54 protein-coding genes (2 of these 54 cut by a window edge) are annotated in these 57,671 nt (G+C 43.3%); 20 read left to right on the top strand and 34 right to left on the bottom strand.

The annotated features are described in order from the left end of the window. Window positions 1–1,550 carry the 3' portion of a type I secretion system permease/ATPase gene (locus tag NB504_RS07225; RefSeq protein WP_013868207.1) on the top strand. Its footprint begins 565 nt before the window's first position, so 1,550 of the gene's 2,115 nt are visible here — the last part of the coding sequence; the start codon falls outside the window, past its left edge; the stop codon is at window positions 1,548–1,550. 81 nt (window positions 1,551–1,631) lie between these two features. Here NB504_RS07225 and NB504_RS07220 read toward each other — a convergent pair whose 3' ends face one another. The 14 genes from NB504_RS07220 to NB504_RS07155 form a co-directional block, all read right to left on the bottom strand. Continuing rightward, window positions 1,632–3,308: a DUF342 domain-containing protein gene (locus NB504_RS07220; protein ID WP_258428569.1), complete on the bottom strand. Its 1,677-nt coding sequence runs from the start codon at window positions 3,306–3,308 to the stop codon at window positions 1,632–1,634. A gap of 182 nt (window positions 3,309–3,490) precedes the next feature. Next, window positions 3,491–5,191 carry a fused response regulator/phosphatase gene (locus NB504_RS07215; protein WP_170898976.1) on the bottom strand — a complete coding sequence of 567 codons (1,701 nt, stop codon included), beginning with the start codon at window positions 5,189–5,191 and terminating at the stop codon, window positions 3,491–3,493. Window positions 5,192–5,209: 18 nt separating this feature from the next. Next, a complete protein-coding gene (locus NB504_RS07210) occupies window positions 5,210–5,509 on the bottom strand; it encodes an STAS domain-containing protein (protein ID WP_013868210.1) in 300 nt (99 codons plus the stop codon). An 11-nt stretch (window positions 5,510–5,520) separates the two neighbouring features. Further along, window positions 5,521–6,699 carry a methyl-accepting chemotaxis protein gene (locus NB504_RS07205; protein ID WP_258428568.1) on the bottom strand — a complete coding sequence of 393 codons (1,179 nt, stop codon included), beginning with the start codon at window positions 6,697–6,699 and terminating at the stop codon, window positions 5,521–5,523. A 44-nt stretch (window positions 6,700–6,743) separates the two neighbouring features. After that, a complete protein-coding gene (locus tag NB504_RS07200) occupies window positions 6,744–7,787 on the bottom strand; it encodes a chemotaxis response regulator protein-glutamate methylesterase (protein ID WP_017042334.1) in 1,044 nt (347 codons plus the stop codon). Then, window positions 7,784–8,425, bottom strand: coding sequence for a chemotaxis protein CheD (locus NB504_RS07195; RefSeq protein WP_258428567.1), 642 nt, complete (start codon window positions 8,423–8,425; stop codon window positions 7,784–7,786). Before NB504_RS07195 ends, NB504_RS07200 begins: the two co-directional genes overlap by 4 nt. A 10-nt stretch (window positions 8,426–8,435) precedes the next feature. Next, on the bottom strand, window positions 8,436–9,296 hold the full coding sequence (locus NB504_RS07190) for a protein-glutamate O-methyltransferase CheR (protein WP_258428566.1): 861 nt from the start codon (window positions 9,294–9,296) through the stop codon (window positions 8,436–8,438). Then, window positions 9,281–11,299, bottom strand: a complete 2,019-nt coding sequence (locus tag NB504_RS07185; RefSeq protein ID WP_258428565.1) for a methyl-accepting chemotaxis protein — start codon at window positions 11,297–11,299, stop codon at window positions 9,281–9,283. Before NB504_RS07185 ends, NB504_RS07190 begins: the two co-directional genes overlap by 16 nt. A 10-nt stretch (window positions 11,300–11,309) precedes the next feature. After that, window positions 11,310–11,774, bottom strand: coding sequence for a chemotaxis protein CheW (locus tag NB504_RS07180; protein ID WP_013868216.1), 465 nt, complete (start codon window positions 11,772–11,774; stop codon window positions 11,310–11,312). Then, window positions 11,774–12,304: a chemotaxis protein CheW gene (locus NB504_RS07175; RefSeq protein ID WP_017044938.1), complete on the bottom strand. Its 531-nt coding sequence runs from the start codon at window positions 12,302–12,304 to the stop codon at window positions 11,774–11,776. The genes NB504_RS07180 and NB504_RS07175 overlap by 1 nt, the downstream gene beginning before the upstream one ends. 21 nt (window positions 12,305–12,325) lie before the next feature. Then, the gene (locus tag NB504_RS07170) at window positions 12,326–14,482 is read right to left on the bottom strand and encodes a chemotaxis protein CheA (RefSeq protein ID WP_258428564.1); all 2,157 of its coding nucleotides are present in this window, start codon (window positions 14,480–14,482) and stop codon (window positions 12,326–12,328) included. 59 nt (window positions 14,483–14,541) lie between these two features. Beyond that, complete coding sequence (locus NB504_RS07165) at window positions 14,542–14,901, bottom strand: response regulator (protein WP_026027193.1); 360 nt, start codon at window positions 14,899–14,901, stop codon at window positions 14,542–14,544. A gap of 23 nt (window positions 14,902–14,924) precedes the next feature. Further along, a complete protein-coding gene (locus NB504_RS07160; RefSeq protein ID WP_017044940.1) occupies window positions 14,925–15,188 on the bottom strand; it encodes a lipid asymmetry maintenance protein MlaB in 264 nt (87 codons plus the stop codon). A 308-nt stretch (window positions 15,189–15,496) separates the two neighbouring features. After that, window positions 15,497–17,560, bottom strand: a complete 2,064-nt coding sequence (locus NB504_RS07155; RefSeq protein WP_258428563.1) for a tRNA(Met) cytidine acetyltransferase TmcA — start codon at window positions 17,558–17,560, stop codon at window positions 15,497–15,499. Between the two features lie 173 nt (window positions 17,561–17,733). Between NB504_RS07155 and NB504_RS07150 the strand changes: the two genes are divergently transcribed. After that, on the top strand, window positions 17,734–18,768 hold the full coding sequence (locus NB504_RS07150; protein ID WP_258428562.1) for a PotD/PotF family extracellular solute-binding protein: 1,035 nt from the start codon (window positions 17,734–17,736) through the stop codon (window positions 18,766–18,768). Window positions 18,769–18,839: 71 nt separating this feature from the next. Here NB504_RS07150 and NB504_RS07145 read toward each other — a convergent pair whose 3' ends face one another. Next, complete coding sequence (locus NB504_RS07145; RefSeq protein WP_017049342.1) at window positions 18,840–19,811, bottom strand: ParB/RepB/Spo0J family partition protein; 972 nt, start codon at window positions 19,809–19,811, stop codon at window positions 18,840–18,842. A gap of 7 nt (window positions 19,812–19,818) precedes the next feature. After that, window positions 19,819–21,036, bottom strand: a complete 1,218-nt coding sequence (locus NB504_RS07140; protein WP_026027506.1) for a ParA family protein — start codon at window positions 21,034–21,036, stop codon at window positions 19,819–19,821. A 1,229-nt stretch (window positions 21,037–22,265) separates the two neighbouring features. Between NB504_RS07140 and NB504_RS07135 the strand changes: the two genes are divergently transcribed. Continuing rightward, on the top strand, window positions 22,266–24,242 hold the full coding sequence (locus tag NB504_RS07135; RefSeq protein WP_258428561.1) for a replication initiator protein RctB domain-containing protein: 1,977 nt from the start codon (window positions 22,266–22,268) through the stop codon (window positions 24,240–24,242). Window positions 24,243–24,431: 189 nt separating this feature from the next. Here NB504_RS07135 and NB504_RS07130 read toward each other — a convergent pair whose 3' ends face one another. After that, window positions 24,432–24,887, bottom strand: a complete 456-nt coding sequence (locus tag NB504_RS07130) for a hypothetical protein (protein ID WP_019283032.1) — start codon at window positions 24,885–24,887, stop codon at window positions 24,432–24,434. A 354-nt stretch (window positions 24,888–25,241) separates the two neighbouring features. On the opposite strand from NB504_RS07130, the gene NB504_RS07125 reads away from it, so the two are divergent. The 5 genes from NB504_RS07125 (at window position 25,242) to NB504_RS07105 (ending at window position 29,343) form a co-directional block, all read left to right on the top strand. Continuing rightward, a complete protein-coding gene (locus NB504_RS07125; RefSeq protein WP_017043498.1) occupies window positions 25,242–25,439 on the top strand; it encodes a PA3496 family putative envelope integrity protein in 198 nt (65 codons plus the stop codon). A gap of 159 nt (window positions 25,440–25,598) precedes the next feature. Then, a complete protein-coding gene (locus NB504_RS07120) occupies window positions 25,599–25,808 on the top strand; it encodes a DUF3283 family protein (RefSeq protein ID WP_017046863.1) in 210 nt (69 codons plus the stop codon). Window positions 25,809–25,897: 89 nt separating this feature from the next. After that, complete coding sequence (locus NB504_RS07115; RefSeq protein ID WP_017044945.1) at window positions 25,898–26,614, top strand: YebC/PmpR family DNA-binding transcriptional regulator; 717 nt, start codon at window positions 25,898–25,900, stop codon at window positions 26,612–26,614. Between the two features lie 167 nt (window positions 26,615–26,781). Next, window positions 26,782–27,645 carry an NAD(P)-dependent oxidoreductase gene (locus NB504_RS07110; RefSeq protein WP_094164929.1) on the top strand — a complete coding sequence of 288 codons (864 nt, stop codon included), beginning with the start codon at window positions 26,782–26,784 and terminating at the stop codon, window positions 27,643–27,645. 462 nt (window positions 27,646–28,107) lie between these two features. Continuing rightward, window positions 28,108–29,343, top strand: coding sequence for an aromatic amino acid transport family protein (locus NB504_RS07105; RefSeq protein ID WP_094149993.1), 1,236 nt, complete (start codon window positions 28,108–28,110; stop codon window positions 29,341–29,343). A gap of 35 nt (window positions 29,344–29,378) precedes the next feature. On the opposite strand, the gene NB504_RS07100 is transcribed toward NB504_RS07105, so the two are convergent. From NB504_RS07100 to NB504_RS07075, 6 genes are all read right to left on the bottom strand, one after another. Next, window positions 29,379–30,440 (bottom strand): enterotoxin, encoded by a 1,062-nt coding sequence (locus NB504_RS07100; protein WP_019283034.1) that lies wholly within the window; start codon window positions 30,438–30,440, stop codon window positions 29,379–29,381. A 50-nt stretch (window positions 30,441–30,490) separates the two neighbouring features. Beyond that, window positions 30,491–31,600 carry a cytotoxin MakA gene (gene makA / locus NB504_RS07095; protein ID WP_000082912.1) on the bottom strand — a complete coding sequence of 370 codons (1,110 nt, stop codon included), beginning with the start codon at window positions 31,598–31,600 and terminating at the stop codon, window positions 30,491–30,493. Window positions 31,601–31,612: 12 nt separating this feature from the next. Next, on the bottom strand, window positions 31,613–32,503 hold the full coding sequence (locus NB504_RS07090) for a hypothetical protein (protein ID WP_029388404.1): 891 nt from the start codon (window positions 32,501–32,503) through the stop codon (window positions 31,613–31,615). 185 nt (window positions 32,504–32,688) lie between these two features. Then, complete coding sequence (locus NB504_RS07085) at window positions 32,689–33,084, bottom strand: hypothetical protein (RefSeq protein WP_013868236.1); 396 nt, start codon at window positions 33,082–33,084, stop codon at window positions 32,689–32,691. A gap of 41 nt (window positions 33,085–33,125) precedes the next feature. After that, window positions 33,126–33,506 carry a hypothetical protein gene (locus NB504_RS07080; protein WP_013868237.1) on the bottom strand — a complete coding sequence of 127 codons (381 nt, stop codon included), beginning with the start codon at window positions 33,504–33,506 and terminating at the stop codon, window positions 33,126–33,128. Between the two features lie 531 nt (window positions 33,507–34,037). Further along, the gene (locus NB504_RS07075; protein WP_170894940.1) at window positions 34,038–34,925 is read right to left on the bottom strand and encodes a LysR family transcriptional regulator; all 888 of its coding nucleotides are present in this window, start codon (window positions 34,923–34,925) and stop codon (window positions 34,038–34,040) included. Between the two features lie 125 nt (window positions 34,926–35,050). Here NB504_RS07075 and NB504_RS07070 point away from each other — a divergent pair, with 125 nt between their 5' ends. From NB504_RS07070 to NB504_RS07060, 3 genes are all read left to right on the top strand, one after another. Next, on the top strand, window positions 35,051–35,689 hold the full coding sequence (locus tag NB504_RS07070; RefSeq protein ID WP_017049335.1) for an NAD(P)-dependent oxidoreductase: 639 nt from the start codon (window positions 35,051–35,053) through the stop codon (window positions 35,687–35,689). Window positions 35,690–35,804: 115 nt separating this feature from the next. Beyond that, complete coding sequence (locus tag NB504_RS07065; RefSeq protein WP_013868241.1) at window positions 35,805–36,527, top strand: sulfite exporter TauE/SafE family protein; 723 nt, start codon at window positions 35,805–35,807, stop codon at window positions 36,525–36,527. A 73-nt stretch (window positions 36,528–36,600) separates the two neighbouring features. After that, window positions 36,601–37,032 (top strand): YccF domain-containing protein, encoded by a 432-nt coding sequence (locus tag NB504_RS07060; RefSeq protein WP_026027764.1) that lies wholly within the window; start codon window positions 36,601–36,603, stop codon window positions 37,030–37,032. A 79-nt stretch (window positions 37,033–37,111) separates the two neighbouring features. Here the strand turns inward: NB504_RS07060 and NB504_RS07055 are convergent, their stop codons facing one another. Beyond that, window positions 37,112–37,978: a glycerol kinase gene (locus NB504_RS07055; RefSeq protein WP_258428560.1), complete on the bottom strand. Its 867-nt coding sequence runs from the start codon at window positions 37,976–37,978 to the stop codon at window positions 37,112–37,114. Between the two features lie 241 nt (window positions 37,979–38,219). On the opposite strand from NB504_RS07055, the gene NB504_RS07050 reads away from it, so the two are divergent. Continuing rightward, window positions 38,220–39,077: a Vmh family MBL fold metallo-hydrolase gene (locus tag NB504_RS07050; protein ID WP_258428559.1), complete on the top strand. Its 858-nt coding sequence runs from the start codon at window positions 38,220–38,222 to the stop codon at window positions 39,075–39,077. Between the two features lie 15 nt (window positions 39,078–39,092). On the opposite strand, the gene NB504_RS07045 is transcribed toward NB504_RS07050, so the two are convergent. The 4 genes from NB504_RS07045 to NB504_RS07030 all read right to left on the bottom strand — a co-directional run bounded on the left by NB504_RS07045 (window position 39,093) and on the right by NB504_RS07030 (window position 42,410). After that, window positions 39,093–39,500: a hypothetical protein gene (locus tag NB504_RS07045; RefSeq protein WP_013868244.1), complete on the bottom strand. Its 408-nt coding sequence runs from the start codon at window positions 39,498–39,500 to the stop codon at window positions 39,093–39,095. Continuing rightward, window positions 39,497–39,988: a methylated-DNA--[protein]-cysteine S-methyltransferase gene (locus NB504_RS07040; RefSeq protein ID WP_094134237.1), complete on the bottom strand. Its 492-nt coding sequence runs from the start codon at window positions 39,986–39,988 to the stop codon at window positions 39,497–39,499. The genes NB504_RS07045 and NB504_RS07040 overlap by 4 nt, the downstream gene beginning before the upstream one ends. A gap of 1 nt (window position 39,989) precedes the next feature. Then, window positions 39,990–41,342, bottom strand: a complete 1,353-nt coding sequence (locus tag NB504_RS07035) for a DNA-3-methyladenine glycosylase 2 family protein (protein ID WP_258428558.1) — start codon at window positions 41,340–41,342, stop codon at window positions 39,990–39,992. Window positions 41,343–41,519: 177 nt separating this feature from the next. After that, the gene (locus NB504_RS07030; RefSeq protein WP_013868248.1) at window positions 41,520–42,410 is read right to left on the bottom strand and encodes a LysR family transcriptional regulator; all 891 of its coding nucleotides are present in this window, start codon (window positions 42,408–42,410) and stop codon (window positions 41,520–41,522) included. Between the two features lie 148 nt (window positions 42,411–42,558). Between NB504_RS07030 and NB504_RS07025 the strand changes: the two genes are divergently transcribed. Further along, entirely contained in the window at window positions 42,559–42,918 is a 360-nt protein-coding gene (locus tag NB504_RS07025) for a DUF413 domain-containing protein (protein WP_105976921.1), read from the top strand. Window positions 42,919–43,184: 266 nt separating this feature from the next. Here NB504_RS07025 and NB504_RS07020 read toward each other — a convergent pair whose 3' ends face one another. After that, window positions 43,185–43,436: a DUF3081 domain-containing protein gene (locus tag NB504_RS07020; RefSeq protein ID WP_017044957.1), complete on the bottom strand. Its 252-nt coding sequence runs from the start codon at window positions 43,434–43,436 to the stop codon at window positions 43,185–43,187. Window positions 43,437–43,747: 311 nt separating this feature from the next. Here NB504_RS07020 and nagB point away from each other — a divergent pair, with 311 nt between their 5' ends. Then, on the top strand, window positions 43,748–44,548 hold the full coding sequence (gene nagB / locus NB504_RS07015) for a glucosamine-6-phosphate deaminase (RefSeq protein ID WP_064626540.1): 801 nt from the start codon (window positions 43,748–43,750) through the stop codon (window positions 44,546–44,548). 127 nt (window positions 44,549–44,675) lie between these two features. On the opposite strand, the gene NB504_RS07010 is transcribed toward nagB, so the two are convergent. Together NB504_RS07010 and NB504_RS07005 are read right to left on the bottom strand one after the other, a co-directional pair. Then, window positions 44,676–44,972 carry a polymer-forming cytoskeletal protein gene (locus NB504_RS07010; RefSeq protein WP_305951630.1) on the bottom strand — a complete coding sequence of 99 codons (297 nt, stop codon included), beginning with the start codon at window positions 44,970–44,972 and terminating at the stop codon, window positions 44,676–44,678. A gap of 8 nt (window positions 44,973–44,980) precedes the next feature. Further along, window positions 44,981–45,928: a M23 family metallopeptidase gene (locus NB504_RS07005; RefSeq protein WP_094128595.1), complete on the bottom strand. Its 948-nt coding sequence runs from the start codon at window positions 45,926–45,928 to the stop codon at window positions 44,981–44,983. A gap of 639 nt (window positions 45,929–46,567) precedes the next feature. On the opposite strand from NB504_RS07005, the gene NB504_RS07000 reads away from it, so the two are divergent. The 4 genes from NB504_RS07000 (at window position 46,568) to NB504_RS06985 (ending at window position 51,409) form a co-directional block, all read left to right on the top strand. Beyond that, window positions 46,568–48,517, top strand: coding sequence for a PTS mannitol transporter subunit IICBA (locus NB504_RS07000; RefSeq protein WP_094133869.1), 1,950 nt, complete (start codon window positions 46,568–46,570; stop codon window positions 48,515–48,517). Window positions 48,518–48,633: 116 nt separating this feature from the next. Continuing rightward, window positions 48,634–49,782 carry a mannitol-1-phosphate 5-dehydrogenase gene (locus NB504_RS06995; protein WP_026028875.1) on the top strand — a complete coding sequence of 383 codons (1,149 nt, stop codon included), beginning with the start codon at window positions 48,634–48,636 and terminating at the stop codon, window positions 49,780–49,782. A gap of 61 nt (window positions 49,783–49,843) precedes the next feature. Next, window positions 49,844–50,374 (top strand): MltR family transcriptional regulator, encoded by a 531-nt coding sequence (locus tag NB504_RS06990; RefSeq protein WP_010319258.1) that lies wholly within the window; start codon window positions 49,844–49,846, stop codon window positions 50,372–50,374. A 105-nt stretch (window positions 50,375–50,479) separates the two neighbouring features. Next, window positions 50,480–51,409: a Gfo/Idh/MocA family protein gene (locus tag NB504_RS06985; protein WP_258428578.1), complete on the top strand. Its 930-nt coding sequence runs from the start codon at window positions 50,480–50,482 to the stop codon at window positions 51,407–51,409. On the opposite strand, the gene nhaD is transcribed toward NB504_RS06985, so the two are convergent. The 3 genes from nhaD to NB504_RS06970 form a co-directional block, all read right to left on the bottom strand. Then, window positions 51,406–52,854 (bottom strand): sodium:proton antiporter NhaD, encoded by a 1,449-nt coding sequence (nhaD, locus tag NB504_RS06980; RefSeq protein ID WP_258428557.1) that lies wholly within the window; start codon window positions 52,852–52,854, stop codon window positions 51,406–51,408. The two genes, NB504_RS06985 and nhaD, sit on opposite strands and share 4 nt — an antisense overlap. A gap of 169 nt (window positions 52,855–53,023) precedes the next feature. Further along, on the bottom strand, window positions 53,024–54,328 hold the full coding sequence (locus NB504_RS06975; RefSeq protein WP_258428556.1) for a dicarboxylate/amino acid:cation symporter: 1,305 nt from the start codon (window positions 54,326–54,328) through the stop codon (window positions 53,024–53,026). Between the two features lie 482 nt (window positions 54,329–54,810). Further along, window positions 54,811–55,254 carry a DoxX family protein gene (locus NB504_RS06970; protein ID WP_013868258.1) on the bottom strand — a complete coding sequence of 148 codons (444 nt, stop codon included), beginning with the start codon at window positions 55,252–55,254 and terminating at the stop codon, window positions 54,811–54,813. A 1,176-nt stretch (window positions 55,255–56,430) separates the two neighbouring features. On the opposite strand from NB504_RS06970, the gene NB504_RS06965 reads away from it, so the two are divergent. Then, window positions 56,431–57,087 (top strand): hypothetical protein, encoded by a 657-nt coding sequence (locus NB504_RS06965; protein ID WP_017044966.1) that lies wholly within the window; start codon window positions 56,431–56,433, stop codon window positions 57,085–57,087. A gap of 55 nt (window positions 57,088–57,142) precedes the next feature. Next, on the top strand, window positions 57,143–57,671 hold the 5' end (the start) of the coding sequence (locus NB504_RS06960; RefSeq protein ID WP_094128589.1) for a zinc-dependent metalloprotease family protein. 707 nt of this gene lie beyond the right edge of the window; the window shows 529 of its 1,236 coding nt (coding positions 1–529); its start codon is at window positions 57,143–57,145; its stop codon lies off the right edge, out of view.

Here is a 57,671-nt window from a genome sequence, read left to right as displayed (position 1 = left end):
AAACCTTGTGGGTATTAGCGAGCGGGATTTTTGTGATCTTCTTATTCGATCTGCTCCTCAAACTACTTCGCAGTTATTTTATTGATGTGGCGGGCAAAAAATCTGACATTCTGATCTCTTCCAAGCTCTTTAGTAAAGTGATGGGGATCAGAATGGAGTCTCGTCCTCCTTCTGTCGGTGCGTTTGCGCGACATTTACAAGAGTTCGAATCCATACGCGAATTCTTTACCTCAGCAACCATCTCATCATTGATTGACCTGCCATTTGCACTGCTCTTTTTAGTGCTGATCTGGCTAATGGCGGGCAGCTTAGTGCTGGTACCTATCGCCGGTGTACTGATCATTGCTATCTATTCTCTGCTCATCCAAGCACCTCTACGACGGGCGATTGAAGAGGGCTCTCGACTGGCATCACAAAAATACGCCAACCTGATTGAAAGTTTAGCTGGACTTGAAACGGTGAAACTCTTTGGCGCTCAAAGTCAGTTTCAATATCGCTGGGAAGAAGCGGTTGCGCACATGGCGAACTGGAACATTAAAAGCCGTCGAATTACTGATGGTATTCAAAATACTGCCGGCTTTGTTCAGCAAGCCGCGAACGTTGGCATGATCATCTTAGGCGTCTATCTGATATCCAACGGCGATTTAACCATGGGTGGGCTCATCGCCGCAACCATGCTCAGCGGCCGTGCGATTGGCCCAATGGTACAACTATCATTACTTTCAACACGCTACAACCAAGCCAAATCGTCCTTAAAAATCATTGAGCAAGTGATGCAAATGCCCGATGAGCAAGAAGAAGGTAAACGCTATATTCATCGTCCGATTGTGCAAGGTAAAATTGAGCTAGACAAAATCACTTTTCACTACCCTAATGCGCCTGTTGCATCAATACGTGACTTAAGTATAACGATTCATCCGGGTGAAAAAGTAGCGATCATAGGCCGCATCGGCTCAGGGAAGACCACCTTAGAGCGCCTTATTATGGGGTTATATCAACCGACCGAGGGGAATGTTCGTATTGATGACACCGATATCGCGCAACTGCATCACATTGATGTGAGACGTAATATTGGTTGCGTACCTCAAGACAGCAACCTATTTTACGGTTCAATTCGCGATAACATCACGCTCGGGCGTCCCTTAGTTGATGATAGAGATGTGATGGATGCCGCCAACCGAGCGGGAGTTACCGCGTTCACACAGCAAGACCCCGCGGGGTTAGAACGACAAGTGGGTGAAGGCGGCTTGTTGTTGTCTGGTGGTCAGAGGCAAGCGGTAGCCATTGCTCGTGCACTGCTCGGACGCCCACCCGTTTTGCTACTTGATGAGCCCACCAGCGCCATGGACAATCGCTCTGAAATGCACATCAAACATCAACTGTCTCAATTGACACCAAGTGAGACGTTAATATTAATTACTCATAAAACGTCAATGCTCGATGTGGTTGATCGCGTCATTGTGATGGAGAAAGGCTGTGTCATTGCCGATGGTCCTAAATCGATGGTGTTAAACGATCTCAAACAGGGCAAAGTGAGATCAGTGCAATAGCTACCTTACTAGAAATAGCATAATCAGCAAAAAACGAGGCAAAATACCTCGTTTTTTGCTTAGCACTCTGAGATAAGAATGTTAGATCCCTCCGACATCTTCATCTTCAAGCATCGAAGCACATTTAATCTCATACTGGTTAAATGAGAAGATACTAGCGCCATGAGCCCGCTTGGTGATGATCCGCTCATCATCAAATTGCACCGAAACATGGGTATAAACTTTATTTTTGACTTCGATCGTATTCATTTCGAGTAATTGCTCAAACTCCTCTCCCAGCATATCCAACGCCAATTTTGCTTTTTCTAAACGATCATTAGTCTGTTTCTTAAATTCATCAATTTTTAGCAGTTCCTCTTCCGAGCGCTCCGCTTTAGGCTTTTTCTTAAATTCAATCTCACGGCGGATCACTTCCATCGTCGCTTCTTGCGCTTGTTTATAATGCTCTTTGTGTTTCGCGACCCGTTCTTTATACACAGCATAACGAGCAAAAGCCTGCACAGTCGTGGCGGTATCGCCTTCAACGCCTAGATTGAAGCAAACGATCTTACCACCAACTTTCGCGTGACCACCGCTGAGTGTGCCTTGCTTCTCTTTACTATCTAATACTTTTAGATCATTGCCACAGCGTAATTCATTGCTCATGCTGTGAACCGCTAAATTGATGTCATCCGCCGCTTGCAGTTCGCTAAATTGAGCATAGTTAGCCGTGATAGAGCCTCCTGATTTGATAATGCATGTTCTTGCTTCATCATCAAACACCGTATGGCCAATAATGCCTTTACCAACATCAATATTACCTTGGGCTTGAACATCAGCAGACTCAACAAACCCACCGATGGTGATTGAGCCCGTCGCTCTCACGATCATCCCAGGCTCGACATCGCCCGTGATGACAACACATCCTTTAAATTTCACGTGGCCAGTGGCTACACTGACGTTGTTTAAACATAAAGCGTTATCGACATCAACCGTTTTACTTTTCAGGATAGGCATGCCCGCTTGACTGGCCAGTAGCACATTCGGGTCATTGGGTGAGATGTAAGACCCCTTTCCTGCAACTAAGGCCGAGTCTTTACCTGGTTTAGGATCCAGCACTTTTCCTTGCACGGTATAGCCTGGCGTTCCTTTTGTTGCAGGAATTCGACGCATCACTTCATCATCTTGACCAACAGTGATGGTTTCACCTAAGTTGCGCATATCAATTTTGTTCTGTCCTTGCTTTTTGGTCGGTGCTAACACGCGCTTACTGACATCCTCAACCAAAGGAACAAATTGTGCGTCTTTACCTTGAATGGGTTCGCGCCCCTGCGCAACAGGTTGAGTGTATACTTCCCCTGGCTTCAAGGTATTACTTACCATTAACACTTTCTTTAAAGCCAGTTTGTTGATGCCTTTTGTTACGTGGGAATGAGCCAATGCATACACCAACTCACTACCGCGCAATGCTCTGCCACCATATGCACCCGTCACGACCATGCTGGCTAACATATCTCGATCACTAAATTCAATCTCAACCGAAGCGTTCTTTTTCTCTGCAATGGTGATTCCAGAGAATGCTTCACCCTTACCCTCTTTTGCACAGTTGATAAAGCGGGTAACTTCAGTTTCATTTAAGAAAAATGTCGATGCAGATAACTCAAACAATGCTTCTTTCAAGCCTGCTTGGTCAAAATTTTTGTCGATGGACTCCGTCCCAGGCAGCTGGGCAATGACTTGTTTTTTGTCCTCTGAAAGCGAAATTAAGCGTTTCCACATACTACTTAACCCATATGGTTAGATTCCGTTCGTATGGCAGTGTATACAATTTACAGTATGGACTAAATCTTTAGGCAACCAAATTAAGGGCTACATCACTTAGTCACGACGAAACGAACCACATAACCTAAAAATAAACGAAAGAATGAGTTACGCGAAATTTTACAGTGTAAATAATCTGTTCAGTATTCAGACAATATCGGAAAATCATGTTTACTGTTAAAGGCGTAAGTCACCTTAACAGTGCAACCATCTTTTGAATATTCCAATGACTCACACAATTTAGAGACCAACATAATCCCTCGACCGTGTGTACAGTTGCCGTCTGCAACCGTATGTTGGTAGTCAAAGCCTTCGCCATTATGCTCAAGTGAAAAGCTCAATTGTCCCACCGTTGGGTCATAATCAATGTCTAGTTTAATCCATAACGATTCATCTAACTCATCCATACACTCTTCACGTCGTTGGTAAAAAGTGAGAAATCCATCTGGGTCATCTTTTAGTGAAGAATTAAGTTTTAATAACCCATGCTCAATGGCATTGGCAAACAGTTCTGACAATACAGAGCAAACGAGGTCAAGATGCTCGCCACCACTGATAAAACCGCGAACAATGTTACGCATCTCGACCATAATTGAAATCTTTTTAAGAATTGAAGCAGGAAAAAAGAGATGGCTTTGCATTGGTATATGGCTAAGAAACTGTTTTTTTTGCGACGCTAATATTTCATTATTATTGGTAATTGGAAATGTCATTGAAAGAATTGAGAGGTCATCACCATGGCCACGATTGGAAAACTGGCATACTTCATCGTACAAATCTGAAATCTGAGTCTTACCGTTCCGTTGCAAAACTTGTTCGAGTCGCAACTGGCCAAATTGTTCCCCGTTTTCATTCATCGCTTCGGTAATACCGTCGGTATAACAGAGGATAGTTTGGTTAGGTTTTAATTTGAGATGAACTAAATTTACTTCAAATTCATCAGCATCCAGAACTCCCAGCGGCATATGTGTAGAAACGAGACGACGAACGATGTTGCTCTCTTCATCCAGTAAATAACCATCAGGCAAACCACCTCCCCACCACGAAACCTCGAAGCCGTTGGCTCGTATCTCAAATACACTGGCGGCAAGCATCATGCCAACAGGCAAAAACTTTACTAACGCACTATTAAGTTCTGCGACCATTTCGCCAAGCGACATCCCTTTTTCTGCCATTGAAAAAAAAGTACGCGTAGCAGGGATCGTTGAAATCGCGGCAGGTAATCCATGCCCAGTGGCATCGGCGATCATGATGTAGACACCACCATAGGGCCGGTTCGCCACAATGATGAGATCACCATTAAAAATGGTCGAAGGTGTGGAGATATAACTGATGCCATAGATATTGCTGACTTTTGCACTCATCTCCTCCATTAAGTTGGTGAAAATGGATTCGGCGATGGCATAGTCATATTGTACTTGTTCGTTGAAATAATTGAGTTTATCTCGCTGTTGAGTGACTTCATTATGCATTTTCACAATACGGTAATGAGCCTGCACTTTAGCGAGCAGTACGCTTCGCTCTACTGGTTTAAGAATAAAATCATCGCCCAGCGATAAACAGCGTTCAAACGAATCATGATCATCAAGCACGGTCAAAAATATAATAGGGATATGGTGATTAGGAAAAGAGTCGCGGATCTCTTTTGCGGTGGTGAAGCCATCTTTAACTGGCATCATCACATCCAACAAAATAACGTCGGGTAAGACGTCCATGACGAGCATCGCCTCAACAGCATCAGCGCCATTTTCGAAGGTATCGATATGCTCGGCAATAGGCAATAAGATAAACCGACACAGCTCCCTATTCGATTTATGGTCATCAACGATCGTTACGCGCATCGGCTCACTCCTTAAGCATTATTCGATACTAAATTTTTTATCAAACCGAGAAATCAGTAAGATTTTCCTTATTTGGGGTAAGGTATTGGTAATTCGGATCATGCCATCACTTTGCTCAAGATATTTCTGCATATTGAGCAGCATGCCAAGACCAGCACTGTCAATATAATCCACCTTGCGTAAATCAATGGTGAATCTAAAACCTCGATAGGGTGAATAACTATTACGAAATTCTTTAACTAGGTTAAAGCCAAAAGCACCATCAATCGCGATAGTAATGTGTTTCGCATTGCTATCTATTTCAGTTTCTATACTCATCGTACTCCCTCCTAGAAAAGCTCGACTTCGCCTTCGTCCATATTAGTTTGGATTGCGGCGGGACCACTTCGATTGTGCAGGCGCTCTGTCAATTGGTGAAGTTGTTCTGCCCATGCTGCTTTAGTCATGCTTTGTGTTAGTAAAGCGTTCAATAACTCATTTGCTTCTTGCAAATAATCAATAGACGCATGCGCATAATCACTTTGTTGAACCACAATGTCAGCAAATTGAAGGGCACGGACGCCATTACTCACTTGCTGGGTTAATTCTTGTCCTAATTCTTGAATTTTTTGCACTTCTTGCTCTATTTCTATATTCACTTGTTGGACACCACGCAGCATGTGGTCCACTTTCTCTTTCGACTCAATAACGTGAGTCATATCTATCGATGCCATTTCGCCAACGGTTTTGTTTGCTCTTTGTACTGTTTGTTGAGCAACATTAATTTCTGATTCAATTTGAGTATTCAGCGTTCTTGCTTTAACCGACAAGTCGCGCACCTCTTGAGCCACGACCGCGAAGCCTCGCCCTGCCTCGCCCGCTCGCGCTGCTTCAATCGCCGCATTCAGCGCCAATAAGTTGGTCTGTTCCGATAGGCTTCTCACTTGATTTAACAGTTTAAAGACCATATCCAATTTTTCTGACATGTCGTGAATGCTGTGTACCGCTGAAATACTTTTCTCCGAAATATCAATCAGAATTTGCACAAAGCCATCAATAATCGCCTCAGTCTTTGGTAGTACGGTGGTGAGATCATATTCGCTGCCTTGGTTTGCCAATAAGTTATTGACCAAGGTACTTGAAACGTGACTCTGTTTTTGGCTGATATCTTGCAAGCCAAAAAATGCGTTATTTAATGTCTCTACTGAACCTTCAATCACGGTGTGCTGCATGGTTAAAGGGCTACTCACTTTGGGTAGCGTCTCTTTGAACAGTTTTTCAATACTCTGTAGATGTTGCTGCGTTTCAAGAGTGGACTCTTCTTCAACCTTATTTTGGTTGGCTTTAGCTTTGTTTTGTTCACTAAAATTCATAGACAATACTAGCCAAGGTATTGCTGCCGCAAAAATCATTAGCCCCATGCTCCATAAATTAGAGGAGTGAAGCATGACGGCAAAAAGGGCCATTAGCTGCAAAACTAAAGCTAAAATATATTTTGCTTTTGGTGTCACTGTTTTATTTATCATCACCCATTCCTTGCTTCTCTATGTTGAGCTTATTTAATGAGACAACACTAGCGATAGAGCTCATCACAAATCCATTGTGGTATGGCATTTAACGCTTTGATATTCTGTGTTGCGCCAATCTCTACTGCCGCTTTGGGCATTCCCCACACCACTGATGTTTTTTCGTCTTGAGCTAAAGTCAATGCGCCACACAACTTCATTTTGAGCATGCCTTGTGCTCCATCTTTGCCCATTCCGGTTAAGAGGATACCGATGGCTTTGTCTCCCACATTTTCAGCAACCGTATCAAACATCACATCTACTGAGGGTTTATGACGATTGACCGCAGGTCTATCGTCAACTTGACAGTAAAGGTGAGTGCCTTTTTTTATCACCATCAGATGCTTATCTCCGGGAGCAACATAAGCGCATCCATTCACTAAAGGCGCTTGATTAGCGGACAACTCTCTTACCTCTACAGCGCTACAAAGATTCAAACGCTCTGCAAAGGGGCGAGTAAACATCGCACTGATATGTTGAGTGATCACGATCGGTGGCAACCCTGCTGGTAAAACAGAGAATATGCTTTTTAATGCTTCTGTTCCGCCCGTTGAGGCTCCAATCGCGATCAACTGATAACGCGCCTCTTGGTGGCTAGCCGCTATCAGTTCGACCTGATTAACCGCCGCAGAATGATGCGATTGAACGACATTTGCCCCTGCCGCCATTTTTATTTTGTCGTTCACCAGCTCCCTATAACTTGCCATTTCAGCCGTGTTTTCGACCGACGGTTTAGGGAAGTAATCCACTGCACCAAGCTCTAATGCTTCTAACGTGGCTTGAGCGCCATGCTGGGTCAAGGTTGAAATCATCACTACCGGCATAGGGCGTAACCGCATAATATTTTTTAAAAATTGCACGCCATTCATTTTTGGCATTTCAATATCTAGCGTTAGCACATCAGGGTTGTGCTGCTTGATAAGCTCTCGGGCTTGGTAAGGATCTTGTGCCATTGCGACGACGTCTAACATAGGGTCAGCATTAATCAGCTCGCAGAGCAGTGCTCTAAAAACGGGAGAATCATCGACAATCAGCACTTTGATTTTTTTCATTTAAATAGCTCCACATCATCACTCTCTTCATGCGCTTTACGATCCAACTGTGTGGCATAAACCTTTTCTTGAAAACTTAACCGGCTCACTTCGGTCAATGGAATTCTTTTTAGCCACACTTTACCTGTCATGGGTTCGAAAATGACTTTTCTCGGTTCGTCCCCCCCCAAGTCACTGGCTTCGACAATAAGCCTTTCTTGCTCAACATAGTTTTTGATGAAATCTATGTTTTTCTGGCCAATCATGGCTTTAAAACCCAGCATTTGTGCTCCACCAAAGAGTTTTACTCGTAAGCGCTGACGCTCAGCCCCCATTTTGATCAACTGATTAATCAGTAGCTCCATCGCATAGCAACCATAACGAGAGGCGGTTGAAGCAATATCATCAGGATGCCAGTGATCAATTTGTGAATAATTATCAAAAGGCAATAAAAAATGGTTCATCCCCCCAACTTTGGCCGCTTGGTCCCACATACAGGCGGTAACGCAAGAACCTAAACCGGTACAAATGACCTCTTGTCGCATCGTACAGTACAACCCACCGGGCAAAACCTTTACCCAATCCACTTTTTGTTGGGGATGATAAAATCGGCTGAAATTCCGATTGTCGGTTGCCAAATGCATCGCCAACGAGGTCATTAATTGTTCCTCATTTTTTCACGTAAATGGTGTGGCCGAGATGATGAAAAACATCAGCACAGCGCCCCACACTTTCTGAATGACCCAAAAATAAAATCCCATTCGGTTTCAACCATTCATAGAACCTTTCGATCAAAGCCTCCTGAGTGGGTTTATCAAAGTAGATCATCACGTTTCGGCACGAAATGAGGTCTAAATTCTTAGGTAACGTCCAAGGAGATAATAAATTCAGTTGCTGAAAATGGACAAAACGTTGTAATTGACTGGCGACTTTTATTTTTCCCTGTTTGATACCGCGCCCTTTTACAAAGCACTTTTTAAGATAGTGCTGTGGAATAGTAACCACAGCCTCATCGGTATAAATGCCCGCTTGCGCATGTGCCAAAACCTGTGTGTCTAAATCTGTTGCATAGATATCAACATTGTCTGCGAAATCAAATAAACCGCTGCTGTATAACGACGCAATAAAACTGTATGGCTCTTCACCACTAGAGCAGCCAGCAGACCAAATTTTAGGATGACGCACGCCCTGTGATCGCCACTCATCAAGCAGTACTTTTTCTAAAAACTCAAAGTGGTGATACTCGCGAAAAAACTGGGTTTTGTTAGTCGTTAACGCATTGATAAAGTGGATCCGCTCTTGCTCATTATGCTCAATAAGCTCCTTGTAATCACAGAAACGCTGAATCCCCCGTCGACGCATCTGACGGCTCAAACGGCCGTAAACCATCGCTCGCTTCGCATCCGACAAGTAAATGCCGGCCGTTTTGTGCATAAACCACTGGATGAATTTGAAATCCTTTGCGGTGAGTTCAAATTCTTGGTCATTGTTCATCATGATTGGATGGCTATCTGTTAGAACTCTTCCCATTCATCTCCATCCTCATTGAGGTTGAGCCCAGAATTGGCAACGTTATTGGTGGCTTTAATGCCTGCCACTTTCTTGACCTTGGGTTTGGGTTGATGGGCGGAGATGGCTGTTCTTTTGGGCTCGAACGTTTTGATGTTGTCATCGGTGGTGAAATAGCTCATCAAGCTAATCAGCTCTTTCCCTTCATCTTTCAACGATTGGCTGGCCGCAGAGGTTTGTTCAACAAGAGAGGCATTTTGCTGCGTCATCTCATCCATGGCTGTAATTGCACGATTGATTTCGTCAATGCCCGTCGATTGTTCAATACTGGATGATGCAATTTGGGCGATGAGATCAGATACTTTTGCTACAGCGTCCACAATCTCATTCAATGTTGCTCCTGACTCATCAACTAAACGCGATCCCTCTTCGACTTTCTCAACACTATCTTTAATCAGCCCTTTAATCTCTTTCGCCGCTGCTGCGCTACGCTGCGCAAGGTTTCGAACCTCTCCAGCAACAACAGCAAATCCACGCCCTTGTTCTCCGGCTCTTGCCGCTTCTACCGCTGCGTTCAAAGCCAATAAATTGGTTTGAAAGGCTATCTCGTCTATCACTCCAATAATATCGGCAATCTTCTTACTCGAACGATTAATTTCCGACATGGCCGAGATCGCTTGCCCCACCACTTCACCACCTTTACTGGCTTTTTTGGCAGCATCACTCGCTAGATCGTTCGCACCTTTGGCGTTATCTGCATTTTGGCGCACGGTCGCTGTCATCTCTTCCATACTCGCGGCCGTTTCTTCTAAATTGGATGCTTGAGCTTCCACCCGTTGGCTCAAATCATTATTGCCTTGCGCGATTTCTGTTGACGCCGTAGCCACTCTGGCAGAAGAAATGGTGATTTTTTCAACCATATCGCGCAGGTTAGCAATCGAGGTATTGACCGCATTTTGCAGTTGACCAAACTCACCTTGGCTGCCCTCTTCCATCTTGGTATTCAAATCGCCATCTGCCACTTTGCTCATGACGTCAATACACTGAGCCAGCGGTGAAACTAAGGTATCAAGCAAGTTATTAATCCCCTCGCCCAACTCCCGCATAAATCCGCTGTACACGGTGGTATCAATTCGTTCATTCAACTGCCCTGCGATAGCTTTTTGAATGAGGCTCTCTACTTGGTATTGACCATCTTGTTGTTCGGTAATATCGATCCATTGCAATGCAGGGCCAATGTATTCCCCTTTGTGATTGTGCATCGCAATACAAGTTAAATTAAATTGCAGCGCCCCCACTTTGATGTTGGATGAAAATGGCAAACGATCAGGGTTGGCAATTATGCTACGTTGATGGCCCGGGTTTTTATGAAAGATATCGATATTTTGTCCGACCAGATTATTGACGTCAAAGCTTGTTAATACTGTCCTCAACTCACTTTCTCTTGTACGCATCAACTTGGTCAATGAAGGGTTTAAGTATTGAATAATACCCTCTTTATCGGCCATCATTAGGTTGGTTGTCATCCCCTCGACTGCCGAAGCTAAGCGGCCAATTTCTTGCTCTTTTGCAATCTCTTGAGTGACATCACGCCACTCTAATGTGTTCCCGATATAAATACCGTCTTCATCAATAATGGCGCCAACATTAAGCTCGATCTTCACTCCTTTAATCGTAATCATGGTAGTGAAAGGCAAGTTGGCTGGATTCGACAACATGTGGCGTTGATGCTGTGGATTGACGTGAAAACCATCGATGCAGTAGCCAATCAATGACGACTCTTCAGCTTTAAAATCAGGCCAGACACTTTGAAAAAGCACTTCATGCTGCTTGAGTAGAATCAATGACTGCTTATTGAGATAGGTGATTTGAAAATCTCGGTTAATCATCATCAATGCGGTTTTTGCTGCATTAAGAGCAGAAAGAAGCTGCTGATTGGAGAGCCCTTCATTCTCATCGACCAATGGATCTTCTATCTGCTCAACAAATTTTTTTGGTTCTGGTTTGCGGTTCCAAAATGCCATGAGTATTCCCTCACAAAATAGCGTCTTCTACGAATGTCTGATTTAACCCAGGTACATCAAAAAGGGTCTCGATATTAATTAGGATCAAATGACCGTTAGCCACACTAGCAATTCCCTTCATAAATTGTGGTTCAACCGTGGTGGATAAGGCTGGTACAGGTTTTATCTCTTCAGCGGCTAAGTCATACACTTCTGAAACACCATCGACAATAATGCCGAGCGGATTGCGTTGCGCGTCATTCAAAACGATAACAACTGTCGTGGCCCCAATCTGTGCAGGTGGCAGACGAAAACGAATTCGAAGATCAACAATCGGTACGTACTCACCACGAATATTGAGTAAGCCAACTAAGTAATCCGGTGCATTGGGTACAGAGCGCACATCACTCCAGCCGCGAACTTCTCGGACCTCAAGGATTGGCACAGCGTACTCATCGTTATCCAGCACGAAACTAAGAAACTCTTGTTTAGACATCAGGGTTCCTCACTCAGTATTCGGTGCATATCAAGGAGCCCTTGGGTATCGAGCAGTGACATGACCTCTTCGCCAACATTGAGCAAACCGAGCGAATACGCAGCGGCAGGTGTTTCCCCCACGGCAGGAAACAGCACATTATCTCCCTGGCCAATCACATCACTCACTGCATCAACGACTAAGCCCATAATACGAGGCCGCTCTTGTTGCAGGCTACGAAGTACCAACACCACAGTCGTGGGAAAGTAGCCACAAGCCTCCATACCAAATCGAAGGCGCAGATCGATAATAGGCACAATCATGCCGCGTAAATTAATCACACCTTTCACAAAGCTAGGCGCTCGAGGAATAGGCGTAGGTGGCTCCCATACTCGAATCTCTTCAACATCTTGAATTGCTACCCCGTACAACTCATTCGCTAACCGGAAACTCAGAAAATCGGCCTCACAGCTTCTTTCTTCATAAACAGCATTCAAAACACTCTGTGTTTGATTCTCTTGTTGATGATTTGGTGAATAATCATATTCCATGGCTCTTCCCTGTCACCTTCACTAAGCGGCAATAATCTTGGGAGATAAACTTGAACGTCGATTCGAGTACGTGGAGATTAACCCTTGAATATCTAAAATGAGCGAAACGGAACCATCTCCCAAAATCGTAGCTCCTGATATGCCTGCCACTTTGCAGTAATTTGACTCTAAGCTCTTTATAACCACTTGCTGCTGGTCTAGCAGCTCGTCAATCAATAAGCCAACGCGACACCCAGCGGCTTCAACAAAGCAGAGTATTCTATCGGGCAAAGCACCACTTGATCCCATTTCCAGTTCATCTTGCAGACGTAAGATAGGAATATTTTCGTCACGAAGCCGGTACAGCTCAACCCCACCGGCGGCATACTTCACATTAGCTAAGTTGATTTGGATAGATTCGATAATGGTGAGCAGTGGGATGATGTAAACTTCCCCGCCTACTTTGATCAATTGCCCATCGAGGATGGCTAAAGTGAGTGGTAAACAGATAGTGAAATGGCTGCCTTTACCTAACGTGGATTCGACATCAATATGCCCACCCAACTCTTCGATATTACGTTTTACAACATCCATACCGACGCCACGACCTGAAATATCAGACACTTGTTCTGCTGTTGAAAACCCTGCGGCAAAAATAAGGTTAAGGATCTGTTTGTCGGTGATATCTTCACGCCGTGTATCTTTAGGTAATACACCTTTTTCTAGCGCCTTTTGAAATATTCTTTCACAGTTTATCCCCGCGCCATCATCTTTCACTTCGATCACTATCGAGCCACCTTGATGATAAGCATGTAGTTCAATGGTGCCGATTTCTGGTTTGCCTTGTTCAAGGCGAATGTGTGGCTGCTCAATTCCGTGGTCAATACCATTTCTGACTAAATGAACCAATGGATCAACAATACGTTCAAGGACGGTTTTATCGAGCTCGGTGTGCTCGCCAATGATGTTCAGTTCTACTTTTTTTTCAAGTCGGCCGCACAAGTCTCGCACAAGGCGAGGAAAGCGGCTAAAAGCAAAGCTCATCGGCAGCATGCGAATATTGAGCACATTTTCTTGTAAATCTTTACTGTTTTGCAAAAGCTGAACTAGGCCTGCTTGCAACTTTTCTAATTTATCCATGGTGAAATCGTTGCCGATTTCGGTCAGCATTGATTGGGTGATAACAAGTTCCCCAACCAAATTAATCAGGCTGTCGACTTTCTCAATATCGACGCGAATAGAGCTTACGCTGGATTCTGCTTTCGCCACTTTGGGCGCAACAGCGGGCGTAGACTCTATTGATTTTATGAGATCGATGGGTTTTATGAGATCAACTTGCTCTGCTGATTCGGTAGGGGGAACAGCGTTCGCATGAAACGTAGGTGGCGCCTCGGCCAAAGATTCCTTGCTCTCGCTGATCATATCTTGGGTCGTCGATTCTGGTACTAAAGGTTCAACAATTAAGTCACATTCATCTTCAACCCATTCAAAGATTTCGCGAATATCACTCTCTTGCACTTGGCTACTGAGAAAAATCGTCCAGCTTAAATAACAAAGCTCAGCCTCTATTTCCGCCAATTCGGGAAGGTGTTCAAGCTGAGCTTCCGCCCTGCACTGATCATCCAGTTCATAAAGCTCTCGTAGCAACCGAAGTGGATCATTACCACTGAAATAAAGTTCTCTATGCGGAGTAAAAACAACTTTCCAACCTAAGCGGTTCTCGTTGTCAGAAGCCTTTAAGAGCGATGACGTCTGTTCATCTTCGGCGTCAAGCGAGTGATGGTCTGCTAGTTCATGATCAATCGTTGAATTGTCGGCAAGTAAAGCATGCAGTGACTGGCTGACTCTCTGCTGAAGCTCACTATCAACCTCATCATGGCTCTCATACCCCGCGAGCATATTGCGAATGCAATCACCGCTTTTCAGTAAAATGTCCACACTTTGAGCGGTGAGAGTTGATTTTTCGTTACGGACGAGGTCAAGATACGCTTCGACAGAGTGGGTAAATTCACTGATATCCAGTAAACTAAAGGTCGCCGCGCCACCTTTAATCGAATGGGCAGCCCGAAAAATGGTATTAATAGTCTCTTTCTCAACTTGATTAGGGTCAAGATTAAGCAGTACATTTTCAAGCACTTCAAGATTTTCACGACACTCTTCGTAAAACATCTTGCGCAACAGTTCCATGTCTAAAGCCATAGCTCTTCCTGCCAGTTAACGTCGTTTAACGAATGAAGCTTTTAATAAAATACGGTGTTCTATATGACCCGTTTTAGTGTTTTCAATAGCGTCTCAGGGTTGAACGGTTTGACCAACCATCCTGTAGCTCCCGCGAGTTTTCCTTCTTGTTTCTTTTCCATACTCGTTTCAGTGGTTAACATCAAAATAGGTATAAACTTATATTGAGCATTACCACGTATTGCTTTAACTAACTCAAAACCACCCATCACTGGCATGTTGACGTCCGAAATAACAACATCAAATTTGGTTTGTTGTGCCTTACGTAATGCATCACTTCCATCAGTAGCGGTTTCAACGTCATAGCCTGCATCTTTCAATGTATGGCTTAGCATTTGACGAATTGAAACCGAATCATCAACCGCGAGGATCTTTGTCATAGCCCCTTCCTTGCAAAATCTCATTACTCTGCGAACAAGCTTTCTAAAGCCAGTAGCGCAATACCTTCATTGAGCGTGTTTGTTGCGTTAACTAAAGTGATCTCAATTCCAGCTCGCTCTGCTGTCATAAACAAAGAAGCAAGCAGTTGCAGACCGGCAGCATCCACGCTATTAACTCGTGATGCATCTATCGTTAAAGGAGGAGTTAGGCTTAGCCATTGAAGATAATTTGCTTTGGAATCTAGTACCGTTGAAATTTCCAAAGATTCCGCCAACAAAAAATCCATATCTCATCCTTACGTACTATTTATATTCTATTTTTTAGGAGAACACCTGACTTTGAGTGTAGGAGGGAATACTCATTAAGCAAATGATTGAACACGTTAGGAACAAAAATAAAAACCTCACAATAAGGGGGACCGTATGGTTAACTCATTAATATAATTTGGATTTTTTATTCTGTGACTAGAACAAAAAAATCCTACTCTTAAGACGTAAGTAGTAGGACTTTTTTGTCATATGACAAGCACAGTACATCTGGAGAAGGTGTCTGCTCTTACATTATTCACGCTTTACACTGTAAATTGGCTGCAGTTCATTGCGTTGAATGATCCACTTTACAGTGTAAATCATCTAATAGTCGATTGAGGTCATGACGGAGGGTAGCCTCAATCATTTTCCGTCCAGTGAGGTTTAATTGACTGGCACACTCTTGCCAGCTTTTCCTTTGCAATACTTTGACAATAAGTACATCAGATAATCGTGATAGAGCAGCTTTATCCAATGAAGTAATTAGCCGATGAATCCATACACTCACACTCTCATAATCCGCACCGCCTTGTGCGTAACAACGCAGCAATGAATAAGGTAGGAAATTAACTTCATTTGAATCCGCGCATGCGACACGATCTCGGACCAATGACAAGATGGTCCGAACCAAAGCCGGCTCTAAACTTTGTAAAGAATCAGATAGAGAGAAAATGAAATGCTGTTCGAAAATCTGTTCTGCCCGAGTTAACCAATCCAATTTTTCCGCTTGAACCATGATTAAGGAAAAACAGCCACTCGCACTGTCTCTGTGGCTCCCTAGTTTTATCGGAACAAATTGGTTCTTAGCCCAAAAAGCCATTAAATCGCTCGTTACGCCAAAACTCGTCGCTAAATAGTCGGCATCATTTTCCAGCATGCACGCTTCAATCAAGCGGCTGCCCAACCCTTGATTTTGTAATTCGGGATGAACTGCAATACGCATGATGCGCTGACAAACACTCTGCGCTGCCTGCGTAATACCAACTTGATTAGCTAAGCAAACAGGAACTAGATGACCTTTAGGACGTCGCTTTCCTCGTTGGATCTCTTCCACTAAAGCGTTACAAAGCCCACCTTCACGTACTGTCAGCAAACAACCGACACAAACCTCGTCTACCATTGCAGCAACTAGCTGAACTTTATCGTCCGCTAAAAAATGAAATAGATCATTCGGTGATGTCTGGTAATGAGCATTCACTAATAACGAAAAAATAGCGGCTAAGCGTGTCGGGTTGGCAATGAGTTGAGCCTTATCCAGATGCTCAATGTTAAGTGTCGCTAACTGTTCTGATGTCATCGTCGGCAATGTAGCTAAATCATAGCGAAGGAGGAAAGTATCGTAATGCCACGCTTCTAACGGATCACCCTGACGCCAACGGATCGGTTGATCTAAATGGAGAGTTCGAGTCCCAGCTCGATGGTGTGCTAACCAAGTTTGAAACTTAAGCGTGAACCCTCTCCCACACCCTTCGTAGCCATGAATGGTGGTAGAGAAGACCGCACGATGATAGTGTTCAACCCAGTTTTTTAACATTGATAAAGGCAGCGCGGCCGCTTCATCTACCAATAGGAGATCACACTGTGGCCGATGCAAAATCAGCTCATCCGGTGCCACAAACGTCAATGACGAGTTTTGCCAAGTAAGGGATTGTCTGGTGACGTGAGCGCCTGCTAAACCTTTAGCCGCATGTTCAAATATCGGCGCTACGGCATGGATTGAGGGTGCCGTGACCACAATATCTAATGAACGAGACGCCATCAATTTAGCTGCAGCAATACCAAGCGCGCTGCTTTTCCCTCGTCCCCGATCGGCAGTGAGAACCAATGGCCGCCTGCGATGTCCGTCCACCACACGAAGGATTGCTGAAACGGCATCGGATTGCTGTTCATAAATTGGGAATTGAGAACTGACTCGTGGATAAACGGGTAAAGGAGGGCAGGGTTGATTCTGCTCTATAACAACGAGCTGCTCGAACGCTCGCGTCAACCAGCGATCAGCTAAAGAGTCGTTACGCTGAGGGGCTTCAATGATCAACAGCAACCCACCACCGACCAGTGAACCCAGCGCAGCACTGAAACTGTTCGCATCAAAACCATGGTGATTATCACAAATAAGTAAATGGCATTCTTGACCAAGAAACTGCTGCCCTTTGTTGAAGGGGGCATAACGAACGCATGGTAACGGTTCTCCGCCTAACTGAAATATGGCTTGCCCCTCATTTTTTGCGAGAAAATGCATAAGCACGTGTTGTTGCCATTGAGGCTCACCACGGATTAATAGCCCCATACGCCATAGGCTATTCTCAGCCTGCACCATTAAATCATCTAAATAAGCCGCTATCATGTTCATATTTACGCCACCTCGCTGAAACGCAATGGTAGCACAGCCGCTATAATCACTGTGCGTCGTTAAAAATATTTTTCTTTACGACAAATTATATTTGCTTTAATCGTGACCATTTTTAACTAATTATTCACCTACACCCCAGTACATTTCTGGGCTATTTAAGGAATTCAAATGCAATGAAAACTTTCATCAAAGGATTGGTTTTGACAGCAGTTCTAGCCTCTTCACACGTAAGCGCGGACAACAAAACACTCAACGTTTATGCTTGGGGAGGATATCTTCCAGAAAAATCCCTCAAGCAGTTTGAGCAGGAGGAAGGGGTAACGATTAACTATTCGACCTTTGAAAATAACGAGTCAATGTATACCAAGCTCAAGTTGCTCAAAGGTGGCGGTTATGATGTGGTTTTTGCCTCAGCGTATTTCATTGAAAAAATGGGACGTGAAGGGTTACTAACCGAGCTGGATCATGCACAAATCCCGAACATGAAAGATGCCATGCCTTCACTACTCGGCCAAGCACACGATCCCAAAAATAGTTATTCCCTGCCCTATATTTGGGGGATCACAGGCCTCAGCTATAACGAATCATTAGTACCAGAAGGTGTCTCTCGCTGGGCTGATTTGTGGGATAAGAAATATAGCCAACAAGTGATGTTGATTGACGATATTCGCGATGTCTTTGGTATGGCGCTGATCTTAAATGGCTTCAGTATTAATACAAAAAACGAAAAAGAGATTGAAAAAGCCTACCAATCATTGGTCGCGTTAAAAGATAATGTACTGTTGTATAACTCTGATGCGCCACATGTGCCTTATGTCTCAGGTGAAGCAGCGTTAGGGATGCAATGGAACGGGAATGCCTACCAAGGCCAAGTTGAGATGCCAGAGCTAAAATTTGTAATGCCGGAAGAAGGCGCAGTCTTGTGGATGGATAACTTTACTATTCCATCAGGAAGCAACAACAAAGCGTTGGCGCATAAATTCATCAACTTCATGTATCAAGCAGAGAACCAAGCTGAGATTGTGAATAGCTTAGGTTATGCATCGGCAACAAAAAGCGGCCGAGCGTTGCTTCCAGCAGAACTTCGCGACAATCCAACGATTTTCCCAGCCGATGAAGATATGGCTAAAGGGGAATTCATTAATGATGTTGGGCCTGAAGCGCTCGCTATCTACGAAAAATACTGGCAGCGTTTAAGAAATCAATAGATTCGAACTGAATAGACTTAGTTACTAAAAAACCCGCCGTGGCGGGTTTTTATTCTTTACATGATGGATGCTTAATCAAGCTTAGATTGAATAAAATCTAATATTTCTTGCACCGTAGCATCATCCACCTTTTTCAAATTAAGCGCTAAATTACTGCCTTTACGACTGTAACTTACGCGGCCTTTGATCAGATCAATTTTTACATGCTCAGTGCGCTTAGGTGGCAACAACTCTTGTATCCAAGACTCAATTGTCTCTGTGACTTCTTTCGTCAATCGGGCAACACCTTGTACGCTACTACGCTGCCAAACAAATCCATCTTCAGATTGACACTTTTCCAACAAATTTGCTTGTTGCTTTGCATCGAGTTCATTAAATTGTTTATGTAATTTAACTATGGTTGGACGACCTAATTCAACCACATTTGGATAAGCTTGCAATAGCTCAAGTGGCAAAGCCGCTGCTTTTAGAGCACCACTTACTAGGGCCTCACTGCACTGAAATATCTTGGCTAAAGCTTTTTGGTCTTCCGCTTCACCGTTATCCAGCTTCGCTTGCATCTCTTTACCCTTCTCATAAAGAGAAAGCGGCTTGTGCGCGTTTGCCACATCCGAAAGAAACTTCGCATGTTCCGAGTTTATGTCTTCAGCGACATAAACCAAAAATTCTTTACCCGCCAAGATACAAGACATTCGACGACGGCTGCCATCAAGGACTTCAATTTTGCCCCCAGCGGTTTTACGACCAACCGCAGGATATTGCTGACCACGCTCGCGTAATGTACTCAATACATCAGATAGAGCATGCTCATTCAGAAAAGCTTGTTCACGCGCATTCTGCGTAAAAACAATCGTCTTTTCCGCTACTTGATCAGCGGGAATCCTGACCAGTTCGAAAGTGACTAACTCTTCTCCCGCAACCGCCAATTCGATGATTTGCGCTTGTTCTTTCGCTGCCGTTTGGGCTTCTTGTGGGGTGGTTGCACGTCGCTTATTCGCTTTACCAAACAGTTTCGCATTTAGTTCAGACGTTTTAATTGCCATGTTTTACTTACCCCTGATTTAGTGATGACCAATGACTGTGAAGCACTCGCTCAAGCTCCAGTGCACTTTTTTGCACAGCGTCTTGCGCAGTCGCTAGCGTCTTTTTACCACCTTCAAAATCGCTGGTGGTGAGATCAAAAACGGTGCTGTAGGTGTCAGCACAGGTTTCAAATGCTCGGCTACGCGGAATCGTCGCCATCATGACTTGATCACCCAACAGGTAATTCATTTCCGTTAATACCGAGACTTGCTTTTTATTATCATCTTCAAACATCGTCGGCATCAAACGTACAAATTCTAACCCTTTCCAATCTTCTGGAAACATTTCATAAACCGTAGGAAGGTGTTGAAAGAAATTGACGGTTGACGCCCAATCTAATCGCTTAGCCGCGCACGGGATCAGTAATGCATTGGAAGCATACATTGCATTCCATACCAATGGATCAACGTGTGGGCCAGTATCAATCATAATGATGTCAAAATCATCGCCAATCTTATCGATAAGTTTCTCTTTCAGCAGTCGAACAATATCAAGCGATTGGTTTTGCGAAAGATACTGCCACGCTTCTGCGTTAAACATTGCATCTTCAGGAAATGCAGAGATGGTTTTTAAATTGGGATATTGGGTTGGTAACATCACGTTCTTATGTAAGAACGCCTTGTCCACTTCAGTGTCTTCAGGCACGTTGTCTAACATAATATCAACGGCAGAATAGATATTACTGTGCTCTGATAAACTGATTTGCGGGTTGAGAAATAACCGTAATGAACCTTGCGGATCTAAGTCAATCAAGCAGATACGGTAACGCTGATCCAAATTCAGGGCGAGGCACGCGGCTAGATGGACAGCCGTCATTGATTTACCTGTCCCCCCCTTTTGGTTCTGAACATTGATGACCCAAGGCTTATGATCACCATGCTTTTTCCTTTGGTGGAACTTAGGCACACCAGCGGCATCCATGAGCATGTGAGCTTCCGCTAAAGAAATTGAATAGTGATTTGCATTGTTTTTAGTAAATTGATGGCCAGCTTGTTCCATTTTGGAAATGGCATCATCTAGCTTACGGCGTGTTAAGCCTGAACGAGTTTCCATTAGCGCTTTTGACATCGCTGGGAAATGGTCATCACTACGTTCTTCTAAAACAATTTCAATTCGGTCAGCTTGCACCTGTTGAGTTTGCTCGGCGAGCTGGTAGAGATTCGCTATGGTTTGTTCTCTTTTCATTGCCAAATTCCATAATAAGTACCTAACGCAGATTGTACAGCAAACAATTTAATACTCAACAAAAAGGTGAACATTCACTTTTAGATTAATATCACAATAAATAGAAAAACATATCGGAATTTAATGAATTGACCTCATTATGGTCATCATTTTTCCTTAAATAATGGGTAACTTAGTCCATTATTTATTTGAACATTAAAAATATTACAACGTAACTTATTTACATTGTAAATGAGCTTAAAATACCCGGAACGATTAGAGAAGCAGCATAATTTACGGTATGTGTCATTTGGAATGATGTTCCCCCGGCAGATCAATTAAATAATCGTACAACATGAATAATAATAACTAGAGCGACAGGGCAGGGGAAACTTATCCTTTTAGTCAGGGAAACAGGACGCATGATCAAGGCTAACATGATGATCATGCGTCCGAAGAGATCCCTCGCCACAGGAACAATGATCAAGAGGAATTAGCGGCTTCCTTATCGGCAAATAATCAGAAAACAAATGGATCTTCATCGGATCAATGATCAAGTGTGATTTAAGCTCGGAAGCATGTAAAAATAGCGCATAATTACGGGTGATTGCAGATGGAGTAGGGGCTGAGCAAGATACCTAGTACATAACAAGTCAAATTTAAAACACACCAAATAACAAAACCTTCTTCAATACGCTCTTGATCATGCTTTCGACACACTCTCACTCCTTATAACAGAAGCCGTTAAAAGAGTTATTTGTCATTTCAATTCGTGTTTATGCCAAAATCGACTTTGAAAGAACATTTAATGCACTTCCTTGATCATCTTTCCAAAGAAAAACCAAGCCCATATTCTTCATCTAGCTCAAATAAAATAATCACTTCAACTCATCATGTGGATAAGTTGTGCATGAACCATGATCATGCTTTAAGAAAGTGTTTGATCATTGATTCCGTCGTATGATGATCATCGTTCGGAATGTGATTGATCATGCTTTCTTCTCTACAATGATCATGTTTTCAGTTTTCTATGATCATGCTTCTGAAGGGGATTTTTTTTTATCCCTATAAAACAATCAATTAGACTGCTCATTAAGGCCTGATCATTAGATCATATAAGCAATATAGATCAGAATAATCAAAAAGATCAGTTATTTAAAAGCAATAAGTTTTTCTTTATTTATGATCTCTTTTTCTTTATTCTATTGGAACTATAGCGATATTACGGTTAGTGTGATACGGATCTAATAATGAACGCAGACGAAAAAATATTGATCAAAGCACCAAGGAGCCACAAAGATGGGCATCTTTTTGAAGTTTCAGAAACTGCTGTTGATTGGGTTGATCAATACCAACATTTTAAAGGTGTTACCAAAAGTATCGTTGAACTTCTTAACCTGATCTCATTAAGAGGTTTCCGCAGCCAAGATGGGTTAGTCTCAACAACAGAGTTAATTGAAGCAACCGATGGCCAATTGACCAGAGCGGCTATTCAGCAGCGGCTGCGTGCTGCAGTAAGTATTGGTTTATTTAAACAGATCCCGGTGAGATTTGAAGAAGGTTTAGCTGGCAAGACAATGCTGCATAAATTTGTTAACCCAAATAAGCTCATCTCTGTGCTTGGTTCAACCAGTCTGGTAACTGAATCAGTAAAACAGACAGAAAAACGCAAGCGTTCAAAAGCGCTGGCTCAAACTCAGGTCAATAAGCGTTTGTTGACAGAACATGGGCTAAATATTCCACCAGCGATGAAAGACGAAGCGGATCAGTTTGTGGTTTCACCCACCAATTGGGCTGGGATCATTGATCAAGCATTAGCTCCACCGAGGACTCGTAAAAGCTACCAGAAATCAATGGTGTCGATTTCTGGTACCCGTGCAATCATTGAAACTCGTTCTTCCAAAAATATCATGACAGTGGATGATCTAATGACACTGTTTGCACTGTTCACCTTAACGGTGCAATACCACGATCATCACCAAGAAGATTACCAACTTAATACCAAACACACACCGAATAAAACCCCATTGTACATTACTGACATTTTGTCGCTTCGCGGTAAAAAAGATAGCGGCCCAGCAAGAGATTCTATTCGCGATAGTATTGATCGGATTGAATTTACAGACTTCCAACTGCATGAGTTAACCGGCCGTTGGCTGAGTGAAAACATGCCAGAAGGATTTAAGAGTGATCGTTTTCGGTTCCTAGCAAGAACGATCACCGCTTCTGAAGAAGCGCCAACGGAAGGGGCTGATGGTGAAATTAGGATCAAACCTAATTTGTACATTTTGGTGTGGGAGCCTTCATTCTACGAAGAGTTACTCACTCGCGATTACTTCTTCTTGTTTCCACCAGAGATCCTAAAGCAACATACGTTGGTCTTCCAACTCTACTCCTATTTTCGCAGTCGCATGTCGCGTCGCCATACCGACAGCATGCTACTGAGTGAATTGAACCAAAAGTTGGCCCGTAATATCGAATGGCGTCGTTTTTCGATGGATCTTGTCCGTGAGCTAAAACGATTATCGGAAGGAAAGGGCAGCGATTCGTTATTTGTCGTGAATCTTTGGGGCTATCATTTGACGGTCACCATACTGGTGGATAAAGAAAAAGTGATGGATTACCAAGTCGACATTAAATGCGATGTGGAAGAAGTCCTGCGCTACTCGCGCGCTCGTACCACCAATGCGGGCAAACGCAACATGGCCCCAACGTTACCTAACCCACTGCGCAATGAGATGGTTTCTAAGCAAAAGCTAGAAGAGCTTTCTGAGATCATTGATGGTGAGTTTGAACCGATTCAACGTAAAGCACCGTCTCCAAAGGGTAAGCTAGGACGAAGAGTCAAGCAGCGCAAACACCTAGTAGAGATCAATGCCGATGAAATTACGATTACCTTATCTAAATATACCTCTCCAGAGGCCCTAGAACGCAGTATAACGGCGTTATCAGCAATGACTGGACATCCACCATCCTCTATCAAGGAAGAGTGTACAGAGCTGATTGATAAGCTGGATTGGCTGAGGGTTGGAAATGAGGCGATCTCTTATGAGACGTTAAGTAAATTGATCGAGCTCTATAACACGAAAAACGAGAATAAACATTTATCGATCGAACGTTTGATCTCGGGTCTCGCGGTACGCCGCAAAGTGTGCAAGCAAGTGTACGAGGGGCATTTAGATGAATCCGTATTCCGGGCACTTGATGAAGTCGCTATTGGTATTTAAAAGGTATTTAAAACCAATTTACAACACAACCTTGACATGTAGCTGACATTTTGTTTTAGAAGGTTCGTTAGCATAGAAAACGAATAGACAACCTTTTGTCCTATCTGATGAATTAATAGATTGGCTCATATATGTTTTTAGCGAGTTATATAACTCGCTATTTTTTTATCTGTTGATCCCTGCAATCAATTAATACCCTCGCTTTATACCTTGATCATCGTTCCACGCGTAATATGCAAGAAATCGAACATGAGCATCAATTAAACTTTGGGATAAGGCCTCATCAACGTGCTGTTGGTTGAGATGTTCCAAACTCAGTACCATCAACTGCTGCATCCGTTTTATACACCAAGATTTTAACTCAAGTTCACTATTCGGCTCCGAGACACAACGCTGAAAACGAGCGTAAGCAAGCTGCAGATATTGGAAGGCAAGCTCACCGTCAATAAGCTTGTAGTACTCATATTGGCGCAGGCAAGCATCAAGCCAACAAGCAATTGCTTTACTTTGATCATCACTCAGATCCGGCCCCCAGATCTCTTGTGGAGCATTAAGGATCAGAGGTTGTAATTGAGCCACCTGATCATAGCGCTTGTTCAGATGCCATTGATGGATCTCAGTTAACCAGTCGTGAAGCTTACACATCGCGTCTTACCTACAACTTTAAATGCATTAACTACAGTCTGGTGTATTTCAAGCTTATTTGCCAAACAGAAATGGGGAACCATGAGCTAAAAATCAGCACATTGAAAGAGCGTGGGGTAAGGGGGCTGCGACAGTATGCAACAGAATAAAATGAGCGCTAAAACGCTTGAATTCATGTATGCAATATTTAAATCTAGCCTCGTCTAGCAAGGTTGGCAAAGTAATATTAATAGTTTTAAAAATAAGGTTTCTAAACCATCGCCAAAATCACAATATGGACGAAATATGCTTAACAAATCAAATATCGTTTGCTACAGATTACATGTCCCTTACGTGGTTTGTTCGGAGGTAACAATGTCCATAAATTCTATTGACCATGACGAAATGACTGATATTGCAAATAAGTGGGACTTCACGGAAGAAGTAGAAACTCAAAAACCAGTTAAAAACCTTAAATCAGCCGAAGCTCGCCGTCGTATTGAAGCATTAAGAGAGATTCGAGAAAGTGGTTTAACCATTGAAGAAGCGAAGGAGCTAGGCATACTTCACTGACGAGTTCTCACCATTAATCCCCTAAGGGTGGCGCATAGCCACCCTTTATATTTTCCAATTTTCTTGATTTCATACCGATAAATTGCACATTTATGCTCTTAATTTTCCTATGTCCTATGCTATATTTCGTGCCACGTATTTACCGATCTAGGCTAACTCATGTCCTTCAACCTATCTTTACTTGCCGCTGAAGAGAAAAACAAAGTAGAGCTCGATAAACAAGCTTCCTTTCTTGTTTGGAAACTCAAGCAAGGAAAAGCAGGGCCTGAAGCGATCACTCAGCAGCAGTCTAAAATTGCCAGTGAGGCCGAAAAAGAGTGGTTTTTACAATCGGTGAACAAATACAAAAGAGTGATGGGTGTTGCGTAGCATTCATGTCTTTGCTAAGTGGAAAATTGAAATGATCCCACTTTTTGCTAAAATCCCTCGCGTTAAATTGAATTAGAGAGATCATCCCTATGGGAAGAAGTTTTGAAGTGCGCAAAGCCTCAATGGCGAAAACTCAAGGCGCAAAAATTAAAGTCTATTCCAAATACGGTAAAGAAATTTACATGTGTGCGAAAAATGGTGGTTCGGACCCAGACATGAACTTGTCTTTGCGCCACCTGATCACAAAAGCGAAGAAAGACCAAGTTCCAGGCCACGTTATTGATAAAGCTCTAGATAAAGCCAGTGGTGGTGGTGGTGAAGACTACCAACCTGCTCGTTACGAAGGTTTTGGCCCTGGCGGCGCAAGTGTTATCGTTGACTGCTTAACAGATAACGGTAACCGTACGTTCCAAGATGTGCGTCAATGCTTTGTTAAAACGGGTGCGAAAATTGGTACTCCAGGTACCGTATCACACATGTTTGATCACCAAGCGGTATTTCAGTTCAAAGGGGATGATGAAGATTCTATCCTTGAAGCACTGATGATGGATGATGTCGATGTGACGGATGTTGAACTGGAAGATGGTGTGATCACTGTATTTGCACCTAACACTGAATTCTTCAAAGTGAAAACATCGCTAAATAATCAGTTCCCTGATTTGACTATCGATGTGGAAGAAATCACGTTCGTTCCACAAACACACACACCGGTCACGGGCGAAGAGGCGGAGAAATTCCAGAAGTTCCTCGACATGCTAGATGACTGTGATGATGTACAACAGGTTTACCATAACGCTGAGCTGTAATAGAGCGAATTAATGAGAAGCCGAGTGATTGACTCGGCTTTTTTTTATCTGTGCATTGCTAACCGTGGTCTTATTCATAGAGAATGACGCAAGGATACATACAGCCCACACTCAGTTACGTGTGTTCGTCCGTTTGGGCTGCTGGGTAATAATAAAAGGAGAAGTTAATGAAAGTCAGTTTTATTGGATTAGGGGTTATGGGATACCCTATGGCTGGGCATCTAAAAAACGCAGGATTTGATGTTAGCGTCTACAACCGCACTCAAGCTAAAGCGCAGCAGTGGTCGCAGCAGTATCATGGGCATGCAGCGCAAACAGTCGCAGAGTGCGTGCAAGATGCCGATGTGGTTTTAACCTGCGTTGGCAATGATGATGATGTCCGTAGCATGACGACCAGTGACGGCGGCGCGATAGGGGCGATGAAACGCGGCGCAATTTTGGTTGATCACACCACCACATCGGCACTGTTAGCCGAAGAGCTGGCGTCTGCGGCTCATAAAGCGGGCATTCGCTTTATGGATGCTCCTGTTTCTGGTGGCCAAGCAGGGGCTGAAAATGGTGTGCTAACCATTATGTGTGGTGGAGATGCCGAACTGTTTGAGCAGCTGCAACCCGTATTTCGTGCTTATGGCAAGTCATCGGTGCTGATGGGGAAAGCAGGGCAAGGACAACGCGCAAAAATGGTCAATCAAATTTGCATTGCTGGCGTATTAAATGGCCTGTCGGAAGGATTGATCTTAGCGGAAAAGTCAGGGTTAGATATTGGCGTTTTGGTTGATTGTTTGAAAAATGGAGCCGCAGGTTCATGGCAGATGGAAAACCGCGCTGTGAATATGTCAATAGGTAAGTTTGATTACGGCTTTGCCATTGATTGGATGATCAAAGACTTGGGCTTTTGTTTGGATGAAGCGCAACGAAACGATCTAAAATTGCCGATGACAGAAAAAACTTATCATGCTTACCAAGCCTTGTCTGAGCAAGGTGAGGGAAGAATGGATACTTCTATCCTTATCAAAGCCGTTAATTCATAAATATCACAGCTCAGAGATAGACTCAATTGGCCCTATTTAGGGCCATTTACACTGTAAACCTATAAATCGATTCCTATTTATCTTCTGGCTCCGCATACCTACAGTGTCTATCTGTGTGCCTCTTTTTGAAAAATAATTGTATAAAACCATGATCGCCTACCGATTAGGGAGGACAAATGTCCTTCATTTTTGTTTGCTGTGCGTGACAGTGCTGGATAAATCGTCAGCTAATTACATTTACTGAAAAATCTTAAAATTTGGTTTTTAGTTTCAATAAACTAACATGAAGCCAGTTTAATATGCTGTTAATTCTGTGTTTTCATGGTTTTCAATCCAAGCTAGGCCCCTTGATTATAGTGATTATGACCAAGGTCTCAAAATGATCATAATGATTAATAGGAGTAGGATTCGCGACATTATTATTTTTATATAAGTGAAAAAGCAGTGAAAGACACTAAGGAAATGGCTCATTTTAGTCATGTTCAGATTTCCAATTGGACTAAACACGACACCTATTGGCTACTCAGTTTATTTGGTACGGCCGTTGGGGCTGGCATTCTATTTTTGCCAATCAACATTGGGTTAGGTGGTTTCTGGCCATTAGTGTTAATGGTCTTACTCGCTTTTCCGATGACTTATCTCTCTCATCGTGGTCTTGCTCGTTTTGTTCTCTCATCGCGCCGTCCTAATGCCGATTTTACCGATGTTGTTGAAGAACACTTTGGCCAAAGGGCTGGTCGCTTGATCTCTTTGCTGTATTTCCTCTCTATTTTCCCAATCTTACTGATTTACGGTGTAGGTCTAACTAACACGGTTGATAGCTTTTTGGTTAATCAAGCGCAGATGGTCGCTCCCCCTCGGGTGCTACTTTCTGGTGGCTTAGTCTTTGCGTTAATTGCCATTATGCTGGGTGGCGAGAAGATCATGTTGCGCGCTTTTGCTGTTATGGTTTATCCATTGGCGGCTATTTTATTATTTCTCTCGCTCTATTTGATCCCGTATTGGTCAGTGCCGTCATTAGTCTTGCCGCAAACGAGTGATTTCTTACACACAGTGTGGTTAGCCATTCCTGTCGTGGTGTTTTCTTTTAGCCACGCAGCGGCGATCTCAAGTTTTGCCAATGTTCAACGTCGTCATTATGGCGCGCTAGCGGATAAAAAATCAGAGCAGATTCTGCGTTACACCAGTCTTGTATTGATTCTGTTTGTCTTGTTGTTCGTGTTCTCTTGCGTATTGGCTTTATCACCAGAGGCATTGCAAGAAGCAAAAGTGCAAAATATTTCAGTGCTGACTTACCTTGCCAATGTCACAGATAATCCCTTTATCGCCACTCTAGGCCCTTTAGTGGCGTTTATTGCCATTACCTCTTCCTTTTTAGGGCATTTCCTTGGTGCGCGAGAAAGCCTGACTGGATTGCTGTGTAAAAACTTTGGCCTGTCATTGCGTCTTGCTGGGCGACTCACCATTGCGATTTTGTTTGTCACGATTTGGATTGTCGCGATACTCAACCCCAGCATTCTGGGAATGATGGAAGCGTTTTCAGGCCCCGTGATCGCTATGATTCTGTTTATTATGCCGATGATTGCTGTATTCAAAGTGCCATCGCTGGCGAAGTATCAACAGCAGATGAGTACACCCTTTGTCATGGCAATAGGGTTATTGGCGGTATCGGCATTGCTTTATAATTTGCTCAATTAAATCAGCCATTGGCTCCGTCACTGGAGCCAAATCAATTACTTGATTTGAGCTTTTGTTATTTGAGGTTGTGCATTATTGAGCGTTGATGCTACCTCCAGAATATCTTGCCACTCATTGTAAGCTGATTGGTACCAAACTTGCTCCAGAATGACCGCTTGTGAATCTTGTGCTTTGGTAAGGTTAGAAACGACGTTGTTGGTTTCATTGTATAAACTGAGCACCGTGGTTTGTAGTGTATCTAAGGATCGGCTGATCGCCGCACAATCGTTGTTAACTTGATCGACACTTAGCAATAGGGCATTGAGAGACGCGATTTGTTGTTGATCTTGAGAGAGCGTTTGTTGATCGTGGTTGATGGTATTTAAAGATGATTGGATATCGCTTTGCAGGCTAGATATTTCACTTTGTGCTTCTACAATAGAGCTAACACCAAACCCTGCCAATATCAAAGAACCTCCCAGTGTAAACGGAGCAAGCACCACGCCAAAAATCGTTTCAAATATCCCTTTCTTACGCTGCGATTGAGCATTCGCAATGGCGGTTTTAAATGCTGCTATCTGCTGTTTCATTAGATCAATTTGGGCGTTAGTGGCGATAATTTCTGCTTGGATGGAAACTTCTTCTTGCTGGATCTGTGCAATAGTTTGTTGCAATGTGTTATGAGCATCTTCCACTTGGCGAGCCCAAGCATTCAATCCCTCATCATAACGTTTTATATTTGATGTAAGACTTTGAATCGGATTTTGTAATGTTAAGATTAATGAAGTGAGCTGCTTTAGTTGAGCGGCGTCAAAACGGGTTTCTAGTGCTTTGAATAAGGTTAAAATTTGAACATTAGAATCTTTGAATGTATTCGCAATGGAAAGAACACTGTCCATAATGTCATTTGAAAAATATAAATTACCACTCAAACGCCATTGTCGTACCAGTTTTTGCACCGCATTTAAATTTTGTTCTACCTGAGCATACCAATGTTCTGCATTGCCTTGATCAATATAAGTTTCAACAACGCCTTGGCATGCAGAATTTAGTAACACCATAGCGCTAATAGATGCAGGAATGTCGGTTTGAAGTTGCTCGCTGGCTGATTGATTCATGATGGTCCTCGAAAAAGAATAAAAGGGGGCATAACCCCCTTTAGTAATGTTTAAGCTGCTTGTTTTACTGCAGGTGCTAACTCTTTCGTTTCGATAGCTATTTTTGCGCTAGCTAGCTGTTTAGCAAGTTCAACCGCATCATCCCATTCGTTTTTCGCTGCGTCAGACATCACTTTTTCCATAATAATGCTCTGCATGGATGCACCATTATTAAGCTTGGTTACTACATCATCTAACTCGTTGCCAAAGACAGTCCACGTCGTTTCAAAATCAGATAATACTGATGTCGATGTTTCAATCGCTGAAACGACGGCGCTACTGGCATTGGAAAGCCCTTGTAAAGCGATAATCTGTTGCTGATCTTCAGCTTTTTGTTTTTGTTCTTGCGCGATGCTGTCGTAGTCATCATCAATTTGATTTTGTAATACGCCCCACGTAACGCCACCAGCAATAATCGATGCCGCGCCAACGGCTGCGATACCGCCGGAGACTACAGCTGCGGTGCCGGCGGTTGCGACGGTAAGCGCAACGCCTGCGACGAGCATAAAGATGCCAACACCAACCGCAACTTGTGCATAGACTAGATCTTTATTCAGTTTCTCAATGGCTGCACGATTGTTGTCTATTGCGTTATTCATGCTTTCAATATCTGTTTGTAAATCGATAATTGTTTTTTGAATATTGGTCGCACCATTGACTAAGTCATCATGTGCTGCTTGCATTTTCACCCCCCAATCAGAGAGTTCCTTATTCATCCCTTTGACTGTGGCTTCGATACCGCTGACTTGAGAAGATAGGGCGGTCATAATCTGTGAAGCTTGCTGAACCGTTGTATTGTCTTTGCCACTTGCTGTTGGATCCGCTTTATATAACTCATGAATGGCATCGATTGATGCTTGGAAAGTGGCGTCAAAATTAATTACGCTGGAGGGAATCGATGCTGATACTTGTGGTCCCAAATCGTCAATCCATTGCTTAGCAACCAATTTTGCTGAGTCTAATTTTTTACTCAGGTCATCAAACCAATCTGGTTTTACCGTAGGTGGCGTAAATTGTGTGTTTAAAATGGCATGGCACTGCGCTGTGATGACTGTGGTTGCCAAAAATGCAGATTGAGTGGTTTGCTGTGTTGGGTTCAACTGAGTAACTTGTTGTGACATTGTGTATCTCCTTTACTGTTCTTGAATGGTGTTATTTAGCGTGTTGACTAAAACGGGTTTTCCAATGTTTGGCGGTAAACTAATGAGTTGCACAAATTCTGAAATGGTTTTCCATGAGGCTGAAGCAATCTTGATGGTTTGCAAATCAGTCAATAGGGCTGGGTCTGAACCGCTTTGTAAGGCGTTGATCAGTTCGTTTACCTTGTCTAATTCGTCTTGCCATAACAATGAAAGTGCTGGCAAGCTATCATCAATCTTTAGGAATTCTTCGCTCATGTTGCTGAGGGTTTGAATAATGGCTTTAGTAATGGCAGCCGCTTGTGCTTCTTCACTGGCTAGTGTTTGTAATTGAGTGAGTTTGTCTAAATCTTGTTGTACCTCTTTCGCGCTCGATATTGTGCTGTATGCACTGTAACCAACCGTGAATAGCGCACCAGCAAAGGAAAGGAATGGCACAGACGTCGTTGCTCCCATTACGACACCGTAGGAAATAGTGACCATACTTTGTATGTAAGCTTTTCCTGCTCTTAATTGGGCCGCCGTGACATTGGCTCCTAAACTGGCAATGGATTGCGATAGAGAGCCTATCTCTGTTGCAATGCGTACCATTGCTTGTTCTTCGCTCGCAAGTTCATTCCAGCCATCTTGAATGCTGGACGCGAGCAGCTCCTCTGCATTTTTCGCTTGGCTGTAAGATTTCGTGAAAACTTGCTGAGCTTCATTTGTTAACGTGATATTTTGCTTTAACGTTTTTTGCAATAATTGTAAGCATTCAATCCATTGCTTCGTACTTGTTATCGCCTTACTGTTTTGTGCGCAGGCATCGAACGTGGTCTGATAATTAATAAACGATGTAATAATTTGCGCAAAAATTTTAGGCTTTTGTTGCATAAACTCATTCATTACCGCTCTTAAGATCTCAGTCCTGCTTCGAACTTCTACGAGCCAGTTTGGATCTTTTGCTACATGGCCAATAAAGAGAGAGTTGCATGTTGCATCGTAGTTACTAATACCTAAAAAATCAGTATATACGTCGGTCAGCATATTTAATGCGGTATCAACATTTGGGCTTAACATGAGTTCGCCCTCTACAGTGAAATAACGAGGAAAGGATCAAACGTTAATCTTGCACCATCAATAGACAAGGTCGCATTGTATTGTTGTGTGCTGGCTTGTCCTTGCGCTTCAACTCGGCCTTCCCAGAATTCATCACCGCTTAGTCCTTGTTTAGTGGGTATACAAACTCTGTCATTTATCATTTGCCCATTAAACTCGACAATATCAACTTCATTGTCTGGTGAAATAGCGACAACTCGCCAGCATAATAATTGGCCGTCTTTACAGGCTGTTTTTAACTCAGCTTGGCCTTCATTACCCGAGCCCATATATTTATTTGTATCAATGAGATAAATGTTACTTTGCAGATCTCGACTTGCAAGCGCTGCTGCTGCATCTACGACCATGAGTATTTCTACTTTTTTCATACAATGTTCCTTATTTAGATGGAGTTATTGAATAGATGGAGTTATTGAACTTCGAGATAAGGTGAAAAATTCATTGTTATTCCGTTTATTGAAAGAGAAATGGTATATAGATAACGCCCAGTATCCCCGCGAGTCTGAACTCTGCCTTCCCACGCGTCATTAACAGGGCTTGGTAAGCAAGCTTTTTGATCAATCATGTCACCAGAGAATCCCGTTATATTGACTTCGTCATCTGGTGAAATGGCGCAGCTACGCCAGCAAATAAACTGACCATCTTGAGATACCGTGTGGAGTTGGCACGTTCCTTCATCCCAAGAACCAAGCCATTGGTTACTATCAATTAAGTAAACGTTATCCATTAAGCTCGTGGTTGCTAATGCTCCGGCACAATCAACCACGATAAGTATTTCTATTTTTTTCATTCAATACCTACTGACGTTTATTTATGGATCCACAGAATATCACTGTACTGATTTAACCATTTCGAATGGTTTTTTTGGTTATATCTATTAAATCTTATTGATATTAGTGTTGATATTTACATGTTTATAATCTTTATGTGGCTAAATATAGTTAGTGATTTCAGTTAATCAAGGTTGCATAACTAATATGTACATATCAGCATGTACATAAAATAATTTTATAATGATATTCATGGATAGATCTTAAGTTTAATTTCATTTTTGTTATTTATTAATCGCTTAATTTGCTAGCTTAATCATGTTTTTTCGTGAGATATTGAAAGGGATAATAAACGCTCATTTACTTGATGAAATTTTTATTTCAACAATACTGGTTATTTTTACTTAACTTTTTAATAGGTAGATAGTATGTCTGTGAGATAAATGAGGTCATCTACAATATTAATTATAGATAATTTCATTTTTGGCATTAACACTATGTTTAATCTAGCTAATAATATTGATTAAATTATTAGCTAGAATGACTTAACGCTAAGCGATGAGATCGTTTTTCCAGCTTTGAGCGATGAAATCAATGAATTGGCGAACCAATGGGGTTTGATAGCTACGAGAAAGATACACAGCCCATAGTGCGCTGCTTGGGCTGTGAAACTCTGGCAAAACGCGTACTAGTGTTCCTGAGGCGATAAAGACATTTGCAAGATCGCATGGTAGCCGTACGATGCCTTTGTGATGTAGGGCAGCACGGCATAAAATTTCCATATCATTAGCGCGGATGTTGCCATTCACGGTGACAGAGATCTGTTCATTGTCTTTAACCACATCCCACTTGTTATTACTCATGTGCACAAAGCAGTTGTGCTGGGTTAAGTCATTGGGTGTATTGATAGGAGGGTGTTGGTTGAGATAGCTAGGGGAAGCGCATATGACGGTGCCGACGCTCATTAAACGGCGAGCGATGAGCGTATCATCCGGCTGTTGGGTAAAACGCAGGGCAATATCCACGCGTTCATCGACCAGTTGTGAAAGGCGATCTGAAGCGACAATGTCAATTAACACATTGGGGTGTCGTTGCGTGAAGTCTTCAACAACGGCCAATAACATGTTTTGAGCAAGGCCTATCGGCGCGGCAATGCGAATGGTACCGTTTAAGAGTTGTGACTGTTCCAACGCCCGTGTTTCAAGTTCGGCAGTTTGGTGCAAAATTTGTTCGCAACGGATTAAAGCCTCTTCACCGGCGGTGGTTAGGCTGACTTTGCGTGTCGTGCGGTGCAGTAACCTCTGCTTTAACCAATCCTCAACTTCTTGGACATGACGTGACACTTGTAATCGACTTAAGCTCAAGTTGTCTGCGGCTTTGGTAAAACTGGCAGTATTTGCCACTTCGATAAAACTGCGCATGGCGGTTAGTCTGTCCATGGTAGGCCTTTATTAGATACGAATATTGATACAATCTACATCATTTTTGGGTGTTTTTCCTCCTTCGTTTAACTACTAGACTACAATTGTTGTCGAGAAACAGAAACCGAATGAGGAAATAAATTATGAAAATTGCAGTATTAGGCGCATCAGGTTGGATTGGTAGTCACATTGTCAATGAAGCAAAAGCACGGGGCCACGAGGTGATCGCGTTAGTGCGTGATTCAAGTAAAGTTGATGCTGAAGGTGTTAGCGTTCAACAATTTGATTTACAACAGCCTTTGTCAAAAATTAGCGCTGCGTTAGCTGGTGTTGATGTCGTGATCGCTTCTATCGGCGGACGTGCAGCTGGCAACCACGATATTGTTGCGGCTACAGCGCAAAAACTGCTGTCAGATCTACCGCAAGTGGGTGTGGATCGCCTACTGTGGGTTGGTGGTGCGGGTTCATTGGAAGTCGCTCCCGGTATCAAATTGGTGACCGTAGAAGGTTTCCCTGAAGAGTACAAAGGGGAAGCATTAGCGCAAGGCGAAGCGTTGGATCTCTTCCGTGCGAGTACAAGCAAGGTTAATTGGACATTTGTTAGCCCGGCCGCTGAGATTTTTCCGGGTGAGAAACAAGGTGCTTACCGTGTGGGCGGTGACGCTCTATTGTCTGATGCTGAAGGTAACAGCAAAATCTCAGTCAGTGACTATGCCCTCGCGATGATCGATGAGTTAGAAAGTGCCGCTCACCCTCGTCAACGTATTGGTGTTGCTTACTGATACCAGACCGATAGATCCATTTGGCTATTCTCATGATCGAAAATTGCTGATAACGTGAACGAAGTAATGCTCTCTACGGGCATTACTTTTCTTTGTTTCGCTTATAGGCATTTTAATGGAAATGTTCAGTAGTACGGCGCTTATCGCCATGTTTCTTATTTTCTTGGGTTCATTTGTGCAAACGGCGATTGGTTTTGGTTTAGCGATCGTCGCAGCGCCCTTGCTGTTCTTGATCTCCGCCGACTACGTTCCTGCCCCCATTTGTATCGTGGCGCTGTTTATTTCTATCTTGAACGCCTTAAAGCATCGCTCGAACATTGAGCTTGGCGGTTTAAAAATGGCGCTGATTGGTCGCGTTCCCGGTTCAATTGCGGGCGGTATCCTTCTGGTTTTAGTCTCGACGGATGTACTGGCGTTATGGCTTGGTTTATTGGTGTTATTTGCCGTGGCTGTTAGTTTATTGCCGTATCGCATCGAACCTACCCCGATAAAAATGGGTATTGCGGGTTTTTTCTCCGGTTTCTTTGGCACCAGTTCCGCGATTGGTGGGCCGCCGATGGCGTTGATCCTACAGCATCAAGAAGCGAATCAGTTGCGTGGCAATCTTTCGGCATTTTTTGTGTTTAGCTCGATCATCTCTTTGATTATTCAAATACCGGCAGGTTTTCTGACGTTACATCATTTATGGATAACGATTCCGCTTATCCCCTCAGCTTGGTTGGGTTATAAGTTGGCGATGATGACCACGCAATCACTACCCAAAGATAACATCCGTTTCGCTGCGTTGCTGCTTTGTACGATAAGCGGCGTTACGGCGGTATGGCATGGTTTAGCCTAGCGTTAATCTTCCGTTCAGGTCATGCAATGATACTGAAAGGGTTTATGGGTCTATTTTATACGGAGTAGCAGTGATGAGAACAATCGGCAATATTATTTGGTTTTTACTGGGCGGAGTGTTTATGGGGCTCGCTTGGTGGTTTTTTGGTCTCCTTGCCTTTATCAGCATTATTGGCATTCCATGGGGGCGTGCTTGCTTTGTTATCGGTAACTTTTCGTTTTTTCCTTTTGGACAAGAGGCGATTTCCCGTGATGAATTGACCAATCAGCAAGATATTGGTACCAGCCCATTTGGCTTAATCGGCAATGTGATTTGGTTTGTTTTCGCTGGTTTTTGGTTAGCCGTTGGTCATATTTTATCGGCGGTGGCGTGTTTTATTACCATCATTGGCATCCCTTTCGCACTACAGCATTTGAAACTCGCGGTTATTTCTTTGGCTCCGATTGGTAAAACCATCGTCCCGAAAGAAGAGGCGGCGAGAGCTCGCTATTCTTCTTATCGTTAATATAGGTTTTGTTTTTTGCTCCTTTTCTCTCGTGTTGCTCTCTCAGTGACGAGGGGAAGGGGGCATCTTGCCAACGCGATTAATACGCTTTAATCCCAAACTCTCGCAGTTTTCTAGGCAGAATGTCATCTAAATGCGCAATGTCTTGCGGATGAATATTAATCAGAGCAAAGCCGTGATCGTGGTAAATCGCTTGAGTTTGTAAGCGCGTTTTTTCGTCGGTTGCGCCACTATCTGAGCCCCAATATTGTAAATAGACTTTCCCTGTTGGCAGATAAAAATCGCACATCACATCAGCTTCTATCGGCAACTGACGCTCATAAGCGTGGACGACGCCCGCCAAATAGAGCCAATTATCGATCAATAATTCGCCGGTCGAGCGAACATAGTGGCCGTCTAAGGTGCGATGTTTTGCCTCAAATTTTTGGCGAAAGTGGGACAATGATTTATCGGTCGATTGGCTGTGAGCCTCTTGCCCTAAAAATTCGACGATGGATTGTTTCAGACGTTTATGGCGAGTCACCGTATCATGCCAAACAACAAAAAATTGCTCAGAAGATTTATCTTCACGTTGCTGGGCGCCAGCTCTGAGCCCAGCCTCCGTTACTTGCCAGCCTTTTTCTGTTTTAGATATCCAGCCTAACTCTCTCAATAGTTGATTTATTTTTTTGGGGTTGAGCCTGAAATGATCGCCAAGTTGAGTGGCACTTAACGTTTTCCCGCTGGCGGCTTGTGTGTCGACGAGCAAGTTTTCCGGCCAGACAATAAATTGGCCATATTGCGTGTGCTGGGCGTATTCGCCGCCAAATTTTGCTCCCAGTTCTGTTAATACCCACTTGTTGTCGAAGCGGTTAATGTACCCTGCTTTTTGGAGGTTACTGAATAGTTGTTTAGCGTCTGTATTACGCAATTTAGCCAGTGCCGAGGTTGAATGTTTTTCTACCATCGTTCTCTCCTATCTCTCTTGAAATCGATCCAACAGATTGATATCCCTACCTTACTTGAATTTTTAATAAATGACAGTGTGAGAGCATGAGATCGTTTTTAAAAAACGGAGTGGTTTGAGTGAATAATGCTTTTATTAGTATCTTAAATTGAATCAGTGAAGTTCATTATTGGATCTATTTGTTCTAAATAAAAAACAATAAGATGTTATTACTTCGAACAATGAATGAAAGGTAAACACAATGACAATTTCAAAACCGTTGATAACGGGTTTTTTGCTAGCAAGCACTTCTTTCTCAAGTTTAGCCGCATTGACGTTTCAAACGTACAACCCAGGGGAAAATGGAGTCTTTCCAGTTAGCTCAACACTGATCAGTGGTGAGAAACAAGCGATTTTAATTGATGCTCAGTTTGGTACAAAAGATGGCCAAGCTTTAGTGGACATGATTAAGCAGTCAGGTAAAGAACTTAAGGCCATCTATATTAGCGCTGGTGATCCTGATTATTATTTTGGTCTAGAACCGTTGGTTTCGGCGTTTCCTAACGTTGATGTTTTAGCAAGCCAAGCGATTGTGGAGCATATCAAGTCGACGAAAGACGCTAAGCTACAGTTTTGGGGCCCGATACTAGGAGAGAGTGCGCCAAATAAAATTATTGTCCCTAAGATTTTTGACCACAGCGAGTTTTCATTAGAAGGTGAGAAGATCGAAGTGAAAGAGCTTAATACACACCAAGCTTACTTATGGGTGCCTTCTGAGAAAACGATTGTCGGTGGTGTAGCGGTTGTCTCTGGTATGCATGTTTGGACGGCTGATAGCCAAACCCTGAAAGCGCGTGGTGAGTGGGTTCAAGCTTTAGAGAAAATGCAGATGCTTAAGCCAAAGAAAGTCATTCCTGGACATTATTTTGCTGATATACCGCAGGGTATCGAAGCCGTAAAATTTACTAAAACCTACTTGGCGAAATTCGAACAGGCTATTTCAACCTCGAAAGACTCGGCACAAGTGGTATCTAAAATGGTCGCAGCTTATCCAGCGCTTCCAGGTAAAGAGGACCTTGAATTAAGTGCGCAAGTTAATATGGGTGAGCGTACTTGGTAACAATATCAACGCGAGTTATTGGCTCGCGTTTTCTACTCCAGACGGTTTGGCTTCAACATTGCCTGTTTTTACCCATACGTTACTCAATTTATACATGGCGCAGACACTGCATGTGAGCACTTCTCCTTTGCCATGGATCACAAGCACGATATCTTCTCGTTTTTCTTTCGAGTTATTGCGTAGCTGGATCGTCAGTTGATTACCATCCACACTGTAAGCGCGAGACCAGTGCTGAGTTTCAGATTCAGCACGTACAACACCCTCTTCGAAAATCAATAAGTCATCATTGAACTGGTTGTCATAAGTCCCTTTGAACTCATAAGTTTCACGGTTTAACCAACGTTCAAGGTCATCTTGAAAACAGCCTTGCAAAGTGGCTGTAAGGACGAGAATACTGATTGATTTTGCCGTAGATCTTATCATGTTGCTGCAACCTCTATTGTTGTTCGCTCAAGTTTTAATAAGCTCGCTTTACGGTTTAAGCCCCCCGCATAGCCAGTGAGTTTACCACTTTTTCCGATCACTCTATGGCAAGGAACGATGATCGAAATTGGATTTCTACCATTGGCCAAGCCGACAGCCCTTACGGCTTTGGGGTTACCGATCGCCTCTGCAATCTGTTGGTAGTTCCAAGTTTCGCCATAAGGTATCTTGCATAATGCTTGCCACACAGATTGTTGGAACTCGGTGCCTTTTGCCGCTAAAGGTAAAGTAAATATAGTCCGTTTCCCGGAAAAGTACTCATCTAACTGTTTGATAGTATTGATGAGTATAGTGCAGTGTTCGGATTTTACCCCTAACTCTGTTGGCATGGTGGTTTCGGTTTCAAACCAAGCCCCCAATAAACCTTGCTCGCAGGCTTGCAATGTCATGATTCCTAAGGGGCTGTGATAGTGGGTGAAGCTATTCATATTAGTAATTCCAACAGTGAAAGGTGGCGTAACTTCCCCAAGGTGAAACCTTGTCTGCGTTCAGCTCAGGAAAATGGCTTAAGGCCTTCTTAACCACCAAATCAGTGTCTAGAAAGCAATCTGAATCGGACTGACCTCTTAACCTAGCGTAGTTTACGGTCCACGGCCCAATACCTTTTAGTGAAAGCCAAGCATCCACATCGGCTTCAGGGTGTTGGCACATGAATTGAGCAAAGCGTGTTAAGGTCTCTTTTCGGCTGTGTGGCATCTTTAAAAAGTGCAAATCAAGCTGTGCGATTTGTTCCGGGCTTGGAAAGTAACTGCTCGTATTTTGAGCTGGGTTCACCGCATCGACTAATCGGTTGAGCTGGCCAATGGCTGCTTTTATCGAAACTTGTTGACCTAAAATAGCTCTGACTCCCGCCTCCCAACAATTCCAAACGCCGGGAATGCGGATTCCTGAACGAGTGACTAAACCCGGAGCGCAGCCTTCCAAATAGGCCTCGATGTGGCTGATGTCGGCTTCGAGGTCAAATAGGCGGCGTAATTTTGCCACCAAGTAACGCAGTTTGGTGATGTCTTGCAACTCGAATTCAACCTCTAAATGGGCCTCAGAGGTTAAGCTGGCACGAAACCAGCCGGTCGTATTGTGTATGTTGAAGGTGCGTTGATAATGATTGTTACTGACCTGTTCAATGGCGTTTACTGCACGTAATCGATAGAAATCTAGCATATGTTGCCAATCGAAAGGGCCGCGAAAAGAGAGTGTTAATAGGTTTTTTGTCATCAATGCAGTTTTAGATTGCCGCACTTGGCTGGGGGTCAGTTGCAACGTTTTGATAAACGCATCGTTAAAGCGGCGGGTACTGTTGAACCCACAAGCGAATCCTATATCGGTAATGGACAGAGCACTGGAATGCAACAACTGTTTAGCAAACATCAACTGATGGTACTGAGCATATTGTTTCGGTGACACTCCTAAATGGGTTTGAAACAGTTGTCGTAGGTAGCGGTCACTGATCCCCAAACGTTCGGCAAATTGAGCCAGATTGCTCGATTGTAATTCACCTTGCTCAATAAGCTTGATTGCACGCAAGAAGGTGGTTTCAACTCCTTTCCATGCCCAAGAATGAGGTGCACTGTCTGGGCGGCAACGTAGGCATGGCCGATAACCCGCTTGTAGAGCCAGTGCGGAGTTGGCGAAGTATTCAACATTCTTTTCTTTTGGCAGGGTTGCCGGACATATTGGGCGACAAAAGATGTTGGTTGTTTTGACGGCAACGAAAAATCGTCCATCAAATCGCGGATCACGGCTAGTGCGAGCCTGTTGGCATTGTTCCTTATCGAGTTCCATCCATGGTGCCATTTGGTATAACGAGCCTTATGCAGTTGTTATAAGCTAAGTGTATGCATGAATTCTGTCGATACTAGCCATTTTCGGAACTGGATGGCTTTTTCTGCGGTTTCTCTTGAAAAAGGATATTCATAACGCTGTATTCAATACCCGCTACAGCGTTATGAATTTGTTGGGTCAGTCGAGAATGACCTCGCCCGCTTGTTGTAATGAGTAAGCACTACTAGGGTTGATGTTTTTGACTAACTTTTCCACTTGCATAATGGCTTCTATCGATGAGCTGTTTTTTCGGTAGCTGAGGAAGATGGGACGCTGCCAATCTTCCACATTGTCAATTCGATACAATTGGCCAGAGTGGATAAAAGGTTCAACAAGTGAGGTAGGAAGGTAAGCGCTTCCCCCTTTTTCTAAAATGAAATCAAGTGCGATACGAGCGGTCGAGGTGCGCAAATAGGGGGTTGGCGTCTTCGGATGTCGCTCAGCATGCTCGGAGGCGAAACGGCTTCCCCAATCGACGTACACGTATTTATTATCAAAGGCGGTTTCCAGTGTGTCAGGACGCGTCGAAACCAATACCAGTACTAAATCTGCGACTTTTTTGCAGTTTAGCTCTTCGGCTTTAATTGGGTCAAAGGCAAACGCCATATCTAAGGTACGCTCCAGTAGGCTGCGGTTGAGCTGCTCGCGCCCCATGACTTCCGCCATAAACCCATAACCACTAAAAGCATCAGTCACAACGCTTAAACAGTTTTGTAGATGAGCATCCCAAACGTTGGGCGTTCCCCCTAATGTCAGCTGTAAAGCTCGGCCATTTTCCAAAGAGAGCTCAAACTTGGCTTGTTGCAAGGTTGCCACCATCACTTCGGCATAGCCAACGAGTCGTTCTCCTGCCGATGTGAGCTTTATGTTGTTGCGATCACGCGTAAACAGTTGAGCATCAAAATAATTTTCTAATTGCTTGATGCGTGCGCTGACGGCGGCTTGGGTCAAATAAAGGTTTTCAGCTGCTCGCCCAAAATGACGTACTTTGGCGAGTTCGAGAAAAGTGCGAAAAACTTTTACATCCATATTAAATCCTCTGAAATTACCCCGTCAGATTAACAAGGAAGTGCAATTATGACGATAAAAAATTTTTGTTTTTCTTTTCGGAGATTTACGCCTAATTTTCGCGTGATCTATCGCTACATGGTAGTAGCGCCATTCACATGAGGTTGATATGTCTGAGACTGAATTCCGTCACGGAAAAAAACGTTTTTACGACAATACAAAGTTTCCACGAGGCTTTGCTAAGTCTGGTGATTTTACTCTTGCAGAAGAAGAACTTCTCGCCATTTATGGTGGTACCATGCTTGGCCTTGAATCTGGTGAACTCACGCCAGAGAATGCCGAAGAAGCTCATTTTGTTAAGGCGATTGAAAACCCAGGTAAAGCGAAATCTAAGTTAGAGCGTGTCTGGTTGAAATACACTCAACTTGCTCGTGGTCGTAAGCGTTTCCATACGTTGAACGGTCGCAATAAACCTGAAAGTGGTGACGACTATAATGATGAAGAAGTTACCTTAACGGAAGAAGATTAATCTGTATCTCTAATGCAGGATCTTAAGCCGTAATTTGGTCAGCTTTCTCATTTATTTCTTCAGCCTTATTGTCTCAATAAGGCTGACAAACTTGCTCGCATCGCCTTTCATATAAGAGATCTCTGTGCAAAAGAGTGTGACTCAATCAAGATGAGAAAAGTGCTTTCGCTCAAAGCCCTAGTATTGATGACTCACTCGGGCTTTGCATTATCGCTACTCTGCTCATTTGGTCGCGCTTAGCCAATCCATGAGCTGGGTCAACACCGCTACTTAGCCAAAATGGCTACTTTTTTTAAAAAGCTGTCGCGTAGATGCTCTTGGTCATAATCGAGATGGTAGGTATTGTGGAAGCCAACTTTTAGCTCCACACCATTTCCTCGCATGTAAATGTTATAGCCGTCATAGTCTGAAAAAGCTTCGATACCTTCATAGATTTTCCCGAACTCAGTCGGTGTACCATGCGCCATTACTGTTTCATAAGCATGGAGAATTTTCGCGGGTTCAAGTTCGTTTTTCATGGCATTTGCTCCTTTCTTGCTTGTTACTCCAAGTATGGGTAATGAATGCACGCTTCGCCAGATAGTGGAGTGATAGCGACTCAAACTTTACTTAATTTTATAGATGAATTTTTATCTCATTTGGTTATAGCATGTGCCGTATTAGTTAAGCTTACCTGTAGAAATTGCTACAAATTTAAGCGCATTTCTGGTTGAGATTTGAAGAAAGAGCGAAAATTTGACCTAAAACAATGGCAGTCACCCAATACTTATTTTATAATGCGAATTAATGTTCTATTACACCATAATATTCCAATAACTAGGGGCCAATCATGAGACTTATCCCGTTAAAACAGGCTGCACAAGTCGGCAAGTGGGCAGCAGCACACATCGTAAAACGTATCAACGCATTCAACCCAACGGCAGACCGTCCTTTTGTATTGGGTTTACCTACTGGTGGTACACCATTGACGACTTATAATGCACTGATTGAAATGCATAAAGCAGGCGAGGTGAGCTTTAAGCATGTCGTGACATTTAATATGGATGAATACATTGGTATTCCTGAAAATCATCCGGAGTCATACCGCTCATTTATGTATAACAATTTCTTCAATCATATTGATATTCAAGAAGAAAATATCAACTTACTGAATGGCAACGCACCAGATGTTGATGCAGAATGTAAGCGCTATGAAGACAAAATTAAATCATACGGCCGCATTAATCTATTTATGGGTGGTGTGGGTAATGATGGGCACATCGCGTTTAACGAGCCTGCTTCTTCACTTTCGTCGCGCACTCGCATTAAGACACTGACAGAAGATACACGCATTGCAAACTCTCGTTTCTTTGATGGTGATATCAACCAAGTTCCTAAATACGCGCTAACGATTGGTGTAGGCACACTGCTAGATTCAGAAGAGATCATGATTTTGGTGACAGGCCACAATAAGGCGCTGGCTTTGCAAGCGGCCGTGGAAGGAAGCGTCAACCATTTGTGGACAGTCTCCGCACTACAACTTCACGCGAAATCAGTGATTGTATGTGATGAACCATCGACTCAAGAACTAAAAGTGAAAACCGTAAAATACTTTGCGGAATTAGAAGCAAAAAATATCGAAGGTTTCTAAGTCTCTCCCTGTTGGGAAAGGACATTCATAAACAAAAGGCCTGCTAACATCAGCAGGCCTTTTTACACTTTGTAGCAAATGGGACTTTCTATCAAATGGGGAAGTGCGAACGAAATCGGTAGTTGAATTAACCTTCAGCAGCGATTTTCGCTTCTTTTAATTCAACTACTTGTTTCTCCGGGGCAGGGTAGGTTACTCCATTAAAGCGCCCACCTTGTTCAATGCTCAAGTCGTCGCTATAAATAGACCCTGTGACGCTCCCTTTGCTTAAAATTTCAATTTTAGTCGCGTGACATGTGCCTTGGAACTCGCCATTAATGATGATGTGGCCTGCGTACAGCTCACCATTAACCGTGCCTGTTTCACTAATGACGATGGTTTTATCAACGTGCAATTGACCTTCTACCGACCCGTCAATTTGAATGTCGCTTTCTAACCTGAGTTCCCCACTAATGGAACAGCCTTTTGCGATGAGAGTTGTAGCTGAGTGCTGACTCTTAGCTCGACTTTGTTTACTAAAGATTCCCATCGGATACCTCTTACCTTACTAAATATCGTTTCAAAATCATTCACGCCCCAATCAACAAAAGGTCTTGGATCTAATGAACGGCCGACAAATCGAATTTCATAGTGCAAATGTGGGCCAGAAGATAACCCACTGTTTCCAGAATAAGCAATTAAGTCGCCCTTCTGTACAAAATCGCCCCCTTTCACGGCAAATTTTTGCAAATGAGAATAGGAGCTGGTAAATCCATAAGAGTGCTGTAAGCGTAAAAAATTGCCTGACCCTTTATCACTGGCGCGAGTGACTTCGGCAACGCCATCGGCTGGTGCATAAATTGGCGTGCCTATGTTAACCGCAAAATCTTGCCCGCGGTGAATTTTGACGTTGCCAGTGACAGGATGAATACGCTCACCGTATCCTGACGAAATTCTCGCATTATGCACAGGTGCACCGCTGGGTATTTGGGTCAGCATCACCATTCTAACTGAAGAAGTGATAGCGGCGGTGTCTAAACGTGATTCTAATTCCGCTCCGCTTTCATCCATACCCAATACTTTTTCAAGATCGCCGAGCCTGTCTGAAACAACCTGCATCTTTTCTTCTCGTTCGAGCAGGTCATTCTCTAAGCTGCTTTTTAGCTCCTTTAAAGAGGTGACTTCTTCGGTCAGTGACATCGACTGGCTCTCTAACTCTTGTTGCTTAAGTTTAGCAAAATCAACTTCATCAAGAAGGTAATAGATAACGCCGCCAGTGGCGAGAATGCTGGCAACCAGCACATAGCCAAAACCTTTTAAAAAATGTCGGAACCATTTACCGAGATGAAAGTGCTTCGTCCCATGGATGGATGAAACGGAAACAACCACTCTTTCTTTCATGAATTCGTTCACAGCGTCTATGGTTAACAGTACAGCCGATTCTAACAGGGAATGCTCAGGGTCAAAACATTTTGCGTTGTAAGGCTATACTCGTCCCACCTCTTATTGTTCGGTTTGTGAATTGGAGCGTATCCTTGGCCTGCTTTTAGAGGAAGCTCCGATGTTGTTAGTAAAAAAAGCCATATTAATGTATGAGCTAATATTAATATGGTTTTGTGTATATAAGTTACAAAATAGACAATATGGAAGTGGTGGCTTTATTTTGATTAGTGAAATAAAGATGTAATTGTGATGTTTATCACTTTCGGTTCTTTAATTTTTAATAATTAGAGTGAAATTGTGATTTGAATCTCTTTTTTATCAAAAGTTAAAATTCAAAAAGTATGATATTGATCGATTAAATATTGTTGACAAGTTGTATTTTTGTTTTTTGTTGTAAATTTACATGTCAATTTAATGACCATGATCACGAAGAAATGATTTGTAAGCTAGGATTTATGAGGGGCTGATCACGAAAAACCCGTCGTCAGTTCCAGAATGAAATTGTGTGGTAAATTGATTGTGTACTAAGCAATCAACGGTTTTTCGCAGAACCGTTACAACAACAATATTCATCAGAACATCGAACGGGGAATCCACATGATATCACCAGATGCAAAGATCAAGATACAAAATTTTGGTCGCTTCTTATCTAACATGGTTATGCCAAACATTGGCGCGTTTATCGCGTGGGGCTTTATAACCGCACTATTTATCCCAACGGGTTGGCTACCGAATGAAACGTTAGCATCTATGGTTGGGCCGATGATTACTTACTTATTACCACTGCTGATTGGTTACACGGGTGGTAAATTGGTTGGTGGAGAACGTGGCGCTGTTGTCGGTGCCATCACCACAATGGGTGTGATTGTCGGAACCGACATCCCAATGTTTATGGGAGCCATGATGGTTGGCCCTATGGGTGGTTGGGCGATCAAAACCTTTGACCAACGTGTTGAAGGTAAAGTAAAAAGCGGTTTTGAGATGTTGGTAAACAACTTCTCGGCAGGCATTATTGGTATGCTTGGCGCAATCTTGGCGTTTTACCTTATTGGGCCATTTGTTAAAGTGCTCTCTGGTGGTTTAGCGGCAGGCGTAAACTTCTTAGTTTCAGCACACCTTTTACCACTCACCTCTATTTTTGTTGAACCCGCGAAGATCTTGTTCCTTAACAATGCGATTAACCACGGTATTTTCTCACCGTTAGGTATTCAACAAGCCAGTGAAATGGGGCAGTCAATCTTCTTCTTAATTGAAGCAAACCCTGGCCCTGGTCTCGGTATTTTGTTGGCTTACATGGTGTTTGGTAAAGGTACAGCACGTCAAACAGCTGGTGGCGCTTCCATCATTCACTTCTTCGGCGGCATCCATGAGATTTATTTCCCATACATACTGATGAATCCACGTCTGATTCTTGCAGCGATTGCTGGTGGTATGACAGGGGTGTTCATTTTGACTCTCTTCAATGCAGGTATTGTTTCTCCAGCGTCTCCTGGCTCTATCTTTGCAGTGCTACTGATGACACAGAAAGGATCGATTGTTGGCGTATTATGCTCAATATTTGGTGCGGCAGGTGTGTCCTTTACCGTTGCGTCATTATTGATGAAAGCACAGAGCAGCACCGAGGAGGAAGGTGATGAAGCGGCGTTAGAAAAAGCCACATCACAAATGAAAGAGATGAAATCGAGCGCAAAGGGCAATGTGACGGCGGCTTCTCAAAAAAGCAATATTGATTTAGCCAACGTGAAAAGCATTATTGTTGCTTGCGATGCGGGTATGGGTTCAAGCGCAATGGGCGCAAGCATGCTGCGTAAAAAAATCAAAGATGCGGGCTTAGCGATTCACGTCACTAACCTTGCCATCAATAGTTTGCCGGAGAACGCAGAAATCGTGATTACTCATAAAGACCTGACTGGCCGCGCACGCACACATGCACCCAGTGCACAGCATATTTCACTGAGCAACTTTTTAGACAGTGAAATGTACAACCAGCTTGTGACTAAGCTTTTGGCAGCTCAACGCCCTAAGGCGGCGAATGATAGCGATGTGGTTAAAGTATCCATCCTCGCTGCGAATGACGACAGCTTTGAAATTCAAAAACCGTCCGTTTTTCAAATCCAAAAAGAAAACATTCACTTAGGTTTGAATGCCGCTAATAAAGAAGAAGCCATTCGTTTCGCTGGCAATAAGTTAGTTGAGCTTGGCTATGCGGAGCCTGAGTATGTTGATGCCATGTTTGAACGTGAGAAAATGGTATCCACTTATCTTGGAGAATCGATTGCCGTTCCTCATGGCACCGTCGCCGCCAAAGACCGTGTGATTAAAACGGGTATTGTGATTTGCCAATATCCTGCTGGTGTGCAGTTTACGGACGACCAAGATGGCGTAGCGAAACTGGTTATCGGTATTGCCGCCAAAAATGATGAACATATTCAAGTTATTACCACCATTACCAACGCACTCGATGAGCCTGATGCTATCGAGAAGCTCACCTCAACCAGAGACGTGAGCGATATCTTGGCCATCCTATCGGGTAACCAAGCAGCGTAACGCTTTTGCTCCTGAGGCAAAACGAGGTCGGCTGTTCCCCTATACTGCTGACCTCACCTCAATTGAAGCATTAAGCGCTCTTTTCTCTTTTAGATAAGTTTTTGGTAGGTAAGATTATGAAAAATGCAGTACATTTTGGCGCGGGTAACATTGGTCGTGGTTTTATTGGTAAATTATTGGCCGATGCAGACATTGAAGTGACTTTTGCCGATGTCAATGAACCTTTGGTCGATCAATTGAGTCATCGTCAAGAATACAAAGTAAAGGTAGTGGGTTCTGAGTGCAAAATTGATACTGTCACTCATGTCACTGCGGTGAATTCAGCCAGTAATGATGTGATTGATCGCATTGTAAAAACGGATTTGGTCACTACAGCTGTCGGCCCTGCAGTGCTTGATATCATTGCGAAAACGATCGCCAAAGGCATCACCAAAAGATTTGAAGCGGGCAATGAGCAGCCACTCAATGTGATCGCTTGTGAAAACATGGTTCGCGGTACAACACACCTGAAAGGCGAAGTGTATAAATATCTAGACCCATCGCTGCATGCTAAAACCGATGAGTTAATTGGTTTTGTCGATTCCGCGGTGGATCGCATTGTGCCACCTGTCGAAGCCGCGAACGATGACCCGTTGGCCGTGACGGTTGAAAGTTTCAGCGAATGGATTGTTGATGAACAGCAATTTAAAGGTGAGATCCCCAACATTGAAGGGATGGAAAAAACCAATAATCTGATGGCTTTTGTTGAGCGTAAACTTTTCACTCTAAATACTGGGCACTGCATTACCGCCTATTTGGGTTGTTTGAGTGGTCATAAGACGATTCGTGAAGCGATTGAAGATCCTGCAATTCGTCAGCAAGTGAAGCAAGCCATGCATGAAAGCGGTGAAGTACTCATTCGTCGTTACGGTTTTGACCCTGAATTGCACGCCGCTTATATCGAAAAAATATTGAGCCGTTTTGCCAACCCATATTTGGTGGATGAAGTGGATCGCGTTGGTCGTCAGCCAATACGAAAATTAGGCCCCAATGATAGATTAATCAAGCCATTACTCGGTACAATCGAGTACGGTGTTGAAAACAAAACGCTATTGAAAGGGATTGCGGCGGCCCTTAAATATACCAACGACAGCGATCCTCAAGCAGTCGAGCTTCAAACATCATTGAACCAATATGGCGTATGTAAAACACTGGCCCATTACACAGGGTTAGATGAGCAGAGCGAGCAGGTTAAGCAAATTGAAGCGATCTACAAACAGCTTTAATCACATAAATACTTTGGAGGGCGCTAATGCCCTCCCTTTATAACAACAATTAGTACAGCGTATGGCAGATAGAATTAACGAAAGCGATATAATTGAACGACTGAATAGTGCCCATTCGGTGCGCGGATTCTTTATTACGACGGTTGAAGTGTTCAATGAGGCGATTGACGCATTAATGCAACGCATTTTTCGCAAAGATAACTTCGCTGTCCAATCAGTAGTTGGCCCTCTATTGCAAGATTCTGGACCACTCGGCAACTTGTCTGTCAGGCTAAAACTGCTGTTTGGCCTTGGGGTATTACCTGATGATGTTTACCACGATATTGAAGATATCATCAAACTGCGTAATCAACTCAACAGTGATGGTGCTGAATACGAGTTTACCGACCCGAAAATTTTGGTGCCGATAAAAAAGCTCCATTTGGTGGCCAAAATGGGCATGGTGCAGTTGGAAGTATTGGAACCGGATGGCGACATTGAACTGGATTTTTACCAGCTTCAACTTCAGCGTCAGCAACAAATCATCAAATCCGGGCTCTCATTGGCGATTGTTGAAATTTGCAATGAACTGAACAAAGAGAGCCCATTTTAACCTCATCCCAGACAGGCAAGGATTGCCTTTTCACTGAGTTCTACACCTCCCTTTTTAATCTTCTTGTGTTAGCCTAACCTTCATCTAACGAAAAGAGATTTGATGATGAAAATTGGCATTATTGGTCTAGGTGATATCGCGCAAAAGGCGTATCTTCCGGTCATCACACAGCGCCCAGATTTAGAATTGGTATTTTGTACTCGTAATCCAGCTCTTGTTACGCAGCTAGCGCAGCGTTACCGCATTTCAGAGAATTGCACGGATTATCGAGAGCTACTTGGCTATAACGTTGATGCGGTTATGATCCATGCGGCGACCTCGGCTCACCCTCAAATCGCCCAATTTTTCCTTGAACACGGAATTCCAACCTTTGTTGATAAGCCGCTAGCCGACAGTGCAAGCGCCTGTGAAATGTTGTATGAGCTTGCAGAAAAGCATCGTCAACCCTTGTATGTAGGGTTTAATCGCCGACATATTCCGCTCTATAACCAACACCTAAATGCAGTGCAAACTGGTAATAGAAACGACTTACGTTCGCTTCGTTGGGAAAAGCACCGCTATGATCTGCCCGGTGATGTGCGCACCTTTATCTTTGATGATTTTATCCATCCGCTAGACAGCGTAAACGTGAATGCTAAAGTCACATTGGATGATGCTTATATTACCTACCAGCAGCATCAAGGTCAGTTATCCCGCTTGGATGTTCAATGGCAACACGGCGAAAGTTTGCTGCATGCCTCAATGAATCGCCAGTTCGGCATAACCGCTGAGCGAGTCAGCGCGAGCTTTGTGAATGAAGGTTTTGAGTTTGACTCGTTTACACAAGGAAAACGTTGGCATCAAGGGCAAGAGCAAGCCCTTAGTTTAAAAGATTGGACGCCAATGCTGACCAGTAAAGGCTTTAGCGCCATGATTGACGATTGGATTGGCGTGATAAACAGCGGAAAGCTGGCTTCAGAAGTGGTGGCACGCAACTTGGCCTCGCACCAGCTGGCAGAGGCGTTGTGTCATTATATTGCAAAGCAAATTCGTTAAAACAAAGCGTGATTGAGTAGTAAGTGGACACCAATACTTGCGGCGTAGCCTGTTGCAATAATCGGTGTCCATTTTAGATGGCCTACAAAGGTGTATTTGCCGTGTGCAGCGCCCATCAGAGCCACTCCAGCGGCTGAGCCAATCGAGAGTAAACTGCCGCCGACGCCCGCTGTTAATGTGACGAGCAACCAGTTTCCGGTGGACATATCGGGTTCCATCGTCAGTACTGCAAACATGACGGGAATGTTATCGACAATCGCCGAAAGAAACCCAATCATCACGTTTGCCCATATGGGGTTCCATTGGCTATACATCACTTCCGAGATCAAGCCTAAATAACCCAGTAAGCTTAGCCCTCCTACGCACATGACCACCCCGTAGAAAAACAGTAGCGTATCCCATTCGGCGTGTGAAACTCGCTTAAAGACATCGAATGGCACCACAGAGCCAATACGTTTTAGGGCGGCCTCGTCATTATTTGCAATCGCAATTACGGTTTTTTTGGCCAGCGAAGTAGGTAAGGTTTTCCTGAGGAAATAGCCAAAAAATTGTAAGTAAGCGAGCCCCATCATCATGCCTATCACGGGTGGAAAGCGCACCACAGCATGGAATGCTACGGCGGTAGCAATGGTTAACATGAAAAGTACGACAATACGGCGGGCTCCGCGTTTAAGCTCGACATGTTCATGCAGGGTGGTTGGCTTTTCCTTGGGTAGAAAAAATGACATCAGCAATGCAGGAACAAGGTAGTTGATCACAGAAGGGAGAAACAGAGAAAGGAACTGTGAAAATGGCACATGGCCCGCTTGCCAAACCATTAAGGTGGTGATGTCTCCAAAAGGGCTAAAAGCGCCTCCGGCGTTAGCCGCTACGACGATATTAATACAAGCAATGTTGATAAAACGTGGGTTGTTTCCTGCCACTTTTAGTACGACAGTGCACATCAACAGTGCGGTGGTTAGGTTATCGGCAATTGGCGAGATGAAAAATGCAAGTAGCCCCGTGATCCAAAAAAGAGCACGAAAATCAAAACCTTTTCCCACCATCCACGCTTGTAATGCATCAAATAATCGCCGCTCTTCCATTGCACTGATGTAGGTCATCGCGACTAACAGAAACAGCAATAATTCGGCGTATTCCAGCAAATTATGCTCTAGCGCGTTTTTGGCAATCTCGGTTAATTCATACTGCTGATAAACATAACCAATCATGGCCCAAATTAAACCAGCTGCAAGTAACACAGGTTTAGACTTTCGTAGCTTAAGGTACTCCTCCATCATGACCAAAGTATATGCCAGAGTAAAAATGACTAAAGAGGCATAACCAATCGTTGAGTGTGTTAGATCTAACGAATCGATATCGTTAGAGGAAGCGAGAGCGACTGAAGGAAAGGGTAAAGTGCAGAACAAAAGAAGCCATGTGCGTCGAGGTATCATTGTGTTCACTCCTAGAAAGTTAGGCTGATAAAATTCTAGATCTATTGAAGATAGTTCGGTGTGAGATAGCTCTGATCTACTTGATTTTTAATCTTATTCTTGACCTGTAAAGCTAATAAAGAAAAACCCTGTAGCAATAGCGACAGGGTTTGATTTTGATTAGTGGAAGTGAAGAAAGTTAGGCTTGAGCTTTTGTTAAATGGACTTCTTCTTCTTTCACGCCAGCTTGTGGATCATTAAAGCGAGCTTCATCTAACGCGCCTTCTGTTTTCGCCACAATAAGAGTCACACAGCTATCACCAGTAATATTGACTGCGGTGCGGATCATATCTAATAAGCGGTCAACACCCATAATCAAAGCAATACCTTCTAGTGGCAAGCCGACTTGGTTTAGCACCATCGCTAGCATGACAAGACCAACACCCGGAACGCCTGCTGTACCAACAGAGGCTAGTGTTGCCGTGAGGATGACCATCACGTAGTCACCCATGGTTAGGTCGATATTGAACGCTTGGGCAATAAATGCTGTCGCAACGCCTTGCATGATCGCTGTGCCATCCATGTTAACGGTCGCACCTAGCGGAATGGTGAAAGAAGCTATCTTGTTATCAACCCCTAAGCGGTTTTTAGCCGTTTCCATGGTGACGGGTATAGTCGCATTGGAAGAGGCTGTAGAGAAAGCGAACATAATGGCATCTTCCATTTTACGGAAGAAGGTGATTGGACTTAAACCAGTAAAGCCTTTCAACATCAAACTATAGGTGACAAAACCGTGTAGCAGTAGGGTAACCGTCAGTACTACGAAGTATTCTGCGAGGTTCAAAATGGCACTTAAACCAAGGCTGGTGAACAGTTTCGCCATCAGGAAAAATACGCCATATGGAGCAAGGTTCATCAACAAAGCGACTAGTTTCATAATAACTTCGTTCAAGTCATTAAAAACGCCCGCAATACGTTCGCCCGGTTTACCCGCGGCACTGATGGCTATGCCAAATAGTACTGCAAAGACGATGACCTGCAGTGTTTTACCTTCTGCCATCGCGCTGATTGGGTTGGTTGGGAACATATCAATAAACACTTGGCCCAAAGAAGGGGCTTGCGCAGATTGGAATGAGCTTGCTGCGGTTAAATCGGCTCCGGACCCCGGTTGAAACACAGTGCCCATTGTCAGTGCCAGTGTGATGGCAATCGCAGTGGTTGCGATGTAAAAGGCTAGGGTTTTACCGCCCATCCGGCCAAGTGTGGTGAGATCTTTCAGTGAGCTCGTACCACAAACGAGAGAAACAAACACGAGGGGTACAACTAACATTTTTAAGCTGGCGATAAAGATTTTTCCGCCAACATCGAATAAGCCGTTAACGATATACGCGTCAACAAATCCGTTTTCAGCAAATAGGGCTCGAATGGCAAAGCCAGTCAAAATACCCGCTACCATACCTAAAATAACACGGCCGGTAAGCGACATCGGTTTTTTGGTATTCATTGTGAACACTCCTTTATTTTATGCACTTCGACATCATTTCAAAGCGTGCCGCAGGTTAGCAGGGCTGAGTGCAAATCAAAAAGTAAAATAATGTTAACGGTTAATTGCTGTGATCTTTATCACTTAAAACTGCCCATCTTTTACGTTTTAATAACCTATTTTTGGGTTTAAATTTTTATTTTTTATCATTTGGCAACACATGAGTCTTTTGTGTTAACAAATGTCACTATTCTCATCTAATGGTAATTCGCTAGTTTTCATTCAATTTTAAGCTCGTTTGGTTGCATATTTACCCATTAAGGTTGCTTTATATGAATAGGGTCTCAACGGCACTTTTATGTAGCATAAAAAGAAGGGCATGCAACACAAGTAGAGAAAGGAAGGAAAGTGATACTAAGTTGAATGTTATCGACTGAAAATCTTAACGTTTGAAGGAGGCTTGGCCTCCTTCAATGAAACGGTATGCTGGCCTTAGGCATAGATTATGCGAGCTTTTTATTTAACCAGTTATCAAGTGCCAATTTGCCAGCACCAGAGAAAACCAACGATACACTGGCTGCAAGCAGCGCAAGGCCAAACTCATAACCGTTATTAGCCATGAATAAGCCGTTACCTAAGTGTACAGAAGCGATTGCGACGATCATCGTAATAGAAAGAAGCAAGGCGGCAGGGCGAGTTAGTAAGCCAAGCAAAATGAATAGGCCCCCAAAGAATTCACCACTACCCGCTAAAAATGCCATCAGCACACCTGGGTTTAAGCCAATTGAAGCCATCCATTGACCAGTGCCTTCTAATCCATATCCTCCAAACCAGCCAAAGAGTTTCTGCGCACCGTGCGCCATAAAAATGATGCCAATTGGGAAACGAAGCGCAAGCGCAGAAAATCCAGAAGTTGATGTGGTTAGTTGTTTCAATAGTGCTTTCATTAAAGTGTCCTCAGATTCATTAAAAGGTAGTAGGTGCTCAGCGGCTTCCTAGCTGTTGGAGCCAGTGTAGAGTGATTCGTAACCTGAGATAACTCACTCCGTTTGATGATTAAGTTCGAAAAAATTGAACAAGATTTATCTAGTACTTTTCTTAGCGCGGGGAATGTTGTGACCTTCTATCTATGATGATTCATGCCGATTGATCGTCTGATATCCCCTTCCTACTTGAAGCTGCAGCGGTTGGTTACGTTCGCTCACTTCATCAAATCGTTTATCTATGCTCATGGGGGAAACTTACTTTCCAACCTACCTGCCACTTCAAGTTGTTTAGTTATACACAATATTATCATTTATACGGACACTAATAGCATTCGGATTGACCTGTATTTCATAGTAGTGTCTTTTCAAAGGAGCAGATAATGAATTAAAAAACGAAGAAGGTTACTAAAATAAACGGGCTACCTTTGGGTCGTTAGCTATATCTTTCTTTACAATGTCATCCATCATCTGTTTTCTATTTCCCATGGTTTATAAAAAGTGCAAATATTAAAATAATGGAATAAGTGTCAAGAAATAATAAGATTTATGTCCGAATAGATAAATATCTTATTGTTTGGTCATTAGGATAAATAGTGAATTACGTTTTGATAAAATACCAAATTAGTTGGTTTACAGTTCCAGAAAAGTGCTCAGCCATAGATTAAAGAGCTTCGAGAATGAAGGCTTTTTCCTTCCCATTGAAAGCTGCAGCGATGTTGGCTACATTTTTAGCTATTGCTATGGGGTGCTCACTTACCATATCGACCTGCAACTTCAAGTTGTTTAGTCATAGACAGCCTAAACTGTATTTTTGCGCTTTTAAGTGCCTTTTTCATAAGACTCGTCGTTATCAAGAGTACCATCTTCTTTAATTTTCTCTGTTTATTGCCATCAAACAATAATAACTAATTTATTAATTACGGATTATTGTTTTTCTTTTGGCTTGATATTTTATTTAGCGCATTGCATTCATTTTTTTGAAAATTAGATCATCATTCAAATCTATAAAGTTTGATTATATTTAACCTTAACTTTATTGACTTAAGATCACGTTATTTAATTGTATTCATACATCTTATGTATCTATATATATGCCACGTCTAATTGTCGGAGATATAAAGTTTGAAAGTTAAGATAATGACCATTTTGTTATTAGCAATATTCGGTCTCATTGTTGGTAAATATTACATTAGCCATAGTTCATTAACATTAGTGCCTGATCCAAAAGCACCGAATAATAACGAGGATACTGATTTTAAAGCCGCAACAGTTGCTGATGAGCGCCAGCTGATGAAGCCACCACGAGAAGATGCATCGAGCGCTGGAGATGCTCGTTCTGCTCTGAATTCAGAGCCTATCACTGAAGAGCGCATGCTTGCGGCGCAAACCGTTGATGAAGTATGGCACGACATCAACCCAAGCCCAGCGTTGCAAGCCATTAGGCCGAAAAGTGATGCAGTGACGGAAATCAAAGCGATCGAAATCGAAAATATTGAACAATTCCGAGTTCTGGCAACGGGCGATGCTGTCACGGTCACTATGCCTGATAACCAGCCAGTCAATATCCAAGTTACTTCATCAGAAATTCAGAATGAAGGCGTCCGGACTTGGTCTGGGCAGTTTGAACTCGACGGGGAAGTTTACCCGGCCACATTCACTTTCGGCAAAACGGCAATACTTGGTTTTATTGGTCATCCCAGTGGTCAAGTGAAGCTTGAAGGCAACGGCAGTGAAGCATGGGTTTACCGAGTACCACCGAATCATGGCTATGACGAAACCTCGACCAGCCATTGATACCTCAAACGCACGGCTTTGTGTGTTAATAAAATAAATAATGTAGGAGTTTTCTATGAAAATAGCGTCATTGGCATTAGCCGTGGTGTTAGCAACGCATGCGTTACCGAGTAGCGCAACCACAGAAATTGATATTCTAGGTGTTTACACACCTGGCACCGCTGAGTGGTTTCAGCAAGATCACGTGGCTCAAATCCAGCACCGATTTAACGTGGGAAATGAAATTCTGCGTCAAAGTGGTCTGGACATCAAAGTCAACTTAATTGGCACGAAAGAAGTAAAATACGATACGCAAAGAGGGCTAAGAAAATCGCAAGGGCAGGCGCTTGATGCGATTACTCCCGGCAATAAACAAGATCCGGCGTTTGCCGATATTGAGCAATATCGTAAGCAGGTTGGCGCGGATATGGTGGCGCTGTTTCGTAATCTAGATATTAAAAATTCTCCTGATTATGAAGATAAAGGCAATGGTACTTACATGCTGAGCTGTGGTCTAGCATGGATAATCCCTGCCGCGTATTGGAACAATAGTGCGCGTTATGCGCAATCTAGAATGTACAGTCATAGCTATTTGAATGAGTGTG

The organism is Vibrio sp. RM-69-4 (assembly GCF_024743775.1).
Classification (GTDB): domain Bacteria; phylum Pseudomonadota; class Gammaproteobacteria; order Enterobacterales; family Vibrionaceae; genus Vibrio; species Vibrio anguillarum.
This window is presented reverse-complemented; position numbering and strand designations above follow the sequence as displayed.

What these genes read in the sequence shown, in the direction of transcription:
- nagB (WP_064626540.1), top strand. Translation starts at nt 43,748, where the DNA reads ATGAGACTTATCCCGTTAAAACAGGCTGCACAAGTCGGCAAGTGGGCA.
- NB504_RS07050 (WP_258428559.1), top strand. Translation starts at nt 38,220, where the DNA reads ATGACAATTTCAAAACCGTTGATAACGGGTTTTTTGCTAGCAAGCACT.
- NB504_RS07165 (WP_026027193.1), bottom strand. Translation starts at nt 14,901, where the DNA reads ATGACAAAGATCCTCGCGGTTGATGATTCGGTTTCAATTCGTCAAATG.
- NB504_RS07100 (WP_019283034.1), bottom strand. Translation starts at nt 30,440, where the DNA reads ATGAATCAATCAGCCAGCGAGCAACTTCAAACCGACATTCCTGCATCT.
- NB504_RS07030 (WP_013868248.1), bottom strand. Translation starts at nt 42,410, where the DNA reads ATGGATGTAAAAGTTTTTCGCACTTTTCTCGAACTCGCCAAAGTACGT.
- NB504_RS06990 (WP_010319258.1), top strand. Translation starts at nt 49,844, where the DNA reads ATGGCAGATAGAATTAACGAAAGCGATATAATTGAACGACTGAATAGT.
- NB504_RS07220 (WP_258428569.1), bottom strand. Translation starts at nt 3,308, where the DNA reads ATGTGGAAACGCTTAATTTCGCTTTCAGAGGACAAAAAACAAGTCATT.
- NB504_RS07125 (WP_017043498.1), top strand. Translation starts at nt 25,242, where the DNA reads ATGTCCATAAATTCTATTGACCATGACGAAATGACTGATATTGCAAAT.
- NB504_RS07140 (WP_026027506.1), bottom strand. Translation starts at nt 21,036, where the DNA reads ATGAAAAGAGAACAAACCATAGCGAATCTCTACCAGCTCGCCGAGCAA.
- NB504_RS07055 (WP_258428560.1), bottom strand. Translation starts at nt 37,978, where the DNA reads ATGGTAGAAAAACATTCAACCTCGGCACTGGCTAAATTGCGTAATACA.
- NB504_RS06995 (WP_026028875.1), top strand. Translation starts at nt 48,634, where the DNA reads ATGAAAAATGCAGTACATTTTGGCGCGGGTAACATTGGTCGTGGTTTT.
- NB504_RS07195 (WP_258428567.1), bottom strand. Translation starts at nt 8,425, where the DNA reads ATGACCTCGTTGGCGATGCATTTGGCAACCGACAATCGGAATTTCAGC.
- NB504_RS07145 (WP_017049342.1), bottom strand. Translation starts at nt 19,811, where the DNA reads ATGGCAATTAAAACGTCTGAACTAAATGCGAAACTGTTTGGTAAAGCG.
- NB504_RS07090 (WP_029388404.1), bottom strand. Translation starts at nt 32,503, where the DNA reads ATGAATGAGTTTATGCAACAAAAGCCTAAAATTTTTGCGCAAATTATT.
- NB504_RS07170 (WP_258428564.1), bottom strand. Translation starts at nt 14,482, where the DNA reads ATGGCTTTAGACATGGAACTGTTGCGCAAGATGTTTTACGAAGAGTGT.
- NB504_RS07105 (WP_094149993.1), top strand. Translation starts at nt 28,108, where the DNA reads ATGGCTCATTTTAGTCATGTTCAGATTTCCAATTGGACTAAACACGAC.
- NB504_RS07070 (WP_017049335.1), top strand. Translation starts at nt 35,051, where the DNA reads ATGAAAATTGCAGTATTAGGCGCATCAGGTTGGATTGGTAGTCACATT.
- NB504_RS06985 (WP_258428578.1), top strand. Translation starts at nt 50,480, where the DNA reads ATGAAAATTGGCATTATTGGTCTAGGTGATATCGCGCAAAAGGCGTAT.
- NB504_RS07120 (WP_017046863.1), top strand. Translation starts at nt 25,599, where the DNA reads ATGTCCTTCAACCTATCTTTACTTGCCGCTGAAGAGAAAAACAAAGTA.
- NB504_RS07155 (WP_258428563.1), bottom strand. Translation starts at nt 17,560, where the DNA reads ATGAACATGATAGCGGCTTATTTAGATGATTTAATGGTGCAGGCTGAG.
- NB504_RS07180 (WP_013868216.1), bottom strand. Translation starts at nt 11,774, where the DNA reads ATGTCTAAACAAGAGTTTCTTAGTTTCGTGCTGGATAACGATGAGTAC.
- NB504_RS07060 (WP_026027764.1), top strand. Translation starts at nt 36,601, where the DNA reads ATGAGAACAATCGGCAATATTATTTGGTTTTTACTGGGCGGAGTGTTT.
- NB504_RS07135 (WP_258428561.1), top strand. Translation starts at nt 22,266, where the DNA reads ATGAACGCAGACGAAAAAATATTGATCAAAGCACCAAGGAGCCACAAA.
- NB504_RS07115 (WP_017044945.1), top strand. Translation starts at nt 25,898, where the DNA reads ATGGGAAGAAGTTTTGAAGTGCGCAAAGCCTCAATGGCGAAAACTCAA.
- NB504_RS07130 (WP_019283032.1), bottom strand. Translation starts at nt 24,887, where the DNA reads ATGTGTAAGCTTCACGACTGGTTAACTGAGATCCATCAATGGCATCTG.
- NB504_RS06975 (WP_258428556.1), bottom strand. Translation starts at nt 54,328, where the DNA reads ATGAATACCAAAAAACCGATGTCGCTTACCGGCCGTGTTATTTTAGGT.
- NB504_RS07160 (WP_017044940.1), bottom strand. Translation starts at nt 15,188, where the DNA reads ATGGATTTTTTGTTGGCGGAATCTTTGGAAATTTCAACGGTACTAGAT.
- NB504_RS06965 (WP_017044966.1), top strand. Translation starts at nt 56,431, where the DNA reads ATGACCATTTTGTTATTAGCAATATTCGGTCTCATTGTTGGTAAATAT.
- NB504_RS07080 (WP_013868237.1), bottom strand. Translation starts at nt 33,506, where the DNA reads ATGAAAAAAATAGAAATACTTATCGTGGTTGATTGTGCCGGAGCATTA.
- NB504_RS07075 (WP_170894940.1), bottom strand. Translation starts at nt 34,925, where the DNA reads ATGGACAGACTAACCGCCATGCGCAGTTTTATCGAAGTGGCAAATACT.
- NB504_RS07185 (WP_258428565.1), bottom strand. Translation starts at nt 11,299, where the DNA reads ATGGCATTTTGGAACCGCAAACCAGAACCAAAAAAATTTGTTGAGCAG.
- NB504_RS07045 (WP_013868244.1), bottom strand. Translation starts at nt 39,500, where the DNA reads ATGATAAGATCTACGGCAAAATCAATCAGTATTCTCGTCCTTACAGCC.
- NB504_RS07000 (WP_094133869.1), top strand. Translation starts at nt 46,568, where the DNA reads ATGATATCACCAGATGCAAAGATCAAGATACAAAATTTTGGTCGCTTC.
- NB504_RS07040 (WP_094134237.1), bottom strand. Translation starts at nt 39,988, where the DNA reads ATGAATAGCTTCACCCACTATCACAGCCCCTTAGGAATCATGACATTG.
- NB504_RS07175 (WP_017044938.1), bottom strand. Translation starts at nt 12,304, where the DNA reads ATGGAATATGATTATTCACCAAATCATCAACAAGAGAATCAAACACAG.
- NB504_RS07005 (WP_094128595.1), bottom strand. Translation starts at nt 45,928, where the DNA reads ATGAAAGAAAGAGTGGTTGTTTCCGTTTCATCCATCCATGGGACGAAG.
- NB504_RS07210 (WP_013868210.1), bottom strand. Translation starts at nt 5,509, where the DNA reads ATGAGTATAGAAACTGAAATAGATAGCAATGCGAAACACATTACTATC.
- NB504_RS07035 (WP_258428558.1), bottom strand. Translation starts at nt 41,342, where the DNA reads ATGGAACTCGATAAGGAACAATGCCAACAGGCTCGCACTAGCCGTGAT.
- NB504_RS07020 (WP_017044957.1), bottom strand. Translation starts at nt 43,436, where the DNA reads ATGAAAAACGAACTTGAACCCGCGAAAATTCTCCATGCTTATGAAACA.
- NB504_RS07025 (WP_105976921.1), top strand. Translation starts at nt 42,559, where the DNA reads ATGTCTGAGACTGAATTCCGTCACGGAAAAAAACGTTTTTACGACAAT.
- NB504_RS07200 (WP_017042334.1), bottom strand. Translation starts at nt 7,787, where the DNA reads ATGAAAAAAATCAAAGTGCTGATTGTCGATGATTCTCCCGTTTTTAGA.
- NB504_RS07215 (WP_170898976.1), bottom strand. Translation starts at nt 5,191, where the DNA reads ATGCGCGTAACGATCGTTGATGACCATAAATCGAATAGGGAGCTGTGT.
- NB504_RS07190 (WP_258428566.1), bottom strand. Translation starts at nt 9,296, where the DNA reads ATGGGAAGAGTTCTAACAGATAGCCATCCAATCATGATGAACAATGAC.
- NB504_RS07065 (WP_013868241.1), top strand. Translation starts at nt 35,805, where the DNA reads ATGGAAATGTTCAGTAGTACGGCGCTTATCGCCATGTTTCTTATTTTC.
- NB504_RS07085 (WP_013868236.1), bottom strand. Translation starts at nt 33,084, where the DNA reads ATGAAAAAAGTAGAAATACTCATGGTCGTAGATGCAGCAGCAGCGCTT.
- NB504_RS07110 (WP_094164929.1), top strand. Translation starts at nt 26,782, where the DNA reads ATGAAAGTCAGTTTTATTGGATTAGGGGTTATGGGATACCCTATGGCT.
- NB504_RS06970 (WP_013868258.1), bottom strand. Translation starts at nt 55,254, where the DNA reads ATGAAAGCACTATTGAAACAACTAACCACATCAACTTCTGGATTTTCT.
- makA (WP_000082912.1), bottom strand. Translation starts at nt 31,600, where the DNA reads ATGTCACAACAAGTTACTCAGTTGAACCCAACACAGCAAACCACTCAA.
- NB504_RS07150 (WP_258428562.1), top strand. Translation starts at nt 17,734, where the DNA reads ATGAAAACTTTCATCAAAGGATTGGTTTTGACAGCAGTTCTAGCCTCT.